At 71.5% G+C, this 57,131-nt stretch carries 50 protein-coding genes and 3 tRNA genes (1 of these 53 running past the window's edge); 32 read left to right on the top strand and 21 right to left on the bottom strand.

From position 1 onward, the window contains the following. A protein-coding gene (locus ABD236_RS31010) for a GmrSD restriction endonuclease domain-containing protein (RefSeq protein ID WP_344079484.1) crosses the window boundary here: on the bottom strand, window positions 1-638 show its start. It extends 1,075 nt beyond the left edge of the window; only the first 638 of its 1,713 coding nucleotides appear in the window; it begins with the start codon at window positions 636-638; its stop codon lies beyond the left edge, outside the window. Window positions 639-1,134: 496 nt separating this feature from the next. Here ABD236_RS31010 and ABD236_RS31005 point away from each other — a divergent pair, with 496 nt between their 5' ends. After that, window positions 1,135-1,923 carry a transposase family protein gene (locus ABD236_RS31005; protein ID WP_344079519.1) on the top strand — a complete coding sequence of 263 codons (789 nt, stop codon included), beginning with the start codon at window positions 1,135-1,137 and terminating at the stop codon, window positions 1,921-1,923. 700 nt (window positions 1,924-2,623) lie between these two features. Here ABD236_RS31005 and ABD236_RS31000 read toward each other — a convergent pair. After that, on the bottom strand, window positions 2,624-2,830 hold the full coding sequence (locus ABD236_RS31000) for a hypothetical protein (RefSeq protein ID WP_344079481.1): 207 nt from the start codon (window positions 2,828-2,830) through the stop codon (window positions 2,624-2,626). 99 nt (window positions 2,831-2,929) lie between these two features. Here ABD236_RS31000 and ABD236_RS30995 point away from each other — a divergent pair, with 99 nt between their 5' ends. From ABD236_RS30995 to ABD236_RS30985, 3 genes are all read left to right on the top strand, one after another. Further along, window positions 2,930-3,127 carry a hypothetical protein gene (locus ABD236_RS30995; RefSeq protein WP_344079478.1) on the top strand — a complete coding sequence of 66 codons (198 nt, stop codon included), beginning with the start codon at window positions 2,930-2,932 and terminating at the stop codon, window positions 3,125-3,127. A 20-nt stretch (window positions 3,128-3,147) separates the two neighbouring features. After that, on the top strand, window positions 3,148-4,170 hold the full coding sequence (locus ABD236_RS30990) for a hypothetical protein (protein ID WP_344079475.1): 1,023 nt from the start codon (window positions 3,148-3,150) through the stop codon (window positions 4,168-4,170). Window positions 4,171-4,286: 116 nt separating this feature from the next. Further along, window positions 4,287-5,975: an FG-GAP repeat domain-containing protein gene (locus ABD236_RS30985; protein ID WP_344079472.1), complete on the top strand. Its 1,689-nt coding sequence runs from the start codon at window positions 4,287-4,289 to the stop codon at window positions 5,973-5,975. Window positions 5,976-6,517: 542 nt separating this feature from the next. On the opposite strand, the gene ABD236_RS30980 is transcribed toward ABD236_RS30985, so the two are convergent. The 3 genes from ABD236_RS30980 to ABD236_RS30970 form a co-directional block, all read right to left on the bottom strand. Next, a tRNA-Ile gene (locus ABD236_RS30980) sits at window positions 6,518-6,591 on the bottom strand. A gap of 164 nt (window positions 6,592-6,755) precedes the next feature. Next, a tRNA-Asn gene (locus ABD236_RS30975) sits at window positions 6,756-6,828 on the bottom strand. Window positions 6,829-6,833: 5 nt separating this feature from the next. After that, a tRNA-Asn gene (locus ABD236_RS30970) sits at window positions 6,834-6,906 on the bottom strand. Window positions 6,907-7,091: 185 nt separating this feature from the next. Between ABD236_RS30970 and ABD236_RS30965 the strand changes: the two genes are divergently transcribed. The 4 genes from ABD236_RS30965 to ABD236_RS30950 all read left to right on the top strand — a co-directional run bounded on the left by ABD236_RS30965 (window position 7,092) and on the right by ABD236_RS30950 (window position 12,830). Then, a complete protein-coding gene (locus ABD236_RS30965) occupies window positions 7,092-7,415 on the top strand; it encodes a YtxH domain-containing protein (RefSeq protein WP_344079469.1) in 324 nt (107 codons plus the stop codon). Window positions 7,416-7,530: 115 nt separating this feature from the next. Then, window positions 7,531-8,976, top strand: coding sequence for an FGGY family carbohydrate kinase (locus tag ABD236_RS30960; protein ID WP_344079466.1), 1,446 nt, complete (start codon window positions 7,531-7,533; stop codon window positions 8,974-8,976). 198 nt (window positions 8,977-9,174) lie between these two features. After that, a complete protein-coding gene (locus tag ABD236_RS30955) occupies window positions 9,175-10,908 on the top strand; it encodes an ABC transporter ATP-binding protein (RefSeq protein WP_344079516.1) in 1,734 nt (577 codons plus the stop codon). Further along, window positions 10,905-12,830 carry an ABC transporter ATP-binding protein gene (locus ABD236_RS30950; protein WP_344079463.1) on the top strand — a complete coding sequence of 642 codons (1,926 nt, stop codon included), beginning with the start codon at window positions 10,905-10,907 and terminating at the stop codon, window positions 12,828-12,830. The genes ABD236_RS30955 and ABD236_RS30950 overlap by 4 nt, the downstream gene beginning before the upstream one ends. A gap of 33 nt (window positions 12,831-12,863) precedes the next feature. Here the strand turns inward: ABD236_RS30950 and ABD236_RS30945 are convergent, their stop codons facing one another. The 5 genes from ABD236_RS30945 to ABD236_RS30925 form a co-directional block, all read right to left on the bottom strand. Continuing rightward, window positions 12,864-14,096 carry an RNA polymerase sigma factor gene (locus ABD236_RS30945; protein WP_344079460.1) on the bottom strand — a complete coding sequence of 411 codons (1,233 nt, stop codon included), beginning with the start codon at window positions 14,094-14,096 and terminating at the stop codon, window positions 12,864-12,866. Window positions 14,097-14,281: 185 nt separating this feature from the next. After that, window positions 14,282-16,174 carry a DNA primase gene (gene dnaG / locus ABD236_RS30940; RefSeq protein WP_344079457.1) on the bottom strand — a complete coding sequence of 631 codons (1,893 nt, stop codon included), beginning with the start codon at window positions 16,172-16,174 and terminating at the stop codon, window positions 14,282-14,284. Window positions 16,175-16,258: 84 nt separating this feature from the next. Then, window positions 16,259-17,536 carry an NAD(P)/FAD-dependent oxidoreductase gene (locus ABD236_RS30935; protein WP_344079454.1) on the bottom strand — a complete coding sequence of 426 codons (1,278 nt, stop codon included), beginning with the start codon at window positions 17,534-17,536 and terminating at the stop codon, window positions 16,259-16,261. Window positions 17,537-17,681: 145 nt separating this feature from the next. Then, window positions 17,682-18,983: a deoxyguanosinetriphosphate triphosphohydrolase gene (locus ABD236_RS30930; RefSeq protein WP_344079451.1), complete on the bottom strand. Its 1,302-nt coding sequence runs from the start codon at window positions 18,981-18,983 to the stop codon at window positions 17,682-17,684. 45 nt (window positions 18,984-19,028) lie between these two features. Then, a complete protein-coding gene (locus ABD236_RS30925; protein ID WP_344079449.1) occupies window positions 19,029-19,934 on the bottom strand; it encodes a sirohydrochlorin chelatase in 906 nt (301 codons plus the stop codon). 187 nt (window positions 19,935-20,121) lie between these two features. Here ABD236_RS30925 and ABD236_RS30920 point away from each other — a divergent pair, with 187 nt between their 5' ends. Further along, on the top strand, window positions 20,122-20,811 hold the full coding sequence (locus tag ABD236_RS30920; protein ID WP_344079447.1) for a SanA/YdcF family protein: 690 nt from the start codon (window positions 20,122-20,124) through the stop codon (window positions 20,809-20,811). Here ABD236_RS30920 and ABD236_RS30915 read toward each other — a convergent pair. After that, entirely contained in the window at window positions 20,741-21,238 is a 498-nt protein-coding gene (locus ABD236_RS30915) for a gamma-glutamylcyclotransferase family protein (protein ID WP_344079445.1), read from the bottom strand. The genes ABD236_RS30920 and ABD236_RS30915 overlap by 71 nt on opposite strands. Before the next feature lie 191 nt (window positions 21,239-21,429). Here ABD236_RS30915 and ABD236_RS30910 point away from each other — a divergent pair, with 191 nt between their 5' ends. The 3 genes from ABD236_RS30910 to ABD236_RS30900 all read left to right on the top strand — a co-directional run bounded on the left by ABD236_RS30910 (window position 21,430) and on the right by ABD236_RS30900 (window position 25,374). Next, on the top strand, window positions 21,430-22,101 hold the full coding sequence (locus tag ABD236_RS30910) for a hypothetical protein (protein ID WP_344079443.1): 672 nt from the start codon (window positions 21,430-21,432) through the stop codon (window positions 22,099-22,101). Further along, on the top strand, window positions 22,098-23,372 hold the full coding sequence (locus ABD236_RS30905; protein ID WP_344079441.1) for an ATP-binding protein: 1,275 nt from the start codon (window positions 22,098-22,100) through the stop codon (window positions 23,370-23,372). The genes ABD236_RS30910 and ABD236_RS30905 overlap by 4 nt, the downstream gene beginning before the upstream one ends. A gap of 358 nt (window positions 23,373-23,730) precedes the next feature. Beyond that, a complete protein-coding gene (locus tag ABD236_RS30900; protein ID WP_344079439.1) occupies window positions 23,731-25,374 on the top strand; it encodes a M4 family metallopeptidase in 1,644 nt (547 codons plus the stop codon). A gap of 34 nt (window positions 25,375-25,408) precedes the next feature. On the opposite strand, the gene ABD236_RS30895 is transcribed toward ABD236_RS30900, so the two are convergent. Continuing rightward, window positions 25,409-26,029, bottom strand: coding sequence for an NADPH-dependent FMN reductase (locus ABD236_RS30895; RefSeq protein ID WP_344079437.1), 621 nt, complete (start codon window positions 26,027-26,029; stop codon window positions 25,409-25,411). 57 nt (window positions 26,030-26,086) lie between these two features. Here ABD236_RS30895 and ABD236_RS30890 point away from each other — a divergent pair, with 57 nt between their 5' ends. From ABD236_RS30890 to ABD236_RS30855, 8 genes are all read left to right on the top strand, one after another. After that, window positions 26,087-26,866 carry an aminotransferase class IV gene (locus ABD236_RS30890; RefSeq protein WP_344079435.1) on the top strand — a complete coding sequence of 260 codons (780 nt, stop codon included), beginning with the start codon at window positions 26,087-26,089 and terminating at the stop codon, window positions 26,864-26,866. Window positions 26,867-27,034: 168 nt separating this feature from the next. After that, window positions 27,035-27,655 (top strand): hypothetical protein, encoded by a 621-nt coding sequence (locus ABD236_RS30885; RefSeq protein WP_344079433.1) that lies wholly within the window; start codon window positions 27,035-27,037, stop codon window positions 27,653-27,655. Between the two features lie 6 nt (window positions 27,656-27,661). Further along, complete coding sequence (locus ABD236_RS30880; protein ID WP_344079431.1) at window positions 27,662-28,369, top strand: class F sortase; 708 nt, start codon at window positions 27,662-27,664, stop codon at window positions 28,367-28,369. 278 nt (window positions 28,370-28,647) lie between these two features. After that, window positions 28,648-31,179 (top strand): nitrite reductase large subunit NirB, encoded by a 2,532-nt coding sequence (gene nirB, locus ABD236_RS30875; RefSeq protein ID WP_344079429.1) that lies wholly within the window; start codon window positions 28,648-28,650, stop codon window positions 31,177-31,179. Next, complete coding sequence (gene nirD / locus ABD236_RS30870; protein ID WP_344079427.1) at window positions 31,176-31,511, top strand: nitrite reductase small subunit NirD; 336 nt, start codon at window positions 31,176-31,178, stop codon at window positions 31,509-31,511. The genes nirB and nirD overlap by 4 nt, the downstream gene beginning before the upstream one ends. Window positions 31,512-31,526: 15 nt before the next feature. After that, the gene (locus ABD236_RS30865; protein ID WP_344079425.1) at window positions 31,527-32,111 is read left to right on the top strand and encodes a TetR/AcrR family transcriptional regulator; all 585 of its coding nucleotides are present in this window, start codon (window positions 31,527-31,529) and stop codon (window positions 32,109-32,111) included. Window positions 32,112-32,189: 78 nt separating this feature from the next. Continuing rightward, on the top strand, window positions 32,190-32,972 hold the full coding sequence (locus ABD236_RS30860; RefSeq protein WP_344079423.1) for an SDR family NAD(P)-dependent oxidoreductase: 783 nt from the start codon (window positions 32,190-32,192) through the stop codon (window positions 32,970-32,972). Between the two features lie 67 nt (window positions 32,973-33,039). Then, window positions 33,040-33,960, top strand: coding sequence for an oxidoreductase (locus tag ABD236_RS30855; RefSeq protein ID WP_344079421.1), 921 nt, complete (start codon window positions 33,040-33,042; stop codon window positions 33,958-33,960). Between the two features lie 472 nt (window positions 33,961-34,432). On the opposite strand, the gene ABD236_RS30850 is transcribed toward ABD236_RS30855, so the two are convergent. The 3 genes from ABD236_RS30850 to dusB all read right to left on the bottom strand — a co-directional run bounded on the left by ABD236_RS30850 (window position 34,433) and on the right by dusB (window position 40,320). Then, window positions 34,433-35,431, bottom strand: coding sequence for an ArsR/SmtB family transcription factor (locus tag ABD236_RS30850; protein WP_344079419.1), 999 nt, complete (start codon window positions 35,429-35,431; stop codon window positions 34,433-34,435). A gap of 561 nt (window positions 35,432-35,992) precedes the next feature. After that, entirely contained in the window at window positions 35,993-38,716 is a 2,724-nt protein-coding gene (gene ppdK, locus ABD236_RS30845) for a pyruvate, phosphate dikinase (RefSeq protein ID WP_344079417.1), read from the bottom strand. Between the two features lie 458 nt (window positions 38,717-39,174). Further along, window positions 39,175-40,320, bottom strand: coding sequence for a tRNA dihydrouridine synthase DusB (gene dusB / locus ABD236_RS30840; RefSeq protein WP_344079415.1), 1,146 nt, complete (start codon window positions 40,318-40,320; stop codon window positions 39,175-39,177). 68 nt (window positions 40,321-40,388) lie between these two features. On the opposite strand from dusB, the gene ABD236_RS30835 reads away from it, so the two are divergent. After that, complete coding sequence (locus tag ABD236_RS30835) at window positions 40,389-41,849, top strand: MFS transporter (RefSeq protein ID WP_344079413.1); 1,461 nt, start codon at window positions 40,389-40,391, stop codon at window positions 41,847-41,849. Between the two features lie 203 nt (window positions 41,850-42,052). Here the strand turns inward: ABD236_RS30835 and ABD236_RS30830 are convergent, their stop codons facing one another. Beyond that, window positions 42,053-42,256 carry a hypothetical protein gene (locus ABD236_RS30830; RefSeq protein ID WP_344079411.1) on the bottom strand — a complete coding sequence of 68 codons (204 nt, stop codon included), beginning with the start codon at window positions 42,254-42,256 and terminating at the stop codon, window positions 42,053-42,055. 104 nt (window positions 42,257-42,360) lie between these two features. On the opposite strand from ABD236_RS30830, the gene ABD236_RS30825 reads away from it, so the two are divergent. Continuing rightward, window positions 42,361-43,197: a helix-turn-helix domain-containing protein gene (locus tag ABD236_RS30825; RefSeq protein WP_344079409.1), complete on the top strand. Its 837-nt coding sequence runs from the start codon at window positions 42,361-42,363 to the stop codon at window positions 43,195-43,197. Beyond that, a complete protein-coding gene (locus tag ABD236_RS30820) occupies window positions 43,194-43,403 on the top strand; it encodes a DUF397 domain-containing protein (RefSeq protein ID WP_344079407.1) in 210 nt (69 codons plus the stop codon). The genes ABD236_RS30825 and ABD236_RS30820 overlap by 4 nt, the downstream gene beginning before the upstream one ends. An 18-nt stretch (window positions 43,404-43,421) precedes the next feature. On the opposite strand, the gene ABD236_RS30815 is transcribed toward ABD236_RS30820, so the two are convergent. Further along, complete coding sequence (locus ABD236_RS30815) at window positions 43,422-44,270, bottom strand: helix-turn-helix transcriptional regulator (RefSeq protein ID WP_344079405.1); 849 nt, start codon at window positions 44,268-44,270, stop codon at window positions 43,422-43,424. 161 nt (window positions 44,271-44,431) lie between these two features. Here ABD236_RS30815 and ABD236_RS30810 point away from each other — a divergent pair, with 161 nt between their 5' ends. The 3 genes from ABD236_RS30810 (at window position 44,432) to ABD236_RS30800 (ending at window position 47,643) form a co-directional block, all read left to right on the top strand. After that, on the top strand, window positions 44,432-45,829 hold the full coding sequence (locus ABD236_RS30810; protein ID WP_344079512.1) for an MFS transporter: 1,398 nt from the start codon (window positions 44,432-44,434) through the stop codon (window positions 45,827-45,829). A gap of 135 nt (window positions 45,830-45,964) precedes the next feature. After that, a complete protein-coding gene (locus tag ABD236_RS30805; RefSeq protein WP_344079403.1) occupies window positions 45,965-46,981 on the top strand; it encodes an aldo/keto reductase in 1,017 nt (338 codons plus the stop codon). Between the two features lie 65 nt (window positions 46,982-47,046). Then, window positions 47,047-47,643 (top strand): TetR/AcrR family transcriptional regulator, encoded by a 597-nt coding sequence (locus ABD236_RS30800; protein WP_344079401.1) that lies wholly within the window; start codon window positions 47,047-47,049, stop codon window positions 47,641-47,643. 62 nt (window positions 47,644-47,705) lie between these two features. On the opposite strand, the gene ABD236_RS30795 is transcribed toward ABD236_RS30800, so the two are convergent. Genes ABD236_RS30795 through ABD236_RS30785 form a run of 3 tightly spaced genes read right to left on the bottom strand, consistent with a single transcriptional unit; the run spans window position 47,706 to window position 50,418 of the window. Next, window positions 47,706-48,527: a DUF4097 family beta strand repeat-containing protein gene (locus tag ABD236_RS30795; protein WP_344079399.1), complete on the bottom strand. Its 822-nt coding sequence runs from the start codon at window positions 48,525-48,527 to the stop codon at window positions 47,706-47,708. Beyond that, window positions 48,524-49,177, bottom strand: coding sequence for a response regulator (locus ABD236_RS30790; protein WP_344079397.1), 654 nt, complete (start codon window positions 49,175-49,177; stop codon window positions 48,524-48,526). Before ABD236_RS30790 ends, ABD236_RS30795 begins: the two co-directional genes overlap by 4 nt. Beyond that, window positions 49,165-50,418 carry a sensor histidine kinase gene (locus ABD236_RS30785; protein ID WP_425543995.1) on the bottom strand — a complete coding sequence of 418 codons (1,254 nt, stop codon included), beginning with the start codon at window positions 50,416-50,418 and terminating at the stop codon, window positions 49,165-49,167. The genes ABD236_RS30790 and ABD236_RS30785 overlap by 13 nt, the downstream gene beginning before the upstream one ends. A 169-nt stretch (window positions 50,419-50,587) precedes the next feature. On the opposite strand from ABD236_RS30785, the gene ABD236_RS30780 reads away from it, so the two are divergent. Then, window positions 50,588-50,977, top strand: a complete 390-nt coding sequence (locus ABD236_RS30780) for a hypothetical protein (RefSeq protein ID WP_344079393.1) — start codon at window positions 50,588-50,590, stop codon at window positions 50,975-50,977. A 219-nt stretch (window positions 50,978-51,196) separates the two neighbouring features. On the opposite strand, the gene ABD236_RS30775 is transcribed toward ABD236_RS30780, so the two are convergent. Then, on the bottom strand, window positions 51,197-52,579 hold the full coding sequence (locus tag ABD236_RS30775; RefSeq protein WP_344079391.1) for a glycine--tRNA ligase: 1,383 nt from the start codon (window positions 52,577-52,579) through the stop codon (window positions 51,197-51,199). Between the two features lie 133 nt (window positions 52,580-52,712). Between ABD236_RS30775 and ABD236_RS30770 the strand changes: the two genes are divergently transcribed. The 5 genes from ABD236_RS30770 (at window position 52,713) to ABD236_RS30750 (ending at window position 56,903) form a co-directional block, all read left to right on the top strand. Beyond that, window positions 52,713-53,669, top strand: a complete 957-nt coding sequence (locus ABD236_RS30770; RefSeq protein ID WP_344079389.1) for a metal ABC transporter substrate-binding protein — start codon at window positions 52,713-52,715, stop codon at window positions 53,667-53,669. Between the two features lie 47 nt (window positions 53,670-53,716). Further along, window positions 53,717-54,487: a metal ABC transporter ATP-binding protein gene (locus ABD236_RS30765; RefSeq protein WP_344079387.1), complete on the top strand. Its 771-nt coding sequence runs from the start codon at window positions 53,717-53,719 to the stop codon at window positions 54,485-54,487. A 1-nt stretch (window position 54,488) separates the two neighbouring features. After that, the gene (locus ABD236_RS30760) at window positions 54,489-55,382 is read left to right on the top strand and encodes a metal ABC transporter permease (RefSeq protein WP_344079385.1); all 894 of its coding nucleotides are present in this window, start codon (window positions 54,489-54,491) and stop codon (window positions 55,380-55,382) included. 58 nt (window positions 55,383-55,440) lie between these two features. Beyond that, a complete protein-coding gene (locus tag ABD236_RS30755; protein ID WP_344079383.1) occupies window positions 55,441-55,857 on the top strand; it encodes a Fur family transcriptional regulator in 417 nt (138 codons plus the stop codon). 407 nt (window positions 55,858-56,264) lie between these two features. After that, window positions 56,265-56,903: a ScbR family autoregulator-binding transcription factor gene (locus ABD236_RS30750; protein WP_344079381.1), complete on the top strand. Its 639-nt coding sequence runs from the start codon at window positions 56,265-56,267 to the stop codon at window positions 56,901-56,903. Window positions 56,904-57,131: the final 228 nt, after the last annotated feature.

Raw genomic sequence — 57,131 nt, 5'->3', positions numbered from 1 at the left:
GGGGTCGCGGTGCTGTTGATCCGCTCGAAGACCTTCGCAACCTCGGTCGACGGCATGCCCCGGAGGGTGACTACGGCGATCTGATAGTTCGAGAACCGGTTGTACAGCTCCGCGGCCCGCTCCTGCAGGTCCGCGGAGCCGAGCTTCGCAGCGCGGTTGGCGAAGAGGAAGCCGTTGGAGAGCAGCCGAACCGGGATGATGTGCGCGGGCGGGTCCTCCAACGTATCCGTATGCCTGAACGCCTGCTCTTCGAGATCGTAGACGATGTTCCAATTGCTCTCGGTGTCACCATCCGGGGCCCAGTGCAGCGCCCCGCAGATCGTCGCCAGTCGCTGCTGTCCATCGAGGATGTAGTTCACCGGATAGCCATGGCGGTGTTCGCCGACGGCCAATCCGGCGACCGTGCGCTCACTCGCAAGCTGCTCGGTGCTCTGCCACAGCAGGATGCTGCCGATGGGGTAGTTACGCGCTACGGAGTCGAGTAGATCGAGGATCTGCTGCCGAGTCCAAACGAAGTTCCGCTGGAACTTGGGCAGTACTACATCACCCTCCAGCACCCGGTCGACCACGGTTACCAACCGTGGCACGCTCGAGTCCGGATCCTGTGCCTGGCGCTTCTGAACAGGAATCGTCGCCAACGTATGCCCCCCATCCGAGCAGTTGACGACAGTCTATGAGGCGCCACTGACAACGGCGGTCGTAGCCCGGTGCGACGGAAAGACGCTCTACTGCGCGCGAGTTCGAGACCTCAACTGCGCCCGCCGCGCAGCCTGCGTCGATCCAGGCAGACACCTCAGGTGAGTTCCTCCGGAGGGCTCTCGAGGAGTCCGCCAGTGGACACGCAGTGGACGGAAGGACCCGGAAGGCCAGCGCAGATCCAGAACAGCGAAGTGGCGGCGTCGTTCAAGCGGTGTTCCCAGGTTGATGGGGCTCCAGGAGCTGGGGCAGCGGCTGGCGCGGAGGCAGACACGACTTCCGGTGATCAAGGGGTCAAGTCCCTGATCACCACGACGGAAGACCCTGCCTGCCCGCTCTCCTCGCTCATCCCAGGCCCTCTGGGCCAACTCACCGACGCCGCACTGACCGGCCCCGATGACCTCCCCGGCCTGCTGACCTGCCTGGCTCAAGTGCCCGATCCCTGACGGCCAGGACCACCGCCACCCGCTCACCTTCGCCCTGTCTCTGGCCGCGTGCGCGGTCCTGGCCGGAGCGAAGTCCTTGGCCCGATCGCGGGGTGGCCGCCGACGCCCCCTCGCACGTCATGGCCCGGCTCGATGGCCCATCCGGGAGCCGGACCGCGGCCCCGTCGCCCCGGCCGAGGCTACCGTGCGTCGTATCCTCCAGCGCATCGACGGCGACGCGCTGGATACGGCCGTCGGGAATTGGCTCGCCGAGCACGAACGCGCCGTCGGCCAGGAGGAGAACGACGACGACCTGCCCTTGCCCTTCCTTGCCGCGGTGTCCGGCGCACCGACGACGCCCAGGTCTGAGGCGCCCGGCGTCCGCAACCACTGGGGCATCGAGAACAAAATCCACCGCGTCAGGGACACCACATACGCGGAGGACGCCTCCCGCGTACGCACCGCCCCACACTCCACGGCATCCCTGCGCGACCTGGCTATCGACCACTTGGCGTCGGGCACACCTCTCGCCGATTTCCCGCAAGAACTGCACGATCTGGTCGCGGACTCCGGCGTCGCCTGGGACTCCGTGGGCGAGGTGAAGCGAGTCACTCTTGTCGGGAACCGGATTAGCGCGGCACAGGGAAGCACCAAGGATGACGGCACCCACGTCAACACCCTGTGGGGAGAGTTGGCCTGGCAGCTCGGCGGCCGGGAGGCGTACGACCGAATGGCGGAAGACGACGAGGGCCGGTACCAGCCCTGCCCCGTGGGCCCTCCACATGCAGTCACCCCCAGATAGCGATCTGGACGAGTTGACCGGCCCCGCTGACCTGGCCTCTTGCCTGGGCGGGTCAGCGTGTGGACCTTCGCGTAATCCCCCAGGCTGAAGTCCATGGACATCCCCATGGAGAATGTGGAGTTGCTCCGCAGCGACCAGGCGGACGACGCGCCTCCCGGGCCGCCAGGCAACCAGCCGAGCTTTAGGTCCGAGCCGAGCGGTCAAGAATGAGCGCAGCTCATCGCAGTAGCGACGCCAAAGACGTCCTTGACCGCTCGGCTCGGACCGGACACTTCCCTGCCGGGCGGCCCGGCTCCTTCACACCCCCCGAATCACACGAACGAGCGGAGACGGAGCCGGTCTAGCGAATTACGTGACCGCCCGACAGAGGGCCTGCGGGCCCGATTGTCACGTCAGGGTGGGCGCCGGGTTCCCAAAACCACCAAATCGTCACCGGCGCCTACGTCCGCCTGATCGTCATGGCCGACTGCCCGTCGCAGGCAGCCGACACGGCTCCAAGACAGACGCCGCCCTCGGCGGTGGCCGGACCACCAAGGGCGCTCTGGCCACCGCCGCCATCGGCTATCCCAATGCCGCTTCCCTGATCCCGCACCGATGCCCGCCCCGGCGGCGAACTTACCGACGAGCAGGAAGCCGATAGTACCTAATTCCCCCCCCCCAAGGGTTCCAGACTTATTACCACAATCCACCCTTGGGGAAACTAATCAGTGACGAGCTCATCAAGCTTGTCAACCGACTTCAGAGTTCCCAATTCCTGGGCTGCGGAAACCAGACGCCCATAGTACTCCGAGGAAATCGAAAGAGAATCTTCGAGGGTCACCACCTCGGACAGCAAGGCAGCCGACGACCCTTCAGTGATCCTCACCGCGCGCACGCGCACACGGCTGACTCTGTCGAACACGGCCAACGACTGGCGGGCTTCTGCTGGTCCACGCGTCCCCTGTCCACCTCCAACACCCGTTGCTCGGTGGGTCGCTGGGTGCCGGTCGGCTCGGATCCGCACCGCGTGACCATCGAGGCCACGCCGACCGACTTCCCGCGCAGTGCCTTCTACGCCGTGGCGTACGACAAGGCCGGCAACCACTCCCCGGTGGACACGGGTTTCGAGGTCACTAGCCTGCACACCGCTGCCCCTGAGCGGATCTACGGGCCGGGCAAGGACCCAGCCAGGGACTCGCCGGACAGGACCTGCCCGGCGACCTGAACGGCGACGGCTACCCCGACATGCTGGCCACCGACAGCGACGGCAAACTGCGCTTCTACGCCGGTGACGGGACCGGAAACGTCGCGGCCTCCGAGGTGGCGGGGCAGTCCGGCTGGGGCGGCGCGCTGATCGCCCACCGCGGCGACTTCGCGGGCTTCACCAGCAAGACCGACGCCCCCGACGGCTATGAAGACTTCCTCGTCCGCCTCGGCGACGGCAACCTCTACCTCTACCCCGGAGACGGACTGGGCGGCCCCGACTACTGGACACGCCGCGAACTGTCCGGGCACCCGACGGCCGACAAGGTCTACAGCGACTGGTCGGGCACCCGGCAGATCATCCTGCCCGGTGACATCGACCAGAACATCACTGCGGGGCACGCGGGCGGCAACGACATGATCACCATCGAGTGCACCGACAACCCTTGCACCAACGCCAACCTGTGGCTGTACTCAGGCAACACCGTTGGCAGCTTCCCCAACACCTTCGACCAGACCGAACCGTTCGACCTGAACAACCGGCGCCTGATCGGCAACGGCGGCTGGCGCGACTTCACCAACCTGGCCGTCGGCGACGTCAACAGGGACGGTATCCAGGACCTCATCGCCCGCGACCCGTCCACCGGACAGCTCTACGTCTACCCGGGCAAGATGACCAACGGTGTCTTCTCGCTGGGCAGCAAGGACGAGCGGACCGTCTACGGCACCGCAGGCTGGAGCGCCTCGCTGCGCCCGCACCTCGCCTCGCCCGGCAACGTCCAAGGCAGCGTCGTGGGCGCCACGGCCTCCGACCCGGACGCTGGCACCAACATCGCCTACCACCAGTTCCAGCCCCAGTCCGGCGACGAGTACGGGGACCTCTGGGCCACCACCCCTGCCGACCCGAACTACACCGTCAACTACGTGGACGGTAGCGGTACGGCACGCTCAACGACCTGCCCCACCGGCTGCCTGCTCTTCTACCCCGGCGGCCCTACCAGCCACCGCAGCCCGACCTTGGTCGGTACCGCAGGCTGGGCCAGCGTCATCACCAACCTCTACTGACCCCGGCGGCCCACCCGGAACAAGCAGGACGCTGCCTGCGGAGGGCTCTCTGAGCCCTCCGCAGGCAGTTCCCAGCCCCAGCCATCCACGCTCATGTCATCCACGGGAAGAAACCCATGTCTGAATCGCTCCGCGGCTCCCTGCCTCGCATACGCCTCACACGTGCGCGGCACCTCGCCACCGCCCTCGCCCTGTCCGCCTGCATGGCCTTCGCCAGCCACGCCGCCGCAGACGGCCCGGCACCGCAACCAGTGCCCCGCGCTGTGCCACGTGCCGACTTCGACGGCAACGGCCTGGGTGATGTGTTCTTCCGCACCGCGGACGGACACCTGTACGTCTCAGAGTCCGGCCGCCCCGCGTATGGCCCCGGCGACTTCTTCAACGAGCGCGACCACCCCGAATGGAACTTCTACAAAGACATCATCCCCATCGGGGACCAGAGCGGTGACGGCCTGGCCGACTTCCTCACCCTCTCCGCCCAGGGACGGCTCGACCTCGTCCGCAGCTACAGCGACAACTCCGCCAACGGCGTCACCTGGTCCGGAGGCGGCTGGCAGGCCTACAACAAGGTCTTCTCCCCGGGCGACGTCAACGGCGACCACAAGGCGGACCTGCTCGCCCGCACCCCGGACGGCGACCTCTACCTCTATCTCGCCACCGGCAACCTCACCTCGCCGTTCACCCCGCGGACCAAGTTGGGCTCCGGCTGGCAGCGGTACGACCAGCTCGTCGGCCTCAGCGACAACAACGGCGACGGCATCGGCGACCTCCTCGCCCGCGCGCCGCAGGGAGACCTGTACTTCTACGCGGGAACCGGCGACCCCACCCGCCCCTTCCGACCCCCTGTACTCGTCGGCGGCGGCTGGAACGCGTACAACCAGCTCGCCGGGGGCGACGACATGACCGGCGACGGCACCAGCGACATCGTCGCCCGCACCCCGGGCGGCGCCCTGTACGTCTACCAGGGTGACGGACACGGCAACTTCACCGCCTGCACCCTGGACAACCGGGGTTTCCGCTGGGAGCAGGCGGACCTAATAGCCACTGCAGGTGGCAACCCGGCCTTCGGCAAGCCCAAGATCCTCGCCCGCGACAGCCGGGGCGTCCTCTACTCCTACCAGGCACTCGGCAACGGTCAGCTCGCAGCCCGCCACCCAGAGCCCCGCCTCTACCGGTGCGGAACCGCCCTGAGCACCCTCATCGGCTACGTCTCGGACCTGGCCGCCGACGGGCAGCCCGACACCCTCTCGATCTGCGGATGGGGGCAGCTGTTCGGGGGCAGCGAGGGCCAGAATCCCATGGGCAGCGGCGGCTGGGACGCCTACACCGTCCTGACCGGCCCCGGCGACCTGACCGGCGACGGCAAGGCCGACCTGCTCGCCCGCGACAAGGCGGGCACCCTCTACCTCTACAGGGGCGACGGCAGTGTCGACTTCCCCGGCCTCTACCCCCGCATCCGCATCGGCGCCGGATGGAACGCCTACGACAAGATCCTCGGCGCCGGCGACTACACCGGCGACGGCCGCCCGGACATCGTCACCCGCACCCCCAGCGGCTCCCTCTACCTCTATGAGGGAACCGGCACGGCCACAGCACCGTTCAAGGCAAGGCTGCAGATCGGCGGCGGATGGCAGCAGTACACCCAGCTCGCCGCCATCGGCGACATCGACGGCGACGGCAAGGGCGACCTCCTCGCTGCCAACTCCCGCGGCGACCTCTACCGCTACAGCACAACCGGCACCGGCACCTTCCAGCCCCGCGTCAAACTCGGCAGCGGCTGGAACACCTACCACGACCTGTACTGACCAGTAGGCGCGTCCGGCGGCCTCGACACCTGTGGCCGCCAGGCGCGGCCCGCCTCGCGCCGAAGCCAAGGACACACATCGGATGGGACTAATGAGGTCCGGCCCGAAGAGAATCTCTAGGACAGCGTGCTTGCATTCCTGGACTGCCTGCTGGCCGGATGGCCAGTCGGATAGACGGGACAGCTTCCACTAGAACCTTCTAGAGTGCCCGTCAAAGTCTGATGGCACAGGTGGGGCCCGGCGCTACGGGGACGGGTTCGGGCGCAGTTCGCAACCAGGCATCCTGGATCATTCCCGACTCCTTGGGCTGCCTCCGGTCCGGGCCACTCTCAAGCCAGCGAGCAGCACACAGGTGCCTGCAATAACGCGACGCGACCATCAACCCACAAAGACCCAATTGTCCGACTTTCCGGACCCCAGCGTCCCAGCTTCTGTCCCAACAGGCACGATTCCATGCCAAGACGGCCGCCGGGATCCTCTCCCGGCGTAGCCCTGAACAGCAAAGGTGCTGCTCAGAACGTTTCTGCACACGGGGCGCAGAGTGGGGCGGGTGGGACTCGAACCCACGGCCGACGGATTATGAGTCCGCTGCTCTAACCGGCTGAGCTACCGCCCCTAACGGCGCGTCGCGCACATTTGTGCGCGCCGTCTGCCGCAGCATAGCCGCTCATACGATCTCCTGCCTCGGATGGTCGGCAACGCATGCCCATGAGGACCCCGTGGCGCCCCGCGCGGTTCCCCCGGGCATGAAAAAGGACCCTCGAGGGGCCCTTTTCACTGCTCTCCCGACTGGACTCGAACCAGTAACCTGCCGGTTAACAGCCGGCTGCTCTGCCAATTGAGCTACAGGAGACCGAGCTCCCCCGACTGGACTCGAACCAGTAACCTGCCGGTTAACAGCCGGCTGCTCTGCCAATTGAGCTACAGGGGAATGTCTCGTTGCATCGAACGTACCTACCCCGGGTGTCCCCGGGCGGCGTGCGCTCGCTGCGACACATACATTAGCGCAAGCAGGGGGGTGCTCCGCCAATCGGTTCCGCCCCGGGTGATCACGGGGCTGCACGGGTAGGCGCAGACCACGACGCCACAGTGGCGTCGGACAGACGCCACAGAAGGGTGACCGCCATGCGCTACCGGCTCACGTTCGCCGTCGGACTCGTCGTCGGGTACGTGCTCGGGACCCGGGCCGGACGGGAGCGGTACGAACAACTGAAGAAGTCCGCCCGGCAGGTCGCGCAGAACCCGGCCGTGCGCAACACGGCCGAGTCGGCCGCGCAGAACGGCCGCGCGTACGCGGGCAAGGCCTTCCACGCGGTGAGCGAGAAGGTGTCCGACAAGGTCGGGGAGAAGGCGCCGGGGTCGATCGCCGACCGGGTGCGGTCGCTGCGCGAGCGCGGCCAGGGCAGCGCCGAGGACGACTGGGGCACCAGCAACACCTGAGAGCCTGTTTCCGGACCGGGCTCAGACACCGGCCCCGGGCTCAGACACCGGCCCCCCGCAAGAGCCGGTGGCCGCGGGGGCCCGGTGGGCCCCCGCGTGATGCAGAATCGTGCGCATGGGGATAGTCGCCGGGCTGGACAGCTCTTCCGCCTTCACTCGCATCGTCGTCTGCGACACCGACACCGGTGCCGTCCTGCGGCAGGGGTACGCCCCGCATCCCGTCGACCCGAAGGCCACCGAGGTCGATCCGCAGGCCTGGCTGCTCTCGCTCGGCGAGGCCGCGGCGGGCGGGCTGCTCGAAGGCGTGCAGGCCATCGGCGTCGCCGCCCAGCAGCACGCGCTGGTCGCGCTCGACTCCCAGGGCGCGCTCGTACGGGCCGCCCTGACCGGCAACGACAAGCGCGCCCAGGTCGCGGCGGCGGATCTGACCGACGCGCTCGGCGGGCGCGAGGCGTGGGCCAAGGCCGTGGGCTGTGTGCCGCAGGCCGGGCAGGCGGTGGCGAAGCTGCGCTGGCTGGCCCGCAACGAACCGGAGGCGGCCGGGCGTACCGCCGCCGTCCTCCAGGCGCACGACTGGCTGGTGTGGCAGCTGCTGGGCCGCCCCGCCCGGCGCACCACCGACCGCGGCGCCGCCTCCGGCACCGGCTACTGGTCCGCCGCGACCGGCTTCTACCGCCCCGACCTCGTCGAGCTCGCGCTCGGCCACCACGTGGCGCTCCCCGAGGTGCTCGGCCCCTCCGACGCGGCCGGCACCACCCCGGAGGGGTTGCTGATCTCGGCCGGCACCGGCGAGACGATGGCCGCGGCCTTCGGGCTCGGCGTGGGGCCCGGCGACGCGGTGGTCTCGCTGGGGGCCTCGGGTTCGGTCATGGCCGTGCACCACGAGGCCCTGGCCGACCCGGACGGGATGATTACGTCGTTCGCCGACGCCACCGGCCGCCATCTGCCCGTCGTGCATACGAGCAACGCGGTACGGGCGCTGCGCGGCACGGCGGAGATGCTCGGCGCGGAGAGCCTGGAGGAGCTGTCCGCCCTGGCGCTGAAGTCCACCCCGGGCGCCTGCGGTCTCGTCCTGCTGCCGTATCTGGAGGGCGAGCGCACGCCCCGGCTGCCGCACGCGGCCGGCACCCTGGCCGGGCTGCGGCGTGAGTCGATGAAGCCCGAGCACCTGGCGCGGGCCGCCTTCGAGGGCATGCTCTGCTCGCTGGCGGACGCGCTGGACGTGCTGCGGCTGCGCGGGGTCGAGGTGCGGCGGGTCTTCCTGCTGGGGGCCGCGGCCGAACTGCCCGCCGTGCAGGCGGCGGCGCCCGCGATCCTGGGCACCCAGGTGGTCGTGCCGCAGCCCGCCGAGTACGCGGCGCTGGGCGCGGCCCGCCAGGCGGCCTGGGCGCTCGGCGTCTCGCAGGGCTCCCTCGCCGCGCACACCCCGCCGGCCTGGCAGGGCGCGGCCGCCCAGGTCTTCGAGCCGGGCGAGGAGCTGCCGGTGGGGCAGGCGGTGCGCCAGCAGTACATCGCGACGCGCGACGAGATCCACCCGGGTGCGTTCGACCCGATCGGCTGAGGCTCCGCTTCCGGTCCCCGGAGGCAGAGGAGGGGCCGTACGGGGTGCTCTCCGGCGCGTCGTCTTGACCGGGCCGGAGGTCCGTCCTTGACTCATCCTTTTGACTCGCCCTTGGCTTAATCGCTTGAGGTTCCAGGGGTGGAGTGTCGCAAGATGGGGGTCGAACCCCTCGATCTTGCCGACCCGGAGAGCCTTCGCGTGCTCATACGACTCCTGCGGACCCATCTGGATCCGTACAAGAAACCCATCGCGCTCCTGGTGCTGCTCCAGCTGCTCCAGACCTGCGCGACCCTCTATCTGCCCACCCTGAACGCCGACATCATCGACAACGGTGTCGTCCACGGGGACACCGGCTACATCCTGGAGTTCGGCGGCATCATGATCGCCGTCAGCCTCGTCCAGGTGGTCTGCAACGTCGGCGCGGTCTACTTCGGCGCGCGCACCGCGGCGGCGCTGGGCCGGGACGTGCGCGCGGCCGTCTTCGCGCGCGTGCAGTCGTTCTCCTCGCGCGAGGTGGGCCAGTTCGGGGCGCCGTCGCTGATCACCCGGACCACCAACGACGTCCAGCAGGTCCAGATGCTGACGCTGATGGCGTTCACGCTGATGGTGTCGGCGCCGATCATGTGCGTCGGCGGCATCGTCATGGCGCTCGGCCAGGACGTGCCGCTCTCCGCGGTGCTGCTGGCCGTGGTGCCGGTGCTCGGCGTCTCCGTCTCGCTGATCGTGCGCAGGATGCGGCCGCTGTTCCGCACCATGCAGACCCGGCTGGACACGGTGAACCGCGTGCTGCGCGAGCAGATCACCGGCAACCGGGTGATCAGGGCGTTCGTGAAGGACGACTACGAGAAGGGCCGCTTCCGGGGCGCCAACACCGAGCTGACCGACGTCTCGCTCGGCACCGGCCGGCTGATGGCGCTGATGTTCCCGACGGTGATGACCGTCGTGAACGTCTCGTCGGTGGCGGTGGTGTGGTTCGGCGCGCACCGGATCGACGACGGCTCGCTCCAGATCGGCCAGCTCACCGCGTTCCTCACGTATCTGATGCAGATCGTGATGGCCGTGATGATGGCCACCTTCATGTTCATGATGGTGCCGCGCGCCGAGGTCTGCGCCGAGCGCATCGAAGAGGTCCTCGGCACCGACACCAGTGTGGTGCCGCCGAAGGCCCCCGTGTTCGAGCTGCGCCGCAGCGGCCATCTGGAGGTCCGCGGCGCCGACTTCACCTACCCGGGCGCCGAGGAGTCCGTGCTGAGGGGTGTGGACCTGGTGGCCCGCCCCGGCGAGACCACCGCGATCATCGGGTCGACCGGCAGCGGCAAGTCGACGCTGCTCGGGCTCGTACCGCGGCTGTTCGACGTCACGGACGGATCGGTGCTGGTCGACGGCGAGGACGTGCGCGGCATCGACCCCGTACTGCTCGCCAAGACCGTGTCGATGGTGCCGCAGAAGCCGTATCTGTTCTCCGGGACCGTCGCGACCAATCTGCGGTACGGCAATCCGGACGCCACCGACGAGGAGCTCTGGCACGCGCTGGAGGTCGCCCAGGCCAAGGAGTTCGTCTCCAGGCTGGAGGGCGGGCTGAACGCGCCGATCGCGCAGGGCGGCACCAATGTCTCCGGCGGCCAGCGCCAGCGGCTCGCGATCGCGCGGACCCTGGTGCAGCGCCCGGAGATCTACCTCTTCGACGACTCCTTCTCGGCGCTCGACTACGCGACGGACGCGGCCCTGCGGGCGGCGCTGCTGCGCGAGACGCGCGAGGCGACCGTCGTCATCGTGGCCCAGCGGGTCTCCACGATCCGCGACGCCGACCGGATCGTCGTCCTGGACGAGGGCCGGGTCGTCGGCACCGGCCGCCACCACGAGCTGATGGCCGAGAACGAGACGTACCGGGAGATCGTGCTCTCCCAGCTGACGGAGGCCGAGGCGGCATGAGCGGAAACATGGCCCGGATGATGGGCCAGGGCGACGGCAAACGCTCGATGGACTTCAAGGGTTCGTCCAAGCGGCTGCTGCGGCAGCTCGCGCCGGAGAAGGGCACGCTCTATGTGATGCTGGTCGCCGCCGTGCTCAGCGTGGCGCTCTCGGTGGTCGGCCCGAAGATCCTCGGCAAGGCGACCGACCTGGTCTTCGCGGGCGTCGTCGGCCGGCAGATGCCGGACGGCACGACCAAGGAGCAGGCGCTGGAGCGGCTGCGCGACAAGGGCGACGGCGGCCTCGCCGACATGCTCTCCGGGGTGGACTTCACCCCCGGCCACGGCATCGACTTCGGCTCGGTCGGCAGTGTGCTGCTCGTCGCGCTCGCGGTGTACGTGGGCGCCGGGCTGCTGATGCTGGTGGCGACCCGGCTCTCCAACCGCGCGATCAACCGCACGGTGTACCGGATGCGCGAGCAGGTGCAGGCGAAGCTGTCGCGGCTGCCGCTGTCCTACTTCGACCGCGCCAAGCGGGGCGAGGTGCTCAGCCGTGCCACCAACGACATCGACAACATCTCGCAGACGATGCAGCAGACGATGGGCCAGCTCATCAACTCGCTGCTGACCATCGTCGGCGTGCTCGCCATGATGTTCTGGATCTCGCCGCTGCTCGCCCTGGTGGCGCTGGCGACCGTACCGCTGTCGGTGGTCGTCGCGACGAGGATAGGCAAGCGCTCGCAGCCGCAGTTCGTGCAGCAGTGGAAGACCACGGGACGGCTGAACGCGCACGTGGAGGAGATGTACACCGGGCACACCCTGGTGAAGGTCTTCGGGCGCCAGGAGGAGTCGGCGCGGCAGTTCGACGAGCAGAACGAGGCGCTGTACGAGGCCGGGTTCCGGGCGCAGTTCAACAGCGGGGTGATGCAGCCGCTGATGATGTTCATCTCGAACCTCAACTATGTGCTGGTCGCGGTCGTCGGCGGGCTGCGGGTCGCCTCCGGCGCGCTGTCGATCGGCGATGTGCAGGCGTTCATCCAGTACTCGCGGCAGTTCTCGATGCCGCTGACCCAGGTCGCCTCGATGGCGAACCTGGTGCAGTCCGGGGTCGCCTCCGCCGAGCGGATCTTCGAGCTGCTGGACGCGGACGAGCAGGAGCCGGACGCCGCCTCGGCCGAGCGGCCGGTGGAGCGGCGGGGCGCGGTGACCCTGGAGAAGGTGGCGTTCCGGTACGAGCCGGACAAGCCGCTGATCGAGGACCTGTCGCTGAAGGTCGAGCCCGGCCAGACGGTCGCGATCGTCGGCCCGACCGGCGCCGGCAAGACGACGCTGGTCAACCTGCTGATGCGGTTCTACGAGGTGACGGACGGGCGGATCACCCTGGACGGGGTGGACGCGGCCCGGATGTCGCGCCAGGAGCTGCGCGCGGGCATCGGGATGGTGCTCCAGGACACCTGGCTGTTCGGCGGGACCATCGCGGACAACATCGCGTACGGGGCGGACCGGCCGGTCACCCGCGAGGAGATCGAGGAGGCGGCCCGCGCCGCGCACGCGGACCGTTTCGTCCGGACGCTGCCGGACGGGTACGACACGGTGATCGACGACGAGGGTACGGGGGTGAGCGCGGGCGAGAAGCAGCTCATCACCATCGCCCGGGCGTTCCTGTCCGACCCGGTGATCCTGGTGCTGGACGAGGCGACGAGCTCGGTGGACACCCGGACGGAGGTGCTGATCCAGAAGGCGATGGCCCGGCTCGCCCATGGGCGTACGTCGTTCGTGATCGCGCATCGGCTGTCGACGATCCGCGATGCCGACGTGATCCTCGTGATGGAGAACGGGGCGATCGTGGAGCAGGGCACGCACGAGGAACTGCTCGCCGCCGAGGGCGCGTACGCGCGGCTGTACGCGGCGCAGTTCGCGCAGGCGGTGGCGGAGGTCGACTGACACCGGGGCGGGGCCGCCCGCGGCCCCGCCTGCTCAGTCCAGGTAGCCCCTCAGCTGGTCCGCGAACGCGTGGTCGCGGAGTTTGTTGAGGGTCTTGGACTCGATCTGGCGGATGCGTTCGCGGGTGACGCCGAAGATGCGGCCGATCTCCTCCAGCGTGCGCGGGCGGCCGTCCGCGAGGCCGTAGCGCAGCTGGACCACCTTGCGCTCGCGCTCGCCCAGCGTGGACAGCACCGCCTCCAGGTGCTCGCGCAGCAGCAGGAAGGCCGCGGACTCCACGGGGGACGCGGCGTCGCCGTCCTCGATCAGGTCGCCGAGCGCGACGTCGTCCTCCTCGCCCACGGGCGCGTGCAGCGAGACCGGCTCCTGGGCGAGGCGCAGGACCTCGCTGACGCGCTCGGGCGGCAGGTCGAGGTGGGCGGCGACCTCGTCCGGCGTCGGCTCGTAGCCGCGCTCCTGGAGCATCCGGCGCTGCACCCGGACGACCCGGTTGATCAGCTCCACCACATGGACGGGGACGCGGATCGTCCGGGCCTGGTCGGCCAGCGCGCGGGACATGGCCTGGCGGATCCACCACGTCGCGTACGTGGAGAACTTGTAGCCGCGCGCGTAGTCGAACTTCTCGACCGCGCGGATCAGTCCGAGGTTTCCCTCCTGGACCAGGTCGAGCATGGTGAGCCCGCGCCCCACATAGCGTTTGGCGACGGAGACGACGAGCCGCAGGTTCGCCTCGATCAGCCGGCGCTTGGCCATCCGGCCCATGACCACCAACTTGTCGAGGTCCACGGCGAGTTGGGAGTCCAGGTCCGGGGTGCTGCCGAGCTTCTCCTCGGCGAAGAGGCCGGCCTCCACCCGGCGGGCCAGCTCGACCTCCTCGACGGCGGTGAGCAGCGGGATACGGCCGATCTCACGCAGGTACTGGCGGAAGAGGTCGGACGACGGGCCGCCGGTGTCCGCCCGCCCCGGCATCCGTTCGGGCGGCTCGGGCACCTCCACCACCACGTCTTCGGCGATCTCGACGGGGGGCACTTCGGCCTCGGGGTGGAGCACGGCCCGGGTCTGCGGGGGCACGGTCACGACGTCGTTGTCGGTCAGGGTCTGGGTCTGCACGGGGGCGACCTCCAGGGTGATCGCTGCCGGATCGGGGGCGTGCGGCAGCGGGACGGGGGCGGCCGGGCCGCTGTCCGTCCCGTACACGATGAGCGGATCCGCGGGGGTGAGGTACCCACCTTCGGTGGGCCGGCCGCGCTCCGAGGACTCAGGCACCGCACCCCAGTGTGGGGTAAGACACATCTCCGCCACGAGGGGCGTGCGGTGACTTTTTGAAGCCGGTCCGTGACCGGTCGGTTACCCGTGCGGCAGCGGCTGGGGCCGTGTGGTTACGGGGGCCGGGTACCCCGGGAGGGCGGGGTCAGGCGTACCGGGTGCGCCGAAGCAGCCGCGCCCGGGGCTCAGAGGGCTTCCGCGCCCCGGTTGCGCAGCGCCTGCCCGTACTGCTGGAGGACCCACAACTCGTTCTGCACGGCGGCCAGTCGCTCCGGGTCGCCGTTCTGGCCGAGGCGGGCCAGGGTGCCCTGGATGTCGAGGAGGCGGCGGTCGACGGCGCGGCGGCGGACGGCGACCAACTGCTCGCCCGCGTACGCCTCGTCGACCACGCGCGCGTGGATCGCCTCCACGGCGAGCTCGGTGACCAGGGCGCGGACGGTGTCGTTGGGCGCCGCCTCCATGACGGCCGGGAGGTAGTCGGAGGGCGCGTCCGTGGCGCCGCCCGCGTCCATGACGCACTGGCGCACCGCCGCGTACGGCGGGGCCGTGAACTCGTCCACTCCGTACGCGTCGAAGGCCGGGGAGACCAGGTGCGGGTGCTGGAGGGCGAGCTTGAGGAGTTCGCGCTCGGTGCGGTGGGCGGGGCTGCGCAGGTTCAGGGCGGGGCCGGCGGGGGCGGCGGCCGGGGCCTGCACCTCGCCGTACTCCCGGCGGCCCTGCGGGGCCGGGCCCTTGCCCCCTCGGTCGCGCGCCCAACGGGCCAGCTGGGCCACCCGCTTGACCACGAACTGGGTGTCCAGGATGCCGAGGATGCCGGCCAGCTGGACCGCCACCTCGTGCTGGGAGGCGATGTTCTTGATGCGGGCGACGATCGGGGCGGCCTCGTCGAGCGCGGCCGCGCGGCCCGCCGGGGTCTCCAGGTCGTAGCGCTGGACGATCTGGCGGATGGCGAACTCGAAGAGCGGGGTGCGGGGCTGGACCAGGTCCGCCACCGCCTCGTCGCCCTTGGCCAGACGCAGGTCGCAGGGATCCATGCCGTCGGGGGCGATGGCGATGTACGTCTCGGCGGCGAACTTCTGGTCGTCCTCGAAGGCGCGCAGGGCGGCCTTCTGGCCCGCCGCGTCGCCGTCGAAGGTGAAGATCACGCGCGCGCTGCCGTTGTCCATCAGGAGGCGGCGCAGGATCTTGATGTGGTCGCCGCCGAAGGCCGTGCCACAGGTGGCGATGGCGGTGGTGACCCCGGCGAGGTGACAGGCCATCACATCGGTGTAGCCCTCGACGACCACCGCGCGGCTGGACTTGGCGATGTCCTTCTTGGCGAGGTCGATCCCGTACAGGACCTGCGACTTCTTGTAGATCGCGGTCTCGGGGGTGTTGAGGTACTTGGGGCCGTTGTCGTCGTCGCGCAGCTTGCGGGCGCCGAAGCCGACGACTTCGCCGGAGACATCGCGGATCGGCCACATCAGCCGGCCGCGGAAGCGGTCGATGGGGCCTCGGCGGCCCTCCTGGGAGAGCCCGGAGAGGATCAGCTCCTTGTCGCTGAAGCCCTTGCCGCGCAGGAAGCGGGTGAGGTGGTCCCAGCCGGCCGGGCTGTAGCCGACGCCGAAGTGGGCGGCGGCGGCCTGGTCGAAGCCGCGCTCGGCGAGGAAGGCACGGCCGATCTCGGCCTCGGGGCTGGTGCCGAGCTGCTCGATGTAGAACTGCGCGGCGATCTTGTGCGCCTCGACCAGGCGGATGCGCTCACCGCGCTGGTGGGAGGGGTTGTAGCCGCCCTCCTCGTACCGCAGGGTGATGCCCGCGGTGGCGGCCAGGCGCTCGACGGCCTCGGAGAACGACAGGTGGTCGATCTTCCGGACGAAGGCGATCGTGTCGCCGCCCTCCTGGCAGCCGAAGCAGTGGAAGAGGCCCTTGCTGGGGCTGACCTGGAAGGACGGGGACTTCTCGTCGTGGAAGGGGCAGAGGCCCTTGAGGTTGCCGCCGCCCGCGTTGCGCAGCTGGAGGTACTCGGACACGACGGCGTCGATCGGGACCGCGTCCCGGACCGCCTTCACGTCGTCATCGTTGATCCTGCCTGCCACGCGGCAAGTCTACGGTGCGGCGCTGACACCACCGCGGCGCTGTCACCGCCCCGGCCGGACCTCCGGCCGGGGCGGTGACGGCACTCAGGTGGCCGACGCCAGCTCCGCCAGCGGGACCGACGGGTCCGCCAGGCGGTCCGGGTCCACCTGGACACCCTTGGTGCCCGCCCTGATCAGGTCCTGGACGGCCGCTGTGACGTCCCACACGTTCACGTTCATCCCCGCGAGCACCCGCCGCTCCCTCAGCCAGAAGGCGATGAACTCGCGCTTGCCCGCGTCGCCCCGGAGCACCACCTGGTCGTAGCTGCCGGGGGGCGCCCAGCCCGAGTACTCCAGGCCCAGGTCGTACTGGTCGGAGAAGAAGTACGGCACGCGGTCGTACGCGACCTCCTGGCCCAGCATCGCGCGCGCGGCGGCCGGGCCGCCGTTGAGGGCGTTGGCCCAGTGCTCCACCCGCAGCCGGGTGTCGAGCAGCGGGTGATGGGCCGCGGCCACGTCGCCCGCGGCGAAGATGTCCGGGTCGGAGGTGCGCAGCGAGGCGTCCACCGCGACCCCGCCGCCGTGCTTGCGGTCCACGAGGGCGAGCCCGGCACTCTCGGCGAGCGCGGTGCGCGGCGCGGCCCCGATCGCGGCGAGCACGTCGTGCGCCGGGTGCTCCTCGCCGTCGTCGGTGCGGGCGGCGAGCACCATGCCGTCCTGGCCGGTGATCTCGGTGAGCCGGGCGCCGAAGTGGAAGCGGACGCCGTGCTCGGCGTGCAGATCGGTGAAGATCTGGCCCAGCTCGGGGCCGATGACCTGGTGCAGCGGGGTCTGCTCGGGCTCGACGACGGTGACCTCCGCGCCGTATCCGCGCGCGGCGGCGGCGACCTCCAGGCCGATCCAGCCGGCCCCGGCGATCACCAGGTGGCCGTTGTCGCGGCCCAGCGCCTTGAGCATGTTGCGCAGCCGCTCGGAGTGGGCGAGGCGGCGCAGATGGTGGACGCCCGCCAGCTCGGTGCCGGGGATGTCGAGGCGGCGGGGCTCGGAGCCGGTGGCGAGCAGCAGCTTGTCGTAGCCGATGAGGGTGCCGTCGCCGAGGCGGACGGTCCTGGCCTCGCGGTCGATGGCGGTGACGGTCTGGCCGAGGTGGAGCTCGATGTCGTTCTGCGCGTACCAGCCGGGCTCGTGGACGAAGACGCTGTCGCGCTCCTCCTTGCCGGAGAGGAAGCCCTTGGACAGGGGAGGCCGTTCATAGGGGTGCTCCCGCTCGTCGCCGATGAGGATCACCCGGCCGTTGAACCCCTCGGCGCGCAGGGTCTCGGCGGCCTTGGCCCCGGCCAGTCCTCCACCGACAATGACAAATGTCCGGTCTGCGTCGACCACTTGATGCCTCCTCGTTGCTCAACCGCCATCTGCGAGCGTCCCGCACGGAGCGTGATGGGGGAAGAGGGCTTGCTCCGTTGGGGGCGCCGAGTGGCCGGGCTTCATCGGTGTGTCATCCCTGCGCGGACGCGCCCTCGCGCGTCCCTCATCGGTGCCGGACAGTGAGTCTGGCGTGCAGCGACAGGGCCGCGGCGTCGGTCAGGGAAGCGATCTGGTCGACGATGACCCGCTTGCGGGCGCGGTCGTCACGAGCGGCGGCGAAGAGCGCGCGGAACTGCGGGTCGAGCCCCTCGGACGGGGCGCGCGCGGTGAGCGCTTCGGCCAGTTCGGCCAGAATGATGCGCTGGTCGGCGCGGAGCCGCTCCTGCTCCTCGCGCTGCATCACATAGCGGACGGCGACCGCCTTGAGCACCGCGCACTCGTTGCGCGTCGCGCGCGGTACGACGAGCTCCGCCCCGTATCTGCTGAGCCGTCCCGAGCCGTGGCGCTCGCGGGTGGCGCCCTCGGCGGCCAGGCAGAACCGGCCGATGAGCTGGCTGGTGGCGTCCTTGAGACGGGCCTGGGCGACGGCCGAGCCGTCGTACCCGTGCGGCCACCACTCCTCGTCGATCAGCCGGTCCAGCGCCTCGGCGAGCTCCGCCGGGTCGGTGTCCGCGGGCACGTACCGCCCGATCGCGACGCGCCAGATGTCCTCGCGCTCGGGTTCGGAGAAGAGCAGGTTGGGGTCGATGTGGCCGGCGTGCAGCCCGTCCTCGAAGTCGTGGACCGAGTACGCCACGTCGTCCGCCCAGTCCATGACCTGGGCCTCGAAGCACTTGCGGTGGGGCTCGGCGCCCTGGCGCACCCAGTCGAAGACCGGCAGGTCGTCCTCGTAGACCCCGAACTTCACGGACTGCGGGTCGGTGGGGTGGCCGCCGCGCGCCCAGGGGTACTTGGTGGCCGCGTCCAGGGCGGCCCTGGTGAGGTTGAGGCCGACGCTGACGGGCTCGCCGCCCGGCCCGCCACGCACGAAGCGCTTGGGTTCGAGGCGGGTGAGCAGCCGCAGCGACTGGGCGTTGCCCTCGAAGCCGCCGCAGTCCTTGGCGAAGTCGTTGAGCGCCTGCTCGCCGTTGTGGCCGAACGGCGGGTGGCCCATGTCGTGCGAGAGGCAGGCCGCCTCGACCAGGTCGGGGTCGCAGCCGAGGGCGGCGCCGAGCTCACGGCCGACCTGGGCGCACTCCAGGGAGTGGGTGAGCCGGGTGCGCGGGCTCGCGTCCCACAGCTGGCCGGTCACGCCGGGCGTCACGACCTGCGTCTTGCCCGCGAGGCGGCGCAGCGCGCCGGAGTGCAGCACACGCGCGCGGTCGCGCTGGAAGGCGGTGCGGCCGGGCCGTTTGTCCGGCTCGGCGGCCCACCGCTCGACGTCGGACGCCTCGTACCCGGGGTGGTGTGCTGCGATGCCTTCCATGCACCGACAGTAAACGGAACCACTGACAACCGGGGCGGTGGGGGATCAGGCCGTGGCGAGTTCGCGGTGCTGGGGGACGAAGGGGGCGGCCGCGAGGGCCTGGTCGTAGCGGTGCAGGACGAGCCGGGCGACGGCCGGGTGCGCGCCGAGCGGGGCGGCCGCGACACCGCGCGCGTGGGCGGCGCTCTGGGCGGCGAACCGGCCGGGCGCGGTGAAGTACGAGGAGATCGCGACCCGGTGGCGGCCGTGCGCGGCGAGCGCTTTGAGCGCCTCGGGGACGGTGGGGGCGGCGGCCGAGGCGTAGGCGGGCAGCACCGGTACGCCGAGGCGGTCGGCGAGCATCGCGGCGGTGCGGCGGGTGTCGGCGGCCGACTCGGGGTCGCGCGAGCCGGCCCCGGCGAGCACCACGGCCTGGTTGCCACGCGCGCGTGGCGCCTCGTCCCACCCGGCCTCGGCCAGCCGCTCGTAGAGCGCCTCGACGAGCAGCGGGTGCGGGCCGAGCGGCCGGGCGACCCGGGCGCGCAGCCGCGGGGCCTCGGCGAGGGCCGCCGGGATGTCCTGCTTGACGTGGTAGCCACGGCTCAGCAGCAGCGGTACGAGGACGGCTCGCCCGGCGCCGAGCCGGGCGAGCGTGGCGGGCAGCGCGGGCTCGTCGATCTCGATGTGGCCGAGCCGTACGTCGAGCCCCGGGCGCAGTTCGCGGACCAGGTCGAGCAGGGCGGTGACGGTGCGCAGGGCACGGGGGTCGCGGCTGCCGTGGGCGACGGCGACCAGGGAGGGGGCCGGCTGGGCGAGCGGTATCGGCATCGGCTTGCGGCTCCCGTTCAGGCGTACGTGGCTGAGCTGGCTGCCCAGTTGGGCGGCGATGCGGGTGACGAGTTCGGCCGTGCTGTCGAGCGGCAGGGGCCGGTGGGCGGACAAGGACTGCGGCTGTGTCTCCGTCTCCGTCATGGACCGATCCTGCCGGGCCCACATTGCCATGTCGTTGCGCCGTGGTGACGGGTGTTTTCCGTCGCCTCACGGGGGCTCGCCGGACGGTGGGATCCGGCCGGACGCCCCGCCGGGCAGAACCGCCCGCCCCTTCGACCGCGTCCGAGTGTGCGTACGACCCGCGCACCGTCTACCCCGGGGGACCCTCATGCGCCTGCCGCGCACTCGCGTACGGATCGGGCTGCCGCGCACCCGCACGGGGCAGCGGCGGGCCGTACAGGCCGTGGCCGCGCTGTGCACCCTGGCGCTGGCTCCGGCCGCGTGGGTGTTCACGGCCGCCGACGGCAAGGTCGGCAGCGTGGAGGGGGCACCCGCGTCCGGGGTCGCGGTGGTGTTCGGGGCCGGGCTGTGGGACGGCGAGCCCTCGCCGTACCTGGCCCACCGCCTCGACGCGGCCGTCGCGCTCTACCGGGCCGGGAAGGTCAGGGCGGTCCTGGTGACCGGGGACAACGGGCGGGCCGAGTACGACGAGCCGGACGCGATGCGCGCCTACCTGGTCGAGCACGGGGTCCCGGACCGGCGGGTGGTCAGCGACTTCGCGGGGTTCGACACCTGGGACTCCTGCGTCCGGGCCAGGAAGATCTTCGGCGTGCGACGCGCGGTGCTGGTGAGCCAGGGCTTCCACATCCGGCGGGCGGTCGCGCTGTGCGAGGCCGCGGGGGTCGGCTCGTACGGGGTCGCGGTCGACGCCGTGCACGACACCACCTGGTACTACGGCGCCACCCGGGAGGTCTTCGCGGCGGGCAAGGCCGCCCTGGACGCCGCCTTCAAGCCCGATCCGCGCTTCCTCGGGCCGAAGGAGAGCGGGGTGGCGCGGGCGCTGGCCGACGGGCGGTGAGCCAGTCGCCGCCGGGCAGCGGGGTGCCGTGCGCCCGCAGCTCCCGGGCGAGCGGGGCGGCCGCCAGATAGACCCAGGCGCGGGCCGTCTCCCCGCCCGGCAGCTCGACGGTCCGCTCCACCCGGTCGTACATGTTCCGGGGGTCGTCCGGCCCGTGGCACTCCTCCAACTGGTCGAGGACGCGCAGGACTTCGCCGTACGCCTCGGGGCGCGGGGTGATCAGCGCGCCGGTGACGACGCCGTCCCCCTCCGTCGCGTACGGGTAGCCGGGGCCCGCGTACAGCACCGCCCCCGGCAGCCGCGCGGGCGCCTCCGAGGCGGTGCGGCCGCGCAGCAGCCGCAGGTGGTAGCGCTCGCCGGGGCGCAGGGTGCCGTAGACGAAGAACGGCGGACCGGCCTCGGACGCGCCCGGCGCACTCGTCGTCACAGCGGCTCCCCTCGGGTGGCGGGGCCTCCGGCCTGGCCGGAAGTCCCTTGTCGGACGGCTGGGGCCGTGCGTACGCACAGCTGTTACACAGTGTCCCGGGTTCCGTGATGATCCGGTTCTACCGTGGATCGTCGCGGCCGGCGGATCCGGCCGGTCCCCCGCCTCCGCCCTCTGCCACCAGGCCGTTTGTGATGATCCAGAGCCTTCGCGCCCCCGTGGCGCTCGTCGCGCTCGCCGTGTGCGCCTGCGCGGTGAGCGGCTGCGGCGCGCCCACCGGGCTCGACGACGGCGGCGCCGCGCCGCCGATGGCCGCGCAGCCCAGCCCTCAGCCGCTGTGGCCCAACTGGACCGAGGGCGCCCGCGAGCGGCCCGGCGCGGGCGAGTCGGCGGGCAAGCAGCCGCCGCCCTCGCCGCTGCCCGGCGGGCCCGAGGTGCCGTCGGCGGGGCTGGCCGCGGTCGACCCCTACGAGGTGCTGAGGGCCGACCCGCGCACCAAGGCGCTGGGCCGCCGCGAAAAGATCCACCGGCCCGGGCGGCCCGGTATCCGCCCGCCCGTGCTGCGCGATCTGACCGGCGACGGCTCGCCCGAACTGGTCGTCTCCGCCGACCTGGAGAGCGGCCGCACGGTGATGGCGGTCTACACGGCCCGCGACGGCAAGGTGGTCCCGGTCCTGTACACGGTGGGCAAGCGGCTCGCGGTGGAGACCGTCGGCACCGACCTGGTGGTCCGCAGCGGCGCGGACGACGGCGCCGAGCAGGCCGTGCGCTACCGGTGGGACGGGGCGCGGCTGGCCTCGGTGAGCGACATCAAGACGTACAAGCGCGACGACAGCGCGGCCCCGGCCCCGGACGGCGGGCCGTGAGCGCCGCCGCGCGGCTCGGCCGCGCCGCCCGCCGCGTCCGCGCCTTCTCCCGGGGGCTCAGTCTGCGCCGGAAGATCGCGGCGGCGCTGGCCGGCGGCTGCGCGCTGGTCGCCGTCGCCATCGGGCTGCTGATCCACCAGGCGCGGGCCGAGCAACTGGTGTCGACGGCGCGCGAGTCGGCGACGGCGCAGCTGGTACGGGTGCGCCAGGTGTACGAGCTGACCGGCCAGGTCGACCAGAGCGGCACCGACGCGGCCGTGGACGACGGGCGGCTGCCGGGCCCGCTGCGCGCGTCGGCACTGGGGGGCCGCCGCAGCACCTTCGTCGACCTGGACGGGCCCGACCCGGCGGTGTGGGCGGCGCGGCCGATCGGCGAGCAGGTGCTGTCCGTGCGGCTGCCGCTCGCCGCCGAGCGGGCCGAACTGCGGGATTTCGACCGCGAGCTGGTCGCCTGGGGCGCGCTCGTGGTGGCGCTGGCGGCGCTCGGCGGGGCGGGGCTCGCCAGCCGCCTCAGCCGGGAGCTGCGTACGGCCGCGGCCACCGCGCGGCGGATCTCCCGGGGCGAACTCGACGCCAGGATCGGCCCGTCGGGCCCGCAGAGCGGCGGGAACGAGGTGGCAGAGCTGGCGCGCGCGGTCGACACCATGGCCGGGTCGCTCCAGCGCCGTCTGGAGGCGGAGCAGCGGTTCACGGCCGATGTGGCGCACGAGCTGCGGACGCCGCTGACCGGGCTGCACACCGCCGCCGAGCTGCTGCCGCCGGGCCGCCCCACCGAGCTGGTACGCGACCGGGTCGCCGCGCTGCGCACGCTCACCGAGAACCTCCTGGAGGTCGCCCGCCTCGACGCGCGCGCGGAGCGGCCGGATCTGGAGGTGCGGCCGCTGGGGGCGCTGGTGGAGGGGATCCTGGGGCGGTGCGGGGTGTCGCCGGTGCTGGGGGGCGGGGACGCGCTGGTGCGTACGGACCCGCGCCGCCTGGAGCGGATCCTGGCGAACCTGGTGGCCAACGCCCGTCGCCACGGCGGGTCTCCGGTGGAGGTCACGCTGTCCGGCACGACGGTGACCGTCCGGGACCACGGCCCCGGCTTCCCCGCGCACGTCCTGCGCGACGGGCCGCAGCGGTTCGTCACGGGGGCGCGGGAGCGGGGGCAGGGGACGGGGCTGGGGCTCACGATCGCGGTGGGCCAGGCGCGGGTGATCGGGGCGGAGGTGGTGCTGGGCAACGCGGAGTCGGGCGGAGCGGTGGCATCTGTGACGCTCCCTCCGGGGTAGCCCGGGCTTGGCCTGCGGCCCCGTTTTGCCCGGCCTTCGTCTGCGGCTGAGTGGGTGGTTGCTCGCGCAGTTCCCCGCGCCCCCAGGGGGTCGGCCGCAGTCGGAGAAGTCGGCTCGGCCACCTGGTTTTCAGGGGCGCGGGGAACTGCGCGAGAAGAGGCCACCGGCCCGCAGACAAAGACCGGGCATGAGAAGGGGCGCGGGGAACTGCGCGGCCAGCCCGCCACTCAGCCGCAGACAAAGACCGGGCACCCCGCGGAGCGCTACGCGCTATGGACACCACGTGTCATGTACCCCTAAAACTGAGGCGGCATCAGCTTTACCCGAGCCGACCCGCCCCCCATGACCGAGGAGCCCGATGAGACCGACAAGGAACGCATCGCGCCTCACCACCACCGCCATAGCCGTCGCGGCCGGCGCCATGCTCGCCGCCGCGCTCGCCCCGGCCAACGCCGTGGCCGAACCCCGCCCCCACATCCCCGCCCGGGACGCCGCCGTCCAGGCCGCGAACAGCGCGGTCGCGGAGCACGCCGCCGCGCTGGCCGTCACCGCCGCGCAGGGCACGTCCGTCAAGGACGTGATCGTGGACCCCGACGGCGCCCGGCACGTGCGCTACGACCGTACGTACCGCGGACTGCCCGTCCTCGGCGGCGACTTCGTCGTCCACCTCGCCCCCTCCGGCGCCTACCGAGGCGCCGACCGCGCCGTGGCGAACGACCTCTCCGTGCCGACGGTGACCCCCGCCCTCTCCGCCCCCCGCGCCGCCGACCTCGCCTCCGCCGAGCTCCGCGCCGCCCACCGGGGCCTGAAGGACCTGACCGCCAAGCCCCAGCTGGTCGTGGACGCGCTGCACGGCGCCCCCAAGCTGGCCTGGCGCACCCAGACCGCCGCCCGGGACTCGCTCGGCAACCCCGTCGCGCGCGTGGTCCTCACCGACGCCCGCACCGGCGCCCGCATCGACGCCTGGGACTCCATCGAGACGGCGACCGGCGACGGCAACTCGCTCTACAGCGGCACCGTGGCCCTGGAGACCACGCTGTCCGGGTCCACGTACCAGCTCAAGGACCCCACCCGCGGCAACACCTACACCGGTGACGCCCAGAACAAGACGGACCTGTGCATCTTCGGCATCTGCTTCGTACGGGCGCCCGCCGTGCTGTTCACCGACGCCGACAACCACTGGGGCAGCGGCGCCAACAGCGACCGCGCCACGGCCGCCGTGGACGCGCAGTACGGCACCAACACCACCTGGGACTACTACAAGAACGTCCACGGCCGCAACGGCATCGCCGGTGACGGCAAGGGCTCGTACAACCGCGTCCACTACGGCAGCAACTACAACAACGCCTTCTGGGACGACAGCTGCTTCTGCATGACGTACGGCGACGGCGACGGCACCACCTTCGGCCCGCTGGTCGCCCTGGACGTGGCCGGGCACGAGATGTCGCACGGCGTCACCTCCAAGACCGCGGGCCTCACCTACTCCGGTGAGTCCGGCGGCCTCAACGAGGCCACCAGCGACATCATGGGCACCATGGTCGAGTGGTACGCGGGCAACGCATCCGACCAGGGCGACTACCTCATCGGCGAGAAGATCGTGAAGCCGGGCTTCGGCAAGCCCGCCCTGCGCTTCATGGACAAGCCCTCCACCGACACCAAGTCCGCGGACTGCTGGTACTCGGGCGTGGGCAGCCTCGACGTCCACTACTCCTCCGGCGTCGCCAACCACTTCGCCTATCTGCTCTCCGAGGGCAGCGGCGCCAAGGTCATCAACGGCGTCTCGTACAACAGCCCCACCTGCAACGGCTCCACGGTCTCCGGCATCGGCCACGACAAGGTCGGCAAGATCTGGTACCGGGCCCTGACCGTCTACATGACGTCCTCCACCAACTACGCGGCCGCCCGCACGGCGACCCTCAACGCGGCGAAGGACCTGTACGGAAGCGGCAGCGCGGAGCAGAACGCGGTCGCCGCCGCCTGGTCGGGCGTCGCCGTCGGCTGACCCCGCACCCCCTCTCCCGTCCGTACGCCACCGCTCAGGCGGCGTACGGACGGGAGGCCCTGGCCTCCCGCAGCGTCCGCCCCCACCAGCCGAGCTGGTCCAGGAGCTTCTTGACGGCCGCCTCCGCCTCGGCGGGCTCGCGCAGCTCGCCGTCCGCGTCGAACAGGCCGTGGGCGTGGTGGAAGCTGACCGTGTCCCGGACGGTGACCGCGTGCAGCTCGGCGAAGACCTGGCGCAGGTGCTCGACCGCCCGCAGCCCGCCCGACATCCCGCCGTAGGAGGCGAAGCCGACCGGCTTGGCCTGCCACTGGACGTAGTGCCAGTCGATGAGGTTCTTGATCGAGGCCGGGAAGGAGTGGTTGTACTCGGGGGTGAGGACGAGGAAGGCGTCCGCCCGGGCGAGCTTGGGCGTGACGGTGTCGAGGACCGCCTTGACCGGCGGCGCCGGCTCGTACGAGAGCGAGGTCGGCAGCGCCGTCTCGGCCAGGTCGATCACCTCCACCTCGACGTCGTCGCGCTCGCGCAGCCGCGCCAGCAGCCACTGACCGACGACCGGGCCGAAGCGGCCCTCGCGGTCGGAGCCGAGGATGACGGCGAGGCGGAGCGGGGCGGCCTGGGCTGCGGGCTCCATGAGGGGAGCGGTGGTGAGGTCCATGCCGAGGAGCCTCACACCTCAACTTAGCTTCAGGTCAAGCCCGGTTACGGTGGGCCCATGACGAGCCCTTATGTGGAGATCAACGGCCGCCCCGCCGACGCGGAGACTCTCCGCGTCCCCGCCCTGACCGGCGGATACGGCCATTTCACCGCGATGCAGGTGCGCGCCGGGCGGGTGCGCGGGCTCGCCCTGCACCTGGCGCGCCTCGACGCGGCGACCCGTGAGCTGTTCGGCCCCGGCCTGGACGGCGGGCGCGTCCGGGCGCTGGTCCGCGCCGCCCTGGCCGGGGCGGGCGCCGAGGACGCGGCGGTGCGCGTCTATGTGTACGGGCCGGACGAGGAGCCGACCGTGATGGTGACCGTGCGCCCGCCGGTGGACCTCTCGCCGGAGCCCCAGCACCTGCTCTCCGTGCCGTACGAGCGTCCGGTCGCCCACATCAAGCACCTCGGCGGCTTCGGCCAGGCCTACTACGGCCGGATCGCCGAGCGCCGGGGCTACACCCACGCGCTGCTGACCGGCCCCGGCGGGGAGATCGCCGAGGGGGCGATCACCAACATCGCGTTCTGGGACGGGAGCACGGTGGTGTGGCCGGACCGCCCCGCGCTGCTCGGCACCACCATGGCGCTGGTCGAGTCGCGGCTGCCGGAGTACGGCACGGCCACCGCCCGGCGCCCGGTCGCCCTGGGCGGGCTCGGCGCGTACCGCGCGGCCTTCGTCACCAACTCGCAGGGCATCGCCCCCGTCGCCCGGATCGACGACACCGCCTTCACCGTGGACACCGAGCTGATGGAGACGCTGTGGCGGCTGTACGCGGAGGTGCCCTGGGACGCGATCTGAGGCCTGTCCGCGAACCCCCGCCCGCGCCCGGCGCCGGCACGCACCCGCGCGATCGGGTGACGCGCCCCCCGCCCCCGTCACTCTTTCGCCCCCCGCCGGGGGGCGGGCGCCCGCGTGGGCCACTTACCTCGTAGGGAGAAGCACCGCGCCCCGCTCCCCGGAGGACCCATGCGTACTGCCCGCCTGCTGACCGGTTCCGCGCTCGCGGCCGCCCTGCTGGGTCTCGGCGGCGCGGGCGCGTACGCCAACGACTTCGGCGGCGCGGGCCTGGAGGTCTGGCCGTCGTCGGCGGCGCCCGGCACCACCGTCACCGTGAACACCACGGCGTGCGGCCACGACGGCCACGCCACCGGGGACGCGCGCTCGGTGGGCGACGGGGAGTTCCCGCTCACCGCCTCCACCCGCAAGGACGTCCTCGCCGGGCAGTTCACCGTGCCCCACACCGCCAAGTCCGGGACCTTCCAGCTCACCGTCAGCTGCGACAACGGCAAGTCCGCCCGGGGCGATCTGACGATCACGGGCGGCGGCGGGGACACCTTCCGGGACTGGGGCGACCGCCACACGCCCGGCGAGCACCACGACCCCGGTGAGCATCACGACTGGGGCGAGCACCGCGACCCCGGTGAGCACCAGGAGCCCAGGGGCCATGTGAAGACCGGGCTCGGCGGCGGTACGACCACCTCCAACCGGACCGAGATCGCGGCCGGGGCGGCCGTCCTGGCCGTCGCCGCCGTCACCGGCGGGCTGCTGCTGCGCCGCCGCTCGGGCGGCCCGCGCGACCGGGGCTGACCGCTCTTGTCGGCGCGGTCGGGCCAGGCGCTGCGGGACGCCCAGGCCGCGCGGCGGCGCAACGGCTGGCTGGTCTGCGTCGCCGTGTGCGTCGGGGTGTGGCTGCTGCGGCAGGGCATGGAGACGAGCGCGCCGCCGCAGCCCTCGCGCGCGGAGTCGTTCACCAGCGCCGCCCCCGTACCGGCGGGCGGCGCCGCCTCGCCCCACGCGCGCGTGGGTGAGGCCCGCACCGGCGGCGCCCTGGCGGGAGCGGCGCTGGCGCCCTCCGAGCCCGTACGCATCCGGATCCCGGCGATCCGGGTGGACGCGCCGGTGCTGCGGCTCGGCCTCGCCCCGGACGGCTCCCTCCAGGTGCCGCCGCCGGGCCGCAGCGGCTCGGCCGGGTGGTTCAAGGACGGCGCGCCGCCGGGGGCCGCCGGCACGGCCGTGATGGCCGGGCATGTCGACGACGCGCACGGGCCCGCCGTCTTCTACGCGCTGGGCGCGCTGAAGAAGGGCAGCCGGATCGAGGTGGCCCGCGCGGACCGGCGTACGGCCGTCTTCAGCGTCGACGCGGTCGAGGTGTATCCCAACGACGCCTTCCCCGACCGCCGGGTGTACGGCCCGGCCGGGCGCCCCGAGCTGCGGGTGATCACCTGCGGGGGCGGCTTCACGGAGAAGTCGGGGTACCGGGGGAACGTGGTGGTGTTCGCGCATCTGACGGGCGCGGAGTAGGCGCGGAGGCGGCCTGGGCTTCGGTCCGAGGCGGGCCCGGGAGCTTGCGGGTCCCCTCCGCGCGCCCCTGCTCACGCCCGCCCCCGCCGTCCGCGCAGAACACTCACAGGGACCCCCTCGCGGGGCTGAGCGGGCCGTTGCGCCCGGGAAACCGGTCAGATCCGACCGGGAAACAGCCGTCTTGCAGGCTGCGGTCATGGGTTCGGACACCGTGCCGGACCGCCCGCCGGCCACCTGGCCCCCGCCGCACCCGCTCACCCACGACGGAGGGTTCCGACATGCCCACACCCGCGCCCTCGGCCGCAGCCCGCACGATCGTCGTGGTCGGCCACGGCATGGTCGGCCAGCGACTCCTGGAAGCCCTGGCCGAGAAGGGGGCCACCGACCGCGCCCGCGTGGTGGTGCTCGGCGAGGAGCCCCGGCCCGCCTACGACCGGGTCCACCTGACCTCGTACTTCACCGGCACCACCGCCGACGAACTCTCCATGGTTGAGGACGGGTTCATCGAGAAGTACGGCATCGAGCTGCACCTCGGCGACTCGGCGCAGCGTGTGGACCGCGCCGCCCGCACGGTCACCGCGCGCTCCGGCGCCGTCTTCGCGTACGACGTCCTGGTGCTCGCCACCGGCTCGTACCCCTTCGTACCGCCGGTGCCCGGCAAGGACCTGCCGGGCTGCTTCGTCTACCGGACCATCGAGGACCTGCTCGCCATCGAGGAGTACGCCCGGACCGCGACCACCGGCGCGGTGGTCGGCGGCGGGCTGCTCGGCCTGGAGGCGGCGGGCGCCCTCCAGGGGCTCGGACTGGCCACGCACATCGTGGAGTTCGCGCCCCGGCTGATGCCCGCGCAGGTCGACGCCGGCGGCGGCGCGGCCCTGCTGCGCACCATCGAAGGCATGGGCCTGTCGGTCCACACCGGCGTCGGCACCCAGGAGATCACCGGCGAGGGGGCCGTGGACGGCATGCTCCTCTCGGACGGCTCCCGCCTCGACACCGAGCTCGTGGTCTTCTCGGCCGGGGTGCGCCCACGCGACCAGCTGGCCCGCGACTGCGGTCTGACGGTCGGCGAGCGCGGCGGCATCGTGGTCGACGAGCACTGCCGCACCTCCGATCCTGCCGTCTACGCGATCGGCGAGTGCGCGCTGGCAAGCGACGGCAGGGTGTACGGCCTGGTCGCGCCCGGCTATGAGATGGCCGTCGCGGTCGCCGACACCCTGGCCCGGGGCGAGCAGCCGCCCGAGAAGTCCTTCACCGGCGCCGACATGTCCACCAAGCTGAAGCTGCTCGGCGTGGACGTGGCCTCGTTCGGCGACGCGCACGGCGCCGCCGAGGGCAGTCTCGACGTCGTCTACACCGACGCCCGCTCGGGCATCTACAAGAAGCTGGTGGTCTCCCCCGACGGCACCCTGCTGGGCGGCGTCCTGGTCGGCGACGCCGAGATGTACGGCACGCTGCGCCCGCTCACCGGCCACGTCCCGCCCATCCCCGCCGAGCAGCTGGTGCTGCCCGCGGGCCTGGGGGCGCCCGTGGCGCTGGGCCCGGAGGCGCTGCCGGACGACGCGGTGATCTGCTCCTGCCACAACGTCACCAAGGGCGAGGTCACCCCGCTCTCCTCGCTGCCCGAGGTCAAGAAGTGCACCCGGGCCGGCACCGGCTGCGGCAGCTGCGTCAAGACGCTGGAGAAGCTGCTGCCGAAGACCGGCGACGGCGGTCTGTGCGACTGCTTCGCGCGCACCCGCCAGGAGCTGTACGAGATCGCGCTCGCGCTGCGCGTGGGCTCCTACCGGCAGCTCCTGGACGAGCACGGGCGCCCGCAGGCGCGCGGCGGCGACGGCTGCGAGATCTGCAAGCCCGCCGTCGCCTCCATCCTGGCGAGCCTCGGCAACGGCCACATCCTCGACGGCGAGCAGGCCGCTCTCCAGGACACCAACGACCACTTCCTCGCCAACATCCAGCGCAACGGCTCGTACTCGATCGTGCCGCGCATCCCCGGCGGTGAGATCACCCCCGACAAGCTGATCGTCATCGGCGAGGTGGCCCGCGACTACGGCCTCTACACGAAGATCACCGGCGGTCAGCGCATCGACCTCTTCGGCGCGCGGGTCGACCAGCTCCCGGTGATCTGGGCGCGCCTGGTGGCCGCCGGGTTCGAGTCGGGGCACGCGTACGGCAAGTCGCTGCGCACGGTGAAGTCCTGTGTGGGGCAGACCTGGTGCCGCTACGGGGTGCAGGACTCGGTGAGGATGGCGATCGACCTGGAGCTGCGCTACCGGGGCCTGCGCTCCCCGCACAAGCTCAAGTCGGCGGTCTCGGGGTGCGCCCGCGAGTGCGCGGAGGCCCAGTCCAAGGACTTCGGCGTGATCGCCACGGCCAACGGCTGGAACCTGTACGTGGGCGGCAACGGCGGCGCGACCCCGCGCCACGCGGACCTGCTCGCGCAGGACCTCACCGACGACGAACTCGTCCGCCTCATCGACCGGTTCCTGATGTTCTACATCCGCACCGCCGACCGCCTGGAGCGCACCTCGGTGTGGCTGGAGCGGATCGAGGGCGGTCTGCAGCACGTCAAGGACGTCGTGGTGAACGACTCGCTCGGCATCTGCGACGAGCTGGAGGCGCTGATGGCCGGCCATGTCGCCGCCTACCGCGACGAGTGGGCCGAGACGGTCGAGGACCCCGAGCGCCTCGCCCGGTTCGTCTCCTTCGTCAACGCGCCCGGCACGCCCGACCCGACGGTCCGGTTCGTGCCCGAGCGCGGCCAGATCAAGCCCGAACTGCCCGTCCTGGCCCTGGAGGTGGCCGCACGATGAACGAGAACAGCATCCGACTGCGTCTGGAAGACGGCTGGTTCGAGGTGTGCGAGCGCGCCCGGCTCATCCCCGGCCGGGGGGTCGCCGCGCTGCTGCCCGACGGACGCCAGGCGGCGGTCTTCACCGACCGCACCGGCCGGGCGTACGCGATCGACAACCGCGACCCGTTCACCGGCGCGTACGTCATGTCGCGCGGGCTGTTGGGTTCGGCGCGGGGCCGGGCGTTCGTCGCCTCCCCGCTGCTCAAGCAGCGCTTCGACCTGGAGACGGGCCGGTGCCTGGACGACGAGGACGTGTCCGTACAGACATACTTGACCGACCATTCTGGATAGAACTACTGTGGCCGTGTGGCCAGGAACAAGGAATTCGATCCGGACGCCGCGCTCCAGTCGGCCCTAGAGCTGTTCTGGCGGCGCGGCTACGAGGCGACGTCGATGGCGGACCTCGTCGAGCACCTCGGCATCGGCCGCGCCAGCATCTACGCGACCTTCGGCAACAAGCACGAGCTGTATCTGAAGGCGCTCGACCGGTACGGCGAGACATACAGCGCGGTCCTGTTCCGCGAGCTGTCGGCGCCCGGGCCCGCGCTGGTCGCGGTGCGCGGTCTCGTGCGCCGCTTCGCCGCCGAGTCGACGGCCCCGGACACCCGGCTGAGCGGCTGTTTCGTCACCAACACCGCGGCCGAGGTGGGCGCGCGCGACACCGCCGCGGCCCGCCGGGTCGCCCAGTCCTGGGAGCAGCTGGAGACGCTGCTGCACTCCTCGCTCGTACGGGCACAGGCCCAGGGCGAGCTGGCGCCGGAGCGCGATCCGCGCGCGCTGGCCCGGATGTTCCTGGTCCTCCTCCAGGGCATGCGGGTCACGGGCAAGGCCTGCGACGACCCGGCGCGGGTGCGGGAGGCGGCCGAGGCCGCGCTGACCCTGCTGGACTGAGCCACGCTCCACCCCTTGGGGCGCCGCACCATGGCGGCGCCCGTTTTTCTCGCCTCATAACAGAACGGTTGGTCAAAAATGTCTGCTCGTACCGCCGCCCGCTTCACCGACCGGACCGTCCTCGTCACCGGCGCCGGGTCCGGCATAGGCCGGGCGGTCGCGCTCGCCTTCGCCGCCGAGGGGGCCCGGGTGGCCGTCGCCGGGCGCACCGCCGCCTCTCTCGACGAGACGGTGGCGCTGATCGAGGAGGAGGGCGGGGTGGCGGCCGCGTTCACCGCCGACGTGTCGCGCGCCGAGGACGTACGCGCCCTGGTGTCCGCCACCGTCGAACGGTTCGGCTCGCTCGACGTCGCCGTCAACAACGCCGGGGTGCTGCGCGGCCGGGGCGGGGTGGGCCTCGCCGATCTGGCGCCCGAGGACTGGCAGACCATGCTGGACATCAACCTGACCGGCGTCTTCCTGGCGCTCGCGGCCGAGGTCGCCCAGATGCGCACCCAGGAGAACGGCGGCGCGATCGTCAACATCGGCTCCAACCTCGGCGCCCACAAGCGGATCCCGGGCGCCGCCGGCTACCTCACCACCAAGGCGGCGGTCTCCGCGCTGACCCGGGCGGCGGCGCTCGACCACATCCAGGAGGGCATCCGCATCAACGCGGTCAGCCCCGGCGCCTCCGCGACCACCATGTCCCTGCGGGCGGGCGAGACCGAGACCGACCGTGCGGTGCGGATGAAGGGGGAGTCGCCGCTGGGCCGGGTCTCCTCGACCGCCGAGATCGCGGCGGCGGTCCTCTATCTGGCCTCGGACGACGCGGCGTCGGCGGTCGGCACCGACCTGGTGATCGACGGCGGTTCGGCGGCCTGAGTCGCCCGGCTCCGGCCGGCCCGGCGGCCCCCTGCTGTCCGGACCTACCGGACGGTACGGTGGCCGCATGACTCAGGGCTGGAGCGCGAGGGACATCCCCGACCAGAGCGGCCGTACGGCGGTCGTCACCGGCGCCAACAGCGGCATCGGACTCGTCACGGCACGCGAACTCGCCCGCAAGGGCGCCCATGTGGTCCTCGCCTGCCGCAGCGAGGCCCGGGGCAGGGAGGCGGAGGCACTGATCCACCGCCAGGTGTACGGGGCGAGCGTGGAGTTCGCCCCGCTTGACCTGGCAGACCTGTCGTCCGTCCGCGCCTTCGCGGAATCGTTTCCCCACGCCCATCTGGACCTGCTGATCAACAACGCGGGGGTGATGGCGCTGCCGTACGGCACGACGGTGGACGGCTTCGAGCGGCAGTTCGGGGTGAACCACCTGGGCCACTTCGCGCTCACCGGGCTGCTCCTGCCCCGGCTGCGGGCGGCTCCGGCGGCGCGAGTGGTCTCGGTCTCCAGCGGGCTGCACGCGCTGTCCGACATCGATCTGACGGACCTCAACAGCGAGCGGCGCTACCGCCGTTGGATCGCGTACGCCCGCTCCAAGACGGCCAACCTCCTCTTCATCCACGAGCTGTCCCGCCGACTGCGCGCGGCGGGCTCGACGGTGGTGGCCGCGGCCGCGCACCCCGGCTACGCGTCGACCAACCTCCAGACGGCGGGTGCCCGTATGGAGGGCCGCCGCGTCGCCGAACGTGTGGCGCGCCTGGGCAACCGCGTCCTGGCCCAGCCCGCCGAAACGGGCGCCCTCCCCACGCTGTACGCGGCCACGGCCCCCTCGGTCCGCCCCGACTCCTTCACGGGCCCCCGCCTCCAGGGCTGGCGCGGCGCACCGGCCCGCTCGTCGCGGGCGAAATGGACCCGGGACGACGCGACGGCGGAACGCCTGTGGGTGGCATCTGAGGGGCTTACGGGGGTGCGGTACGGGTTGTAGGTGCCCGGGCTTCGTCTGCGGCTGAGTGGGCGGCTGGCCGCGCAGTTCCCCGCGCCCCTAGGTAGTACGGACCGTTCGGGCGGTTCTCCGCTTCGCAGGAAGCCGTCTTTCGTCTGCGGGCTGTGGCCTCTTCTCGCGCAGTTCCCCGCGCCCCTAAAAGCCTGTGGCTGAGCCGAGTTCCCAAGCTGTCCCCCGTGCCCCGAAAGACCGACGGCTGCCCTGAGTTCTCCGCCCACCCCCAACCCCCTAGGGGCGCGGGGAACTGCGCGAGCAACCCACCACCGGCCCGCAGACGAAACCCGGGCACAAAAAGGGGCGCGGGGAACTGCGCGACCAGCCCACCACCGGCCCGCAGACAAAGACCGGGCACAAAAAGGGGCGCGGGGAACTGCGCGACCGGCCACCCACTCAGCCGCAGGCAAAGGCCGGGCGCGCCCAGGGGTGACTTTCGGCCACCCCGGGGTGTGGGCGCCTATAGCGACACCGAGGCGGAACGTTCCGGCACCGTCGGCTGGCCGCCCCGCAGCAACGCCGTACCCAACGGCGTCAACGTGTGCAGCACCGCGCTCCCGTGCCGCAGCGTCACCAGCAGCCCCGCCTCCCGCAGGACGCCCGCGTGCTGGCTGGCCGAGGCGAGCGAGACCCCCGCCCGGCGGGCGAGTTCGCTCGTCGTGCAGCCGTGCCCTATCGACTGGAGCACCGCCGAGCGCGTGTGGCCCACGAGCCGGCCGAGCGAGGGGCCCGCGCCCTGCCGCTCGTACGGCGTGTGGGTGTGCGTCACCGGATAGACCAGCACCGGCGGCAGCAGCGGGTCCTGGAGCGCCACCGGCGTGCGGCGGCAGAAGAACGACGGCTGGAGCAGCAGCCCACGCCCCTCCAGGTACAGGTCCCGGTCCACCGGGTAGTCCGCCTCCAGGACGGGCGCCCGCCAGCGCATCATCGGCGGGAGCGAGGCGAGGAGTTCGTCCGCCCCGCCGTCCAGGAGCGCCCGGCCGCGGGCCGCCCGGTCGGCGTCCACCCGGGCCTGGATATGCGTCCAGCACGGCGATATGGCGGCCCGGTGATAGCTGCGGAGCGCGCCCATGAGACGATCCAGCGGCTCACCGCGCCCGTCGGCGAGCGCCCGCAGCCATCGGGGCAGCCCCCTGGGTCCCGCGACCCGGGAGAGCTCGTCGTGCAGCCGGTCCCGCCCCGTCTCGCGGACGGCCTCGAGCCCGGACTCGATGGTGTGCGGCCCTTCGGCGGGCGTGAGAAAGTCGGGAAAATAGCCGCGGCCCGGCACCACTGCGGAGAGCAGACGTGTTTCACCGTTCAACCGGGTACGCGTTTCCGTTCGCCATTCACCGAAGACTAGGGCGCCCCGACGGTCTCTTAATCGATGAAAGCTGAGAATCGTTTCCCACAGCGCGTCCGGACCAGGCGCCATGCGCACCCGGGCCAGGTCCACGCCAGTGAAATGAATACGCAGCACCGAATCTCCACCTGTCTCGAATGTTGCAACGTGTTGCATCGTGTTGCACCCGCAATCGTCCCGCCCCTGAGTATGCCTACCGTCACACCCCGTGACCACCGGCCTTTCAGCCACACTTGAAAGGCGTCGCGAGCAGCCCGTGCGTACCGAAAAGCTGTACGACGTCGGGCACGACACCGGGCCAACCGGAAAGACGATGTGAGGACCGTGGGGGGCTTTGCTTCGTCTGGCGGCGGTCGGCATGGTGGCGGCTCCGTGCCCGGCGGGGATGACAGAGTGCGGTTCATGGATGGGGATCCGTGAACCGCACTCTGCATTTAGGGCCAAGGGCCCGTTAAATGTCCGCACTTCAACAGGAATTAAGCGGACGCACACCCAGACAACATCCGCGCCTCCGGAGAACAAGGCCCCGGAGAACAAGTCCCCGGAGAAGAAGCGGAATGGAGCGCGGGCATGCCGAAGAGGCGGCACCCCCGCACAGGGTGCCGCCTCTTCGATGTGAACCGGAACCGCCGCCGGATCGGTGTTGAGGGTCGGGGACCCGGCGGCGGCTCCGGGGTCTCAGCGGGAGTCGCTGCCCTTCGATTCGGCGGCCGCGCGGCCCGCCTCCAGGCGCGCCACGGGGATGCGGAACGGGGAGCAGGAGACGTAGTCCAGGCCCACCTCGTGGAAGAAGTGCACCGACTCCGGGTCGCCGCCGTGCTCGCCGCAGACACCCAGCTTCAGGTCGGGGCGGGTGGCCCGGCCGGCCTGCACGGCCGAGCGGACCAGCGAGCCGACGCCGTCCTTGTCGATGGTCTCGAACGGCGAGACCCCGAAGATGCCCTTCTCCAGGTACGCGGTGAAGAAGCTCGCCTCCACGTCGTCCCGGGAGAAGCCCCAGACCGTCTGGGTCAGGTCGTTGGTGCCGAAGCTGAAGAACTGGGCCGCCTCGGCGATCTGACCGGCCGTCAGGGCGGCCCGCGGCAGCTCGATCATCGTGCCGATGGTGAGCTTGAGGTCGGTGCCGGTGGCCGCCTCGACCTCGGCGATGACCTGGTCGGCCTCCTCGCGGACGATCTCCAGCTCCTGCACGGTGCCGACCAGCGGAATCATGATCTCCGCACGCGGGTCGCCCTTGGCGCCCCGGCGCTCGGCGGCCGCCTCGGCGATCGCCCGTACCTGCATGGCGAACAGACCCGGGATGACCAGGCCGAGGCGTACCCCGCGCAGACCCAGCATCGGGTTCTGCTCGTGCAGCTTGTGCACGGCCTGGAGCAGGCGCAGGTCGTTCTCGTTGGCGTCCTTGCGGGACTCGGCGAGCGCGACGCGCACCGACAGCTCGGTGATGTCGGGCAGGAACTCGTGCAGCGGCGGGTCGAGCAGCCGTACGGTGACCGGCAGCCCGTCCATCGCCTCGAAGAGCTCGACGAAGTCCTTCTTCTGGAGCGGCAGCAAGGCACTGAGTGCCTCCTCGCGCTCCTCCTCGGTGTCGGCCAGGATCAGGCGCTCGACCATTTCGCGGCGCTCGCCGAGGAACATGTGCTCGGTGCGGCACAGGCCGATGCCCTGGGCGCCGAACCGCCGCGCCCGCAGGGCGTCCTCGGCGTTGTCGGCGTTGGCCCGCACCCGCAGCCGGCGCACCCGGTCCGCGTACGCCATGATCCGGTGCACGGCCGCGACCAGCTCGTCGGCGTCGTCGGCGCCCGCGTGCATCCGGCCCTCGAAGTACTCGACGACCGGGGACGGTACGACGGGTACCTCACCGAGGTAGACCTTCCCGGTGGAGCCGTCGATCGAGACGACGTCGCCCTCCTCGACGACCACGCCGCCCGGAGCGGTCATCCGGCGCCGCTTGGTGTCGACCTCCAGCTCCTCGGCGCCGCAGACACAGGTCTTGCCCATGCCGCGCGCCACGACCGCCGCGTGCGAGGTCTTGCCGCCGCGCGAGGTCAGGATGCCCTCGGCGGCGATCATGCCGTCCAGGTCGTCCGGGTTGGTCTCGCGGCGGATCAGGATGACCTTCTCACCCGAGCGGGACCACTTGATGGCGGTGTACGAGTCGAAGACCGCCTTGCCCACCGCCGCGCCCGGCGAGGCCGCGATGCCCCGGCCGAGCTGCTCGACCTTGGCCTGGTCGTCGAAGCGGGGGAACATCAGCTGGGCGAGCTGGGCGCCGTTGACGCGCTGGAGCGCCTCGGCCTCGTCGATCAGGCCCTGGTCCACCAGCTGGGTCGCGATCCGGAAGGCAGCACCGGCGGTGCGCTTGCCGACCCGGGTCTGGAGCATCCAGAGCTGGCCGCGCTCGATGGTGAACTCGATGTCGCAGAGGTCCTTGTAGTGCGTCTCAAGGGTCTCCATGATCTGCATGAGCTGGTCGTACGACTTCTTGTCGATGCCCTCCAGCTCCGCCAGCGGCACGGTGTTGCGGATGCCCGCGACCACGTCCTCGCCCTGGGCGTTCTGGAGGTAGTCGCCGTAGACGCCCTGGTGGCCGGAGGCCGGGTCGCGGGTGAAGGCGACGCCGGTGCCCGAGTCGGGGCCGAGGTTGCCGAACACCATGGAGCAGATGTTGACGGCGGTGCCCAGGTCGCCCGGGATGCGCTCCTGGCGGCGGTAGAGCTTGGCGCGGTCGCCGTTCCACGAGTCGAAGACCGCCTTGACGGCGAGGTCCATCTGCTCGCGCGGGTCCTGCGGGAAGTCGCGGCCGGCCTCGGTCTTGACGACCTTCTTGAAGTGCTTGACCAGCTTCTTCAGGTCGGCGGCGTCGAGGTCGGTGTCGACGGTGACCTTCTTGGCGGCCTTGGCCTCCTCGAGGGCGTCCTCGAAGAGCTCGCCGTCCACGCCGAGCACGGTCTTGCCGAACATCTGGATGAGGCGGCGGTAGGAGTCCCAGGCGAAGCGCTCGTCGCCGGACTGCTTGGCCAGACCCGTCACCGAGGCGTCCGAGAGGCCGATGTTGAGGACCGTGTCCATCATGCCGGGCATGGAGAACTTGGCGCCCGAGCGGACGGAGACGAGCAGCGGGTCGTCGGCCTGGCCGAGCTTCTTGCCCATCTTCTGCTCGAGGGCGTCGAGGTGCGCGCTGACCTCGTCGCGCAGCGCCGCCGGCTCCTCACCGCTGTCGAGGTAGACCTTGCACGCCTCGGTGGTGATGGTGAAGCCGGGAGGGACCGGCAGGCCGAGGTTGGTCATCTCGGCGAGGTTCGCGCCCTTGCCACCGAGCAGGTCCTTGAGGTCCCTGTTCCCCTCGGTGAAGTCGTAGACGAACTTCTGACTGTGCTGGAGGTCCTTGTCTTCCGACACGGGTCTCGACTCCTCGGTCCGAAAAAGCGTGGCGGCTGCCCTGACGGCGAGGAACATACCCAGATCGAAGGTGTCTGGGTACGTCCACTTGCGCGTCATGGGGCCTTAACCACTCGTCCGCCAGCAGATCGAAAGTAACCACCAGGTAACCGAAGTGATCATGATGCTTTCACTCCCTGAACGGTGATGGACCCAAAAGGCCGCTTTCCCGCTCATCCGAGCGCACACCTCTGCAAGTGAGTTCACTTCTTGAAGACAGAAGGGGTGGCACTCAGTGCCACCCCTTCTAGAGGTGCAGCCGCGTGAAAACTGCTCATCTGAGCGCAACCCCTATCAGGGGTGGCGAGAATCACGCCGTCGAGCGGGCCGGAATTCCACGATCCGGACCGTGGACGGCACCAAAGCGAGACGGCGGAACCGGGAGCCGGTTCCGCCGTTTCGATGCAGTTGATCCTGTTTTACCCGCCGGAGGTGTCCAGCTCGGCGTCCGCGCTGATGCCCGAGCAGTCGTACGGGTCCTTCAGCCAGCCGTCCGGCAGGACCACCCGGTTGTTGCCCGAGGTGCGCCCGCGCGGCCCGTCAGCACCGTCCGGCCACGCCTGGTCCAGGTCGAGCTCGCTCAACTGAGCGCTCAGCTCCTCCAGGGACGAGGTGATCGCGAGCCGCTTGCGCATCTCGGAGCCGACCGCGAAGCCCTTGAGGTACCAGGCCACGTGCTTGCGGAAGTCGATCACGCCGCGCGACTCGTCGCCGATCCACTCCCCGAGCAGCGTCGCGTGCCGCACCATCACCTCCGCGACCGTACGCAGGGTGGGGCGCGCGTAGGAGTCCGTACCCTCGAAGGCGGCCACCAGGTCGCCGAAGAGCCAGGGGCGGCCCAGACAGCCACGGCCGACGACCACGCCGTCGCAGCCGGTCTCCTTCATCATGCGCAGCGCGTCCTCGGCGGACCAGATGTCGCCGTTGCCGAGCACCGGGATCTCCGGGACGTGCTCCTTGAGGCGCGCGATGGCGTCCCAGTCGGCGGTGCCGCCGTAGTGCTGGGCGGCGGTGCGGCCGTGCAGGGCGATCGCCGTGACGCCCTCCTCGACGGCGATCCGCCCGGCGTCCAGGAACGTGATGTGGTCGTCGTCGATGCCCTTGCGCATCTTCATGGTGACCGGCAGGTCGCCCGCGTTGGAGACGGCCTCGTTCAGGATCGCGCGCAGCAGCGGCCGCTTGTACGGCAGTGCCGAGCCGCCGCCCTTGCGGGTCACCTTGGGCACCGGGCAGCCGAAGTTGAGGTCGATGTGGTCGGCCAGGTCCTCGTCGACGATCATCCGGACCGCCTTGCCGACGGTGACCGGGTCGACGCCGTACAGCTGGATCGAGCGGGGCGTCTCCGTTTCGTCGAAGTGGATCAGCTGCATGGTCTTCTCGTTGCGCTCGACCAGCGCCCGCGTCGTGATCATCTCGCTCACGAACAGCCCCTTGCCGCCGCTGAACTCGCGGCACAGGGTACGGAACGGGGCATTGGTGATGCCGGCCATGGGCGCCAGCACCACGGGAGGCTGCACGGCATGCGGGCCGATGTTGAGCGTGGTCATCAGGCCATTGTCGCGCATCCCCGCCCAAGGTCATTAGTTAGCCGTACTACATGGACCGAGTCGTTAGTTAGGCGTACTATCCACACATGCCCGATCTCAGCCCCCGCCGTCGCATACTCGTGCTGGCGATCTGCTGCATGAGCCTGCTGATCGTCGGCCTCGACAACACGATCCTGAACGTGGCGCTGCCCACCATGCAGCGCGAACTGCACACCTCGGTCTCCGGGATGCAGTGGACGATCGACGCGTACACCCTCGTCCTCGCCTCCCTGCTGATGCTCGCGGGCTCCACGGCCGACCGGATCGGACGGCGCCGGGTCTTCATGGCGGGCCTGGTCGTCTTCACCCTCGGCTCGCTGCTCTGCTCGCTCGCCCCGAACCTCGCCTCCCTGGTCGCCTTCCGCACGGTCCAGGCCGTGGGCGGCTCGATGCTCAACCCCGTGGCGATGTCGATCATCACCAACACCTTCACCGACCCGCGCGAGCGCGCCCGCGCCATCGGCGTGTGGAGCGGCGTCGTCGGTATCTCCATGGCGGCGGGCCCGATCGTCGGCGGTCTGCTGGTCGACTCGGTCGGCTGGCGCTCGATCTTCTGGATCAACCTGCCGGTCGGCCTCGCCGCTCTCCTGCTGACCTGGCGGTTCATCCCGGAGTCCCGCGCGCCGAAGCCGCGCCGCCCCGACCCCGTCGGCCAGGCGCTGGTCGTGGTGCTGCTCGGCTCCCTCACGTACGCGATCATCGAGGCGCCGAGCGCGGGCTGGGCCTCGGCGCGGATCCTCACCTTCAGCGCGCTCGCGGCGGCGGCGCTGGCCGGGCTGCTGCTGTACGAGCCCCGGCGCCGGGAACCGCTGATCGACCTGCGCTTCTTCCGCAGCGTGCCGTTCAGCGGGGCCACGGTGATCGCGGTCTCGGCGTTCGCGGCGCTGGGCGGCTTCCTCTTCGTCAACACGCTCTATCTGCAGAACGTACGCGGCCTCGACGCGCTGCACGCCGGGCTCTACATGGTGCCGATGGCGGCCGTCACCATGGTGGTCGCGCCGTTCTCGGGCCGACTGGTCGCCGCCCGGGGCCCGCGCCCCTCGCTGCTGGTCGCGGGCGTCACGATGGCGGCGAGCGGACTCCTGTTCGCGGCCTTCGACGGCGAGTCGTCCACCCCTCTGCTCTTCACCGGATACGTGCTGTTCGGGCTCGGCTTCGGCATGGTCAACTCCCCCATCACCAACACGGCCGTCTCCGGGATGCCGCGCGCCCAGGCGGGGGTGGCGGCGGCGGTGGCCTCCACCAGCCGCCAGACGGGCCAGACGCTGGGCGTCGCGGTGATCGGCGCGGTCCTGGCGGGCGGCCTCGCCGGCCTCTCCGGCACCGGCTACGCCGACACCTTCCCGGACGCGGCCCGCCCGGCCTGGTGGATCATCACTGGCTGCGGCCTGGCCGTCCTGGTCATGGGCGCGGCCACGAGCGGCCGCCGGGCGCGGGAGTCGGCTCGGCGGACGGCGGAGCGGTTGGAGGAGTCGGAGAAGGTGGGGGTGGGGGCGGGGGTCTCATAGCCCCGGGGCCTCACCGGGCCGCGCCAGGTGGTCCGGGTGGCGCGTGAGCTCCGCGTTCGCCCTTCGGAACCTTGTGCGCTCTCGCGTCTCCCGAGCCGCCTCGCGGTCGGCGTGCCAGGCGTCGCACACGTCGCACCCCGGGGCGCCGACCGGCTCCGGGCCCTGCTCCGGCCCTGTCGGCAGTCCCACCGGAAAGGCCCACATCAGCTCCACCGCCCCACGGGGGTCTCGTACACACGGACCCGCGCCAGTTCCTCGGGGGACAGGTGCCGCAGGGCTTCGGGCGCCGTGGCCCATTCGGTCCCGCCACCGGGGGGACGCAGGTAGACGCTCCCTTCGTAGCGTTGCCGCACCACGCCGATCCTGTCGCCGTTCGCGGTGTCGGCCACATATTCCGGGCTCGCCATGGCCGCTCCTCTCCGTAGCATTCTCACTACCGAGGGTTCAGCGTGGCTCACACCTGGGAACCGTTCAACGTGTTGAAAGAGAACGGAAGGTCGGTGAACAGCCCTTGAACCGCAAGGAGTTGAGGCCGGACGCCTCGCCGCAGGCGGCTTACGGAGCGCGTCTGCGCAGCCTGCGGGAGGCACGCGGCTGGACGCAGGACGAGCTCGGGGAACGTACGGACTACTCCAGCGTGCACATCTCGGCCGTCGAAACTGGTCGCAAGCCTCCGACCCTCCGGTTTTCGCGTAGCGCGGACCGGGCGTTCGGCCTCGAGGGCACGGCGGACACGTTCGAACGCGAGTACCGACAGATACGGCAAGGGAGTTTGCTGGAGGGGTTCCCCGAGTACGTCAAGCACGAGGCGCGGGCCGTTGAGCTACGGCTGTACGAGATCGGGATCATCCCCGGCCTGTTGCAGACACCGGAGTACGCACGGGTACTGGCCGACAGCGCCGTCCGCCGGGGCGCCATCACGCCCGAACAGGCAGAGGACCGCGTCTCGTTCCTGGCGAAGCGACAGGCATCACTGCTGCGGCCCCGGCCACCCATGATTTTCGTGGCCATGGACGAAAGCTGTATCCGGCGTACCGTCGGTGGGGCAGCCGTCATGGACGCCCAGCTGGCCCACCTGGTCGAGTTCGCCGGGTTGCCGAACACGCTGCTCCAGATGGTGCCGTACGACATCGGCGAGCGTCGCACGTTCGACCTGCCCGTCAACCTGCTGACCCTGTCGGACCGGTCCGTGCTCTGCTACGCGGAGTCCCAGGCGCAGGGCAACTTGGACCGGGAAAGTGCCTCTGTGGAGCCCATGTTGACGGCCTACCATCAGTTGCAGGCCGAATCGCTCTCGCAGGCGGCGTCTGTGGCCATGATCCAGCAGGCACGAAAGGGAAAATCGTGACGACCGAATCCCCTCAGTGGTTCAAGTCCTCCTACAGCAACAACGGTGGCAACTGCGTGGAGGTCGCCGCCAACCTTGTCGTCACGAGCGGCGTGGTCCCCGTCCGTGACTCAAAGGCCCCGAACGGCCCGGCCCTGAACGTCCCCTCAGGCGCGTTCTCTTCCTTCATAGCAGGCCTCAAGGCCGGAGAGTTCGGCGCTGCCTGAGCCCCGCACCACGTGTGGTCAGACGACCGCCACCTCCAACAACCGCTCAAGCCCCGCCCGCGACGCCGCGTCCAGCGGTACGTACGTCACCAGGCGCGGGCCCGGGGACGGGCCCAGCCACAGGTTGGTGTGCTCCAGGTGCAGCAGGCCCACGTGGGCGTTGCGGATGTACTTCTCGCGGCCGCTCTGGTCGACCACCTCGTGGCGGGCCCAGATCTCGCGGAACTCGGGGGAGCCGTTCTCCAGGCGGCTCAGGAGCGTCTTCCAGGCGGGCTCGGCCAGGTGCCCGGCCATCGAGGCGCGGAACTTGGCGGCCATCGTCCGGTTGACGTCCGGCAGGTCGGCGACGGCCGCGCGCCAGTCGTCGTTGGTGAAGGCCAGCCACATACAGTTGCGGTCCTCCGGCGCCAGCGCGTCCAGGTCGCAGAGCAGCCTGCCGTACGTGCGGTTGTACGCCAGGATGTCGTAGCGGCTGTTCTGGATGCAGGCGGGCAGCGGCTCCAGCTGGTCCAGCATCGCGCGCATCGACGGAGTCACCGTCGGGCAGGGCGCGTCGGGGTTCGGATCGGTGGCGCCCGCGAGGGCGAACAGGTGGGTGCGCTCGCTGCGGTCCATCTGGAGGGCCCGCGCCAGCGCGTCCAGGACCTGCGCGGAGACCTGGATCTCCCGGGCCTGTTCCAGCCAGGTGTACCAGGTGACGCCCACGGCGGACAGGTGGGCGACCTCCTCGCGGCGCAGTCCGGGGGTGCGCCGGCGGCGGCCGTGCGGCAGGCCGACCTGCTCGGGCGTGATGCGTTCGCGGCGGCTGCGCAGGAACTCCGCCAGCTCATGCCTGCGGACGTCGGACTCCGGGGCCACAGTGGTCATGGAACCAGGGTGCCGCACCGCCCACCCCATTGCCAGGTAGTGCGTGTACCAGGATAAAGACACTCTGGTACCAGGCTGACGGAAGGACGATCGTCTTCCGTGTGAGCAATGACGTGACTACCTCCCCCGCCACCTCGAAGGCCGAGGCCCCCGCCGTCCCGGTGATCCGCCACGGCGGCGCGGCGATCGGCCCGCTCGGGCTGTTCACCGTACTGCTCGGCGCGGCCCTGCCCCTGATCGACTTCTTCATCGTCAACGTCGCCCTGCCCGCCATGGAGAAGGACCTGGCCGCCGGCCCCGCCACGCTGGAGCTGGTGGTCGCGGGCTACGGCGTGGCGTACGCCGTGCTGCTCGTCCTCGGCGGGCGGCTCGGCGACACCGCCGGGCGGCGCCGACTCTTCCTCATCGGCATGGCGGCCTTCGGCGTGACCTCGCTGGCCTGCGGCCTGGCGCCGACCGCCTGGACGCTGGTGGCGGCCCGGGTCGCCCAGGGCGCGGCCTCCGCGCTGATGCTGCCGCAGGTCCTCGCCACCATCCAGGCCACCACGGCCGGACCGCGCCGGGCGCGCGCGATGAGCCTGTACGGGGCGACCGCCGGGCTCTCCATGGTCGCCGGGCAGATCCTCGGCGGTGTGCTGGTGGCCGCCGACATCGCGGGCAGCGGCTGGCGCGCGGTCTTCCTGGTCAACGTGCCCGTGGTGATCGTGGGCCTGGTGCTCGCGGTCCGCAGCGTGCCCGAGACCCGCTCGGACCGGCCCGCCTCGGTGGACGTGCCCGGCACGCTCCTGCTGGCGCTCTCGCTGATCAGCCTGCTGCTGCCGCTCACCGAGGGGCGCGCGGCCGGGTGGCCCCTGTGGACCTGGGTCTCGCTCGCCGTCTTCCCGTTCGCCGCCGTCGCGTTCTACCGCACCGAGCGGCGGATCGACCGCCGAGGCGGTACGCCGCTGGTCCCGCCGAGCCTGCTGCGGCTGCCCTCGCTGCACCGGGGCCTGGTCATGATCGTGCCGTTCTCGGTGGGCTTCAGCGGCTTCATGTTCGTCATCGCCGTCGTCCTCCAGCAGGGCCTGCGGATGGGTCCTGTCTCGGCCGGGCTCGCGCTCGTACCGATGGCGCTGGCGTTCTTCGCCGCCTCGCTGGCCGGGCCGCGTCTGATCGGCCGCTACGGCAGCCGGGTCGTCACCACGGGCGGGCTGATCCAGGGCGTCGGCATCACGGTCCTGGTGCTCACGGTGTGGCGGGGCTGGCCCGACCTCGGGATCGCGGAGCTGGCGCCGGGAGTCGCCCTCGCCGGGCTCGGCCAGGGCCTCCAACTGCCGGTGCTGTTCCGGCTCGTGCTCTCCGACGTGCCGACCGACCGCGCGGGTGTGGGCAGCGGGGTCCTGGTCACCACCCAGCAGTCCGCCCTCGCCCTCGGCGTCGCCACCCTCGGCAGCCTCTTCCTGTCGCTGCTGCCGTCGATGGGCACCCGGGACGCGCTGGCGGTGACGCTGCTGGTCCAGCTGGCGGCGGTGGTGCTCACGGTGCTGCTGAGTCTGCGGCTGCCGAAGACGGTGGGGTGAGGCCGTCGCGGCCCCGGTGGCGACCGGTCACGCATGACAGATGACAAGTAACAGATAACAGATATTGAAATCTGTCAGCTGTCATGCGACAGTGGAGGGGCACCCCCCTCCCGTCCCCCTCAAGGAGTGACCACCATGCGCACCCGCACCCTCGGCACCGCCGGCCCCCAGGTCTCCGCCCTCGGCCTCGGCTGCATGGGCATGTCCGCGCTGTACGGCGAGGCCGACCGGACCGAGTCGATCGCCACCCTCCACGCCGCCCTGGACGCGGGCGTCACCCTGCTGGACACCGGCGACTTCTACGGCATGGGCCACAACGAGCTCCTGATCGGCGAGGCGCTGCGCAGCGCCCCCGCCGCCGCCCGCGAACAGGCCCTCACCAGCGTCAAGTTCGGCGCCCTGCGCGACCCGGACGGCGGCTGGGCCGGCTACGACGGCCGCCCGGCGGCGGTCAAGAACTTCGCCGCGTACTCGCTCCAGCGCCTCGGCGTCGACCACATCGACGTCTACCGCATCGCCCGGCTCGACCCGGACGTGCCGGTCGAGGAGACCGTCGGCGCCATCGCGGAGCTGGTCGAGGCCGGTCACGTACGGCACATCGGAATGTCCGAGGTCGGCGCGGACACCCTGCGCCGGGCCGCCGCCGTCGCGCCGATCAGCGACCTCCAGATCGAGTACTCGCTGATCTCGCGCGGCATCGAGGCCGAGATCCTGCCCACCGCCAAGGAGCTGGGCATCGGGATCACCGCGTACGGCGTGCTCTCGCGCGGGCTGATCAGCGGCCACTTCAGCCGTGACCGGCGGCTGGCCGCCGACGACTTCCGCGGGATGAGCCCGCGCTTCCAGGGCGAGAACCTGGACCGCAACCTGGACCTGGTGGAGGCGCTGCGCAAGGTCGCCGAGCACCAGGGCGTCTCGGTCGCGCAGATCGCGATCGCCTGGGTGATGGCGCAGGGCGAGCGGTTCGGCGCGGACGTCGTGCCGCTGGTCGGCGCGCGGCGCCGGGACCGGCTGGCCGAGGCGCTGGGCGCCCTGGACGTCACCTTCGACGCCGGGGACCTGGCCGCGATCGAGGCGGCGGTCCCGGCCGGGTCGGCCGCGGGCGAGCGCTACCCGGCGGCGCAGATGGCGCATCTGGACAGCGAGCACTGAGACCCTGCCTCGCGTTGTCCACAGGGCAGGGCCGGGCGTCGGACACGGCGGGTAACGTCAAGGTCATGAGTACGGAACCCCTGACCGCCGCGCGCATCCTCGAAGCGACCGAGGAAGTGCTGCGCCGACACGGCCCGGCGAAGGCCACGGTCGTCGATGTCGCCCGCCAGCTCGGCGTCAGCCACGGCAGCGTCTACCGCCACTTCCGTACGAAGTCGGCGCTGCGGGAGGCCGTCACCAAGCGCTGGCTGGACCGCACGACGCTCGCGCTGAGCTCCTTCGCGGGCGACGAGGCCGCGGAGCCGGAGGCGGCGCTGCGGGGGTGGCTGGCCGCGCTCTTCGACGCCAAGCGCCGCAAGGCGGGCGACGACCCCCAGCTGTTCGCGACGTACGAGGTGCTGCTCGCGGAGAACAGCGCGGTGGTCGAGCAGCACATCACCGAGCTGGTCGCCCAGATCGAGCAGATCGTGAGCCGGGGCGTGCGGCGCGGCCGGTTCACGGCCCTGTCGTCCGACCACCGGACGGCGCGCGCGGTCTTCGACGCCACCAACCGCTTCCACGACCCGGCGTACGCGTCGCAGTGGCTGCGGCCGGAGATCGAGGCGGACTTCACGGCACTGGTGGACCTGGTGCTGCACGGGCTGCGGGCCGGTACGGACTGAGCGGGAGGGGGTTTTCGCCCCCCCCCGGAGCTCACGGCCCCCCGACTCAGGGGCCGTTGGCGCTACCAGCGGGTGTGGTCGACGGTCGCCGTGCCCGAGCCGACCGAGACGTCGATGAGGCGGTACGAGGCCGGGTCGCGCAGCGACTCGTCGATGTCGCGGGTGCCCGATCCCCGCTTGCCCTCGATGCGGTAGCGGGAGCCGGCGGGGACGAAGAGGTCGACGCCGCCCGAGCCGGTGGAGGCGGTGACCTTGCGGGGCGGGGTGACGAACTCCACCTCGGCGTGGCCCGACCCGGAGTGCACCTCGGCCTCGGCGGAGCCGATCGCGGTGGCGCTGAACGAGCCGGAGCCGACGGAGGCGTCGAGCGGTCCGCGCACCCCGTAGAGCTTGACGCTGCCGGAGCCGCCGTCGACGGTGATCGGGCCGGTCAGGCCGCTGACCCGGACGGTGCCGGAGCCGCTGCGCACCTTCAGCCCGACCCCGGCCGGGACGGTGAGGTCGAGCTGGACCGAGCAGCCCAGGCTGGTGAGGGCGAACCGGCCGTCGCACTCGGGCCGCAGTTTGAGGGTGTCGCCGTCCCACTCCTTGCGGACCTTGGGCTTGCGCAGCGACCAGGAGAGCCGCTCCTGGATGCGGACCTCGCCGTCGGCGCCGGGGGCCACGGTCAGCTCGGCGCTGCCCGAGTCCACCTCGACGGCCCTGACCGGGTGGCGGTCGCTGCTCTCCACGGCGGTGTGGCTCCAGGTCTGGCGGAAGTACTGGGCGTACGCCTCGATGCCCAGCGGTGCCACCACGAACAGCGCGCTGAGCACGGCGACCAGGGTCCACCGGCCGCGGTGGCGCGGGCGGTCCACGGCTCGGGCACGGGTGTCCGTACTCATGAGCCGCCGTCCAGGAAGCGCAGCACCGCGAGGACCCGGCGGTGGTCGCCGTCGGCCACCGGCAGGTCGAGCTTGGCGAAGATGCTGTTGATGTGTTTGGCGACGGCGCTCTCGCCGACGACGAGCTGCTCGGCGATGCCCGCGTTGGAGCGGCCCTCGGCCATCAGGGCGAGGACTTCGCGCTCGCGCGGGGTGAGGCGCTCCAGCGGGTCGCTGCCGCCGCCCCGGCGCAGCAGCAGCTGGGCGACGACCTGGGGGTCGAGCGCGGTGCCGCCGCCAGCCACCCGCCGCAGGGCGTCGATGAACTCCTCGACGTCGGCGACCCGTTGCTTGAGGAGGTAGCCGATGCCGCCGCTCTGCGCGGTGAGCAGATCGGCGGCGTAGCGCTCCTCGACGTACTGGGAGAGGAGCAGGACGGCGGTGTCCGGCCACTGCTGACGGATCATCAGGGCGGCTCGTACGCCCTCGTCGGTGAAGCCGGGCGGCATCCGCACGTCGACGAGGGCCAGCTTCGGCCGGTGTTCCTCGACGGCGGCGAGCAGCCCGTCGGCGTCCGCCGCCTCGGCGGCGACCTCGAACCCCGCCATCTCCAGGACCTTGACGAGTCCTATCCGCAGCAGCACCGAATCCTCGGCGATCACAGCCCGCACGGCAGCTCCACAGTGATGACGGTCGGGCCCCCGAGGGGGCTGTTGATCCTGATGGTCCCGTCCACGGACCCCACGCGCTTGGCGAGGCCCCGCAGTCCGGTGCCCGCGGCGGCGTCCGCGCCCCCGGCCCCGTTGTCCGAGACGGTGAGGGTGAGCAGGTCGGCGCGGCGGCGCACGCGCACGGAACAGCGCGTCGCCCGGGCGTGCTTGGCGACGTTCGCCAGCGCCTCGGAGACGACGAAGTAGGCGACGGCCTCGACGGTGGGCGCGGGCCTGCGGTCGATGTCGACGGTGAGCTCGACGGGCAGCGGGGCGCGGGCGGCGATGCCGGACAGGGCGGCGTCCAGGCCCCGGTCGTCCAGGACGGCCGGATGCAGGCCGCGCACCAGGCTGTTGAGCTCCTCGATGGCCTCCTTGGCCTCGCGGTGCGCCTCGTCGATGACGGCCCGGGCCTCGGGCGGCAGCTCGGTGAGGGTGGCGCGGGCCAGGCCCAGGTTCATGGCGAGCGAGACCAGCCGCTGCTGGGCGCCGTCGTGCAGATCGCGCTCGATGCGGCGGCGCTCGGCGTCGGCGGCGTCCAGGACCCCGGCGCGGCTCTCGGCCAGCGTCTCGACCCGACGCTCCAGCTCCTTGGCCCGGTTGGGGCCGAGCAGGGTGGCGGCCGCGTGAGCGTCGAGCCGGGCGGCGGCCGCGGCGAACCAGGGGGTGGCGAGCAGGAGCAGCACCCCGCCGACGGAGAACAGGACGTACGCGTCGGTCCAGCCCGGCAGCCGGGCGTCCAGCGGCACCGCCCACAGCCACGACAGGACGAAGGTGCCGACGCACCCCACCACCCAGCCGCCGACCACCAGGACTCCGGCGGCCGCGGCGAGCGGGGCGACGAGGAGGTGGTAGCCGTACTGCCGCCAGGTCGACTCCGACCGCAGCCGCTCGACGAGTCCGCGCCAGCTGAACCGGCGGCTGCGCCAGGCGATCCCGGGCACGTCCAGGCCCAGCAGCGACCAGAAGCGGCTGCGCTGGAGCGCGGTGAGCGGCGGGCTGAGGACGAGGACGAACAGCAGGGCGCCGGGGGTGTGTCCGGGCGCCATGACCATGAAGGTGACCGAGCCCGCGGCGGGCAGCGCGAGGGGTATGCCCGCCACCGCGAAGGTGGTGTTGCGCCAGGCCCACGCCGACCAGGGGGCGTGCGCGGCGGCCCAGTCGAACGCACGCCGCAGCGGGCCGGGAGTTGCCATGTGCATACCGTAAACGCCCAGCTCGGAGCGGTGCCATCACGCTACTGCCCGCCCGGGGGTATAGCTGGCACCACCCCAAGCTCGGACAGCCGCGTTACTGATCTCAACGGCTCGGCGGGTGAGGCTTGTTGTGTGCTCGGCGGAGGGACCGCCGGGCCGGAAGGAGCCCGCCACCATGACACTCGTCGCCCCGCAGATCCGCCTGCGCCGGCCGCGCCTCGCGACGCTGCTGACGGGGGCGGGGGTTGCTCTGGTGCCGTGGATGGCGGTCCTCGCGCAGACCCTGCCGCGGACCGTCGAAGTCTCCAACTGGCCGGCGGCCTGGATCGGCCTGGACGCGGGGCTCGCCCTGGGGCTCGCGGGGACCGGGGTGCTGCTGCGGCGGGGCGACCCTCGGGTGTCGCCTGTCGCCGCGGCGACGGGGGCGCTGCTGCTGATGGACGCGTGGTTCGACGTGACGACGTCGGCGGGCCCCGAGCGCGTGATGGCCGTCGCGCTGGCCGTGTGCGCGGAGTTGCCGTTGGCTGTGGCGTGCGGGGTGGTCGCCGCACGGCGGGTTCTTTGACTGCGGCCCGGTGGCGGGCTGGTCGCGCAGTTCCCCGCGCCCCTAAAGGCAAAAGGCAAAAGGCCTGGCCCCGTACCGAATGAGCATGCGGTACGGGGCCAGGCTTTTAGGGGCGCGGGGAACTGCGCGAGCAACCACAGCGCACCCGCAGACGAAGGCCGGGCACGACCAGGGGCGCGGGGAACTGCGCGACCAGCCCCCCACTCACCCGCAGACGAATCAGCAGCCCAACAGCCGCGCACCCAGGTACGACTGGATCTGGTCCAGAGACACCCGCTCCTGCGACATCGTGTCGCGCTCCCGCACGGTCACCGCGTTGTCGTCGAGCGTGTCGAAGTCGACGGTGACACAGAACGGCGTACCGATCTCGTCCTGGCGACGGTAGCGGCGACCGATCGCGCCCGCGTCGTCGAACTCGATGTTCCAGTTCTGCCGCAGGTCCGCCGCCAGGCCCTTCGCCTTGGGCGAGAGCTGCGGGTTGCGGGAGAGCGGCAGCACCGCGACCTTGACCGGCGCCAGGCGCGGGTCGAGGCGCATCACGGCGCGCTTCTCCATGACGCCCTTGGCGTTGGGCGCCTCGTCCTCGCTGTAGGCGTCGAGGAGGAAGGCCAGCATGGAGCGGCCGACACCGGCGGCGGGCTCGATGACGTACGGGGTCCAGCGCTCACCGGCCTCCTGGTCGAAGTACGACAGGTCGCTGCCGGACGCCTTGGCGTGCGCCGAGAGGTCGTAGTCGGTGCGGTTGGCGACACCCTCCAGCTCGCCCCACTCGCTGCCGCCGAACTGGAAGCGGTACTCGATGTCGGCAGTGCGCTTGGAGTAGTGGGAGAGCTTCTCCTTCGGGTGCTCGTACCAGCGCATGTTCTCCTCGCGCAGGCCGAGGCCGGTGTACCAGTTCCAGCGCTCCTGCATCCAGTACTCCTGCCACTGCTCGTCCTCGCCCGGCTTGACGAAGAACTCCATCTCCATCTGCTCGAACTCGCGGGTGCGGAAGATGAAGTTGCCGGGCGTGATCTCGTTGCGGAAGGACTTGCCCATCTGCGCGATGCCGAAGGGCGGCTTCTTGCGCGAGGTCTGCTGGACCTGGCCGAAGTTGGTGAAGATGCCCTGGGCGGTCTCCGGGCGCAGGTAGGCGATGGAGCCGCTGTCCTGGGTCGGGCCGAGGTGGGTGGAGAGCAGACCCGAGAAGTTCTTGGGCTCGGTGAAGGTGCCCTTGTTGCCGCAGTGCGGGCAGCTCAGGTCGGCGAGGCCGTTCGCCGGCTCCTTGCCGTGCTTCTCCTCGTACGCCTCGATCAGGTGGTCCGCGCGGAACCGCTTGTGGCAGGAGGTGCACTCGGTGAGCGGGTCGGTGAAGGTGGCGACGTGGCCGGAGGCCTCCCAGACCTCGGTGGCCAGGATCACCGACGAGTCGATGCCGACGACGTCCTCGCGCGAGGTGACCATGTAACGCCACCACTGGCGCTTGAGGTTCTCCTTCAGCTCGACACCCAGCGGCCCGTAGTCCCAGGCGGCGCGCTGACCACCGTAGATCTCACTGCAGGGGTAGACGAAGCCACGGCGCTTGCTCAGGTTGACGATGGTGTCGATCTTGTCGGCGGCCACGGTGCTCTCTTCATTACGACGACGACGAACGGCGAATGCCTCAGATTAGCGGCGGCCTCTACCCCTGGATCAAATCGGTATCCACAGGAGGCCTTGTTGACAATCGTTTCCACTTTTGTTGAAAATGAGTGTCATGAACGTACGACGCCTCATACCCGCCGCCGCCCTCTCCACCGCCGTGGCGCTCGGCCTCGGCGCCCTGACCGCCTGCTCGGACTCCGAGGCGGGCTCGGGCCGCAAGGACGGCAAGCTGGACGTGGTGGCGTCGTTCTACCCGATGCAGTACCTGGCCGAGCGAATAGGCGCCGGCCACGTCTCCGTACGCAGCCTGACCAAGCCCGGCGTCGAACCGCACGACCTGGAGCTCAGCCCCCGCCAGACCGCCTCCCTGGGCAAGGCCGGTCTGGTCGTCTACCTCAAGGGCGTCCAGCCCGCCGTGGACAAGGCCATCGGGCAGTCCGGCGCCAGGCACACCGTCGACGCCGCCGGTCTCACCAAGCTGGAGGACCACGGCACCGAGGTCGGCCACGGCCACGAGGGCGAGGAGCACCACGGCGACAGCGAGGCCGGCGCCGACCCGCACGTCTGGCTGGACCCGGTCAAGTACGCCGAGGTCGCCCAGGGCGTCGGCAAGGCCCTGGAGAAGGCCGACCCCGACAACGCCGCCGACTACCGGAAGAACACCGACGCGGTGGTCAAGGACCTCGGGGCGCTCGACAAGAAGTTCGCGGCGGGCCTGAAGACCACCGCGACCAGGACCTTCATCACCACCCACTCCGCCTTCGGCTACCTCGCCGAGCGGTACGGCCTGACCCAGGAGGGCATCGCGGGCATCGACCCCGAGGCCGAGCCGAGCCCCGCCCGGGTCAAGGAGCTCCAGTCGATCGCGAAGAAGGACCACGTCGACACGGTCTTCTTCGAGACGCTGGCCAGCGACAAGACCGCGAAGACCCTCGCCGGGGACACCGGTCTCAAGACCGACGTCCTGGACCCGCTGGAGGGCATCACCGAAAAGTCCAGGGGCGACGACTACCTCAAGGTCATGGAGTCCAACCTGGCCGCGCTCCAGAAGGCGCTCGGCGCGAAGTGAGCACCCCCTCGTCCGTATCCGCATCCGGCCCTTCGGAGGCACCCGTGATGGAACCCACGACGGAAGCCGTCATATCCCTGCGCGGAGCCACGGCGACCCTCGGCTCGCGCCCGGTGCTGCGCGGCATCGACCTGACCGTGCGGCGCGGTGAGGTCGTCGCCCTGCTCGGCGCCAACGGCTCCGGCAAGTCCACCGCCGTGCGCTCGGTGATCGGCCAGGTGCCGCTCACCGGGGGCCGCATCGAGCTGTTCGGTACGGAGCTGAAGCGCTTCCGCTCCTGGGCGCGCGTCGGATACGTACCCCAGCGCACCACCGCCGCCAGCGGCGTGCCCGCCACCGTCCGCGAGGTCGTCGCCTCGGGGCGGCTGTCGCGGGCGAAACTGGGGCTGCTCTCCAAGGCGGACCGGGCGGCCGTGAACCGGGCCATCGAGCTCGTGGGCCTCGCCGACCGGGCCAAGGACTCGGTGAACGCCCTCTCCGGCGGGCAGCACCAGCGCGTCCTGATCGCCCGCGCGCTCGCCTCCGAGCCCGAGCTGCTGATCATGGACGAGCCGATGGCGGGCGTCGACCTCGCCAGCCAGGAGATCCTCGCCGCGACCCTGCGCGAGCAGGTCGCGGGCGGCGCGACCGTACTGCTCGTGCTCCATGAGCTCGGCCCGCTGGAGCCGCTGATCGACCGCGCGGTGGTGCTGCGCGACGGCTGCGTCACCCACGACGGCCCGCCGCCCAAGGCCACCGGCCAGCATGCCCTGCCGGGCCACGACCACGTCCACCCCCACTCGGCCGTCGAGCCGATCCGCACAGGACTGCTGACCTGACATGGAAATCCTCCAGACCGCCTTCATGCAGCGGGCGCTCATCGCGGCCGTCCTGGTCGGCATCACCGCGCCCGCCGTCGGCATCTACCTCGTCCAGCGCCGCCAGGCCCTGATGGGCGACGGAATCGGCCATGTCGCCATGACCGGCGTCGGCCTCGGCTTCCTGCTCAACAGCAGCCCGGTGTGGATGGCGACGCTCGTCTCCGTCGTCGGCGCCGTGACGATGGAGCTGATCCGGGCGTACGGCAAGACGCGCGGCGACATCGCGCTCGCCATGCTCTTCTACGGCGGCATGGCGGGCGGTGTGCTGCTGGTCAACCTCTCGGACACCGGCTCCAACGCCAACCTCTCCTCGTACCTCTTCGGCTCGCTCTCCACCGTCTCGGACTCGGACGTCACCTCGATCTGCCTGCTCGCCGCGTTCGTGGTGCTGGTCACGGTCGGGCTGCGCCGCCAGCTGTTCGCGGTGAGCCAGGACGAGGAGTTCGCGCGGGTCACCGGGCTGCCGGTGCGGGCGCTGAACCTGTTGGTCGCGGTGACCGCCGCGATCACCGTGACGGTGGCGATGCGGGCCGTCGGACTCCTCCTGGTGAGCGCGCTGATGGTGGTGCCGGTCGCGGCCGCCCAGCAGATCTCCCGCTCCTTCGCGGTGACGTTCGTCCTCGCGGTGGTCATCGGTACGACGGTGACGCTGGCCGGCACCGTCACCTCGTACTACCAGGACGTGCCGCCCGGCGCGACGATCGTGCTGCTCGCGATCGGCGCCTTCATCGCCCTGACCGCCCTCGCCGCCCCCCTGGCGCGCAGGCGTGCGCGGGTGGCCGAAACCGCCACCCGGGAGTGCACCCTGGAGGTGCCGGGGTCGCGTACCGCGGCCGACGAGGCCACGGTCTGACCCCGACCTGGCAGAATGGCCCGACGACGTGAGCGGGCGACGGTAGAGGGAGGCACCTGTGGCGACGGCTGGACCACCCGTACGCGGCCGGTCGACCAAGCAGCGGGCCGCCGTGGCGGCGGCCCTCGACCAGGTGGACGAGTTCCGCAGCGCGCAGGAGCTGCACGACATGCTGCGGCACCGGGGCGACTCGGTGGGGCTGACCACGGTCTACCGCACCCTTCAGTCGCTCGCCGACGCCGGCGAGGTCGACGTGCTGCGCACCAGCGACGGCGAGGCCGTCTACCGGCGCTGCTCCTCGGGCGACCACCATCACCATCTGGTCTGCCGGATGTGCGGCAAGGCCGTGGAGGTCGAGGGTCCGGCGGTGGAGAAGTGGGCCGAGGCGATCGCCGAACAGCACGGCTTCGTCAACGTCGCCCACACCGTGGAGATCTTCGGCACCTGTGCGGAGTGCGCGGCGGCGGAGAAGTAGCCGAGCAGACATAGCCGGCATAGCCGTCTGAAGCAGACATACGCGGCCGAGGGCCCGGGGAGTCGATGGATCCATCGACTCCCCGGGCCCTTTCGCGTACCCGCAAGTGGAGGCTTGCAGACCGGATGTCCCGTTCGTAGGACGCCGGAGCGAACACCCGCACCCACCGGCGGCCAAAAGGTACCGCCTGGTTCCAGCCGTAGACCCTTGCCCTGATTTCCCCCAACTCCCTACTAGACGCAGGTCAGATGGGTAGGAACCGAGGAGCTCCGGAACCGGCCGGGGAACGCTTTGGGCCAGACTCAACCGGGACTAAAGAAACCGTCGGGTTGGTTTCTATACAATCTCCCCCTTGGCTCCTGTCCTCCAGAAGCCCCCTCCTTCATGCGCGACAACGGAGTTACACCATGAGCAAGCAGCAACGGGCTGAGCGGACGCGTCAGACGCTGATCCTGGCGGCGGCCGAGGTGTTCGACACGGACGGTTTCGCGCCGTCCTCACTGACCACGATCAGCACCCGGGCAGGCGTCAGCAACGGCGCCCTGCACTTCCACTTCGTCAGCAAGAACGCCCTGGCCGAGGCCGTCGGCGAGCACGCCATGGCGTCCCTGCGGCAGATCGCGCGCCCGCGCGAGGCCGGGCAGGGCCGGGCCCTCCAGGTCCTCGTGGACACCACGCACGCGCTGGCCTTCCGGCTCGGCGACGACGTGATCCTGCGGGCCGGGTTCGGGCTCAGCTCCGACGCGACCTGGAAGGGATCGACGGACCTGCGCCAGTACTGGGTCGACTGGGTGGGCGACGTGCTGACCGGGGCGGCCGCCGAGGGAGCGCTCGCCGAGGGCGTCGCGGTGGAGGACGCCAAGGCGGTGATCGCGGCCACCACCGTCGGTTTCGAGGCGATGGGGCGCAGCCAGCCGCGCTGGTTCTCGCGGCAGATGTTCGGCAAGTTCTGGGGCCTGCTGCTGCCCCGGCTGGCCCGGGCCGACGCGCTCGGCTCCCTGCGGCCGGACGGCAGCCCGGGACTGGCGGCGGCGCTGCCGCTGTAGAGGCGGGGCGCGGGGTGCGGGGTGCGGGGCCTGCCCGGAGGACACGGGCAGGCCCCGCGTCCTCGCCGCGGGCTTGTGGCGCGTACTTATGGCGCGGTCCTACGGCGCGGACCCATGAGCCGATCGAGCCCGTTAGACCGACAGAGCCGCCAGACATCCATGCCCGAGCCGCCAGCCGGCAGACATGCCTCGGGCGCCGAGGTGAGTCCGTGTCCCGCCCCCCGACGG

It is taken from the genome of Streptomyces crystallinus, assembly GCF_039521265.1.
Lineage (GTDB): Bacteria > Actinomycetota > Actinomycetes > Streptomycetales > Streptomycetaceae > Streptomyces > Streptomyces crystallinus.
This window is presented reverse-complemented; position numbering and strand designations above follow the sequence as displayed.

Excerpts from the sequence above, each read along its gene's own strand:
- ABD236_RS30900 (WP_344079439.1), top strand. The coding sequence starts at position 23,731 with ATGAGACCGACAAGGAACGCATCGCGCCTCACCACCACCGCCATAGCC.
- ABD236_RS30920 (WP_344079447.1), top strand. The coding sequence starts at position 20,122 with ATGCGCCTGCCGCGCACTCGCGTACGGATCGGGCTGCCGCGCACCCGC.
- ABD236_RS30770 (WP_344079389.1), top strand. The coding sequence starts at position 52,713 with ATGAACGTACGACGCCTCATACCCGCCGCCGCCCTCTCCACCGCCGTG.
- ABD236_RS30890 (WP_344079435.1), top strand. The coding sequence starts at position 26,087 with ATGACGAGCCCTTATGTGGAGATCAACGGCCGCCCCGCCGACGCGGAG.
- nirB (WP_344079429.1), top strand. The coding sequence starts at position 28,648 with ATGCCCACACCCGCGCCCTCGGCCGCAGCCCGCACGATCGTCGTGGTC.
- ABD236_RS30990 (WP_344079475.1), top strand. The coding sequence starts at position 3,148 with ATGCTGGCCACCGACAGCGACGGCAAACTGCGCTTCTACGCCGGTGAC.
- ABD236_RS30780 (WP_344079393.1), top strand. The coding sequence starts at position 50,588 with ATGACACTCGTCGCCCCGCAGATCCGCCTGCGCCGGCCGCGCCTCGCG.
- ABD236_RS30800 (WP_344079401.1), top strand. The coding sequence starts at position 47,047 with ATGAGTACGGAACCCCTGACCGCCGCGCGCATCCTCGAAGCGACCGAG.
- ABD236_RS30830 (WP_344079411.1), bottom strand. The coding sequence starts at position 42,256 with ATGGCGAGCCCGGAATATGTGGCCGACACCGCGAACGGCGACAGGATC.
- ABD236_RS30795 (WP_344079399.1), bottom strand. The coding sequence starts at position 48,527 with ATGAGTACGGACACCCGTGCCCGAGCCGTGGACCGCCCGCGCCACCGC.
- ABD236_RS30910 (WP_344079443.1), top strand. The coding sequence starts at position 21,430 with ATGATCCAGAGCCTTCGCGCCCCCGTGGCGCTCGTCGCGCTCGCCGTG.
- ABD236_RS30885 (WP_344079433.1), top strand. The coding sequence starts at position 27,035 with ATGCGTACTGCCCGCCTGCTGACCGGTTCCGCGCTCGCGGCCGCCCTG.
- nirD (WP_344079427.1), top strand. The coding sequence starts at position 31,176 with ATGAACGAGAACAGCATCCGACTGCGTCTGGAAGACGGCTGGTTCGAG.
- ABD236_RS30750 (WP_344079381.1), top strand. The coding sequence starts at position 56,265 with ATGAGCAAGCAGCAACGGGCTGAGCGGACGCGTCAGACGCTGATCCTG.
- ABD236_RS30925 (WP_344079449.1), bottom strand. The coding sequence starts at position 19,934 with ATGACGGAGACGGAGACACAGCCGCAGTCCTTGTCCGCCCACCGGCCC.
- ABD236_RS30765 (WP_344079387.1), top strand. The coding sequence starts at position 53,717 with ATGGAACCCACGACGGAAGCCGTCATATCCCTGCGCGGAGCCACGGCG.
- ABD236_RS30815 (WP_344079405.1), bottom strand. The coding sequence starts at position 44,270 with ATGACCACTGTGGCCCCGGAGTCCGACGTCCGCAGGCATGAGCTGGCG.
- ABD236_RS30950 (WP_344079463.1), top strand. The coding sequence starts at position 10,905 with ATGAGCGGAAACATGGCCCGGATGATGGGCCAGGGCGACGGCAAACGC.
- ABD236_RS30895 (WP_344079437.1), bottom strand. The coding sequence starts at position 26,029 with ATGGACCTCACCACCGCTCCCCTCATGGAGCCCGCAGCCCAGGCCGCC.
- dusB (WP_344079415.1), bottom strand. The coding sequence starts at position 40,320 with ATGCGCGACAATGGCCTGATGACCACGCTCAACATCGGCCCGCATGCC.
- ABD236_RS30960 (WP_344079466.1), top strand. The coding sequence starts at position 7,531 with ATGGGGATAGTCGCCGGGCTGGACAGCTCTTCCGCCTTCACTCGCATC.
- ABD236_RS30860 (WP_344079423.1), top strand. The coding sequence starts at position 32,190 with ATGTCTGCTCGTACCGCCGCCCGCTTCACCGACCGGACCGTCCTCGTC.
- ABD236_RS30930 (WP_344079451.1), bottom strand. The coding sequence starts at position 18,983 with ATGGAAGGCATCGCAGCACACCACCCCGGGTACGAGGCGTCCGACGTC.
- ABD236_RS30785 (WP_425543995.1), bottom strand. The coding sequence starts at position 50,418 with ATGCACATGGCAACTCCCGGCCCGCTGCGGCGTGCGTTCGACTGGGCC.
- ABD236_RS30805 (WP_344079403.1), top strand. The coding sequence starts at position 45,965 with ATGCGCACCCGCACCCTCGGCACCGCCGGCCCCCAGGTCTCCGCCCTC.
- ABD236_RS30985 (WP_344079472.1), top strand. The coding sequence starts at position 4,287 with ATGTCTGAATCGCTCCGCGGCTCCCTGCCTCGCATACGCCTCACACGT.
- ABD236_RS30855 (WP_344079421.1), top strand. The coding sequence starts at position 33,040 with ATGACTCAGGGCTGGAGCGCGAGGGACATCCCCGACCAGAGCGGCCGT.
- ABD236_RS30760 (WP_344079385.1), top strand. The coding sequence starts at position 54,489 with ATGGAAATCCTCCAGACCGCCTTCATGCAGCGGGCGCTCATCGCGGCC.
- ABD236_RS30835 (WP_344079413.1), top strand. The coding sequence starts at position 40,389 with ATGCCCGATCTCAGCCCCCGCCGTCGCATACTCGTGCTGGCGATCTGC.